At 62.3% G+C, this 47,337-nt stretch carries 57 protein-coding genes and 2 tRNA genes; 36 read left to right on the top strand and 23 right to left on the bottom strand.

Annotated features, from left to right (window positions below):
- Window positions 1-187: 187 nt before the first annotated feature.
- Window positions 188-652 carry an Lrp/AsnC family transcriptional regulator gene (locus QHC67_RS08045; RefSeq protein WP_319293027.1) on the top strand — a complete coding sequence of 155 codons (465 nt, stop codon included), beginning with the start codon at window positions 188-190 and terminating at the stop codon, window positions 650-652.
- Window positions 653-877: 225 nt separating this feature from the next.
- On the opposite strand, the gene QHC67_RS08040 is transcribed toward QHC67_RS08045, so the two are convergent.
- The 3 genes from QHC67_RS08040 to QHC67_RS08030 form a co-directional block, all read right to left on the bottom strand.
- Window positions 878-953: transfer RNA gene (locus QHC67_RS08040), tRNA-Ile, on the bottom strand.
- 26 nt (window positions 954-979) lie between these two features.
- A complete protein-coding gene (locus tag QHC67_RS08035) occupies window positions 980-2,032 on the bottom strand; it encodes a polysaccharide deacetylase family protein (RefSeq protein ID WP_319293025.1) in 1,053 nt (350 codons plus the stop codon).
- A gap of 38 nt (window positions 2,033-2,070) precedes the next feature.
- Window positions 2,071-3,780: a HAMP domain-containing sensor histidine kinase gene (locus QHC67_RS08030; RefSeq protein WP_319293023.1), complete on the bottom strand. Its 1,710-nt coding sequence runs from the start codon at window positions 3,778-3,780 to the stop codon at window positions 2,071-2,073.
- Window positions 3,781-3,958: 178 nt separating this feature from the next.
- Between QHC67_RS08030 and QHC67_RS08025 the strand changes: the two genes are divergently transcribed.
- A complete protein-coding gene (locus QHC67_RS08025) occupies window positions 3,959-4,438 on the top strand; it encodes an Lrp/AsnC family transcriptional regulator (protein WP_319293021.1) in 480 nt (159 codons plus the stop codon).
- Window positions 4,439-4,523: 85 nt separating this feature from the next.
- On the opposite strand, the gene rplS is transcribed toward QHC67_RS08025, so the two are convergent.
- The 8 genes from rplS to ffh are packed head-to-tail and all read right to left on the bottom strand — an operon-like array spanning window position 4,524 to window position 9,027.
- Window positions 4,524-4,892, bottom strand: a complete 369-nt coding sequence (gene rplS / locus QHC67_RS08020) for a 50S ribosomal protein L19 (RefSeq protein WP_319293019.1) — start codon at window positions 4,890-4,892, stop codon at window positions 4,524-4,526.
- A complete protein-coding gene (gene trmD / locus QHC67_RS08015) occupies window positions 4,889-5,635 on the bottom strand; it encodes a tRNA (guanosine(37)-N1)-methyltransferase TrmD (RefSeq protein WP_319293037.1) in 747 nt (248 codons plus the stop codon). Before trmD ends, rplS begins: the two co-directional genes overlap by 4 nt.
- Window positions 5,632-5,919, bottom strand: coding sequence for a hypothetical protein (locus tag QHC67_RS08010; RefSeq protein WP_319293017.1), 288 nt, complete (start codon window positions 5,917-5,919; stop codon window positions 5,632-5,634). Before QHC67_RS08010 ends, trmD begins: the two co-directional genes overlap by 4 nt.
- Window positions 5,916-6,293, bottom strand: coding sequence for a type II toxin-antitoxin system VapC family toxin (locus tag QHC67_RS08005; RefSeq protein ID WP_319293015.1), 378 nt, complete (start codon window positions 6,291-6,293; stop codon window positions 5,916-5,918). Before QHC67_RS08005 ends, QHC67_RS08010 begins: the two co-directional genes overlap by 4 nt.
- Window positions 6,286-6,558, bottom strand: a complete 273-nt coding sequence (locus tag QHC67_RS08000; protein ID WP_319293013.1) for an AbrB/MazE/SpoVT family DNA-binding domain-containing protein — start codon at window positions 6,556-6,558, stop codon at window positions 6,286-6,288. The genes QHC67_RS08005 and QHC67_RS08000 overlap by 8 nt, the downstream gene beginning before the upstream one ends.
- Before the next feature lie 30 nt (window positions 6,559-6,588).
- The gene (gene rimM, locus QHC67_RS07995) at window positions 6,589-7,068 is read right to left on the bottom strand and encodes a ribosome maturation factor RimM (protein WP_319293011.1); all 480 of its coding nucleotides are present in this window, start codon (window positions 7,066-7,068) and stop codon (window positions 6,589-6,591) included.
- A 3-nt stretch (window positions 7,069-7,071) separates the two neighbouring features.
- Window positions 7,072-7,521, bottom strand: a complete 450-nt coding sequence (gene rpsP, locus QHC67_RS07990; RefSeq protein WP_319293009.1) for a 30S ribosomal protein S16 — start codon at window positions 7,519-7,521, stop codon at window positions 7,072-7,074.
- A gap of 45 nt (window positions 7,522-7,566) precedes the next feature.
- The gene (ffh, locus tag QHC67_RS07985; protein ID WP_319293007.1) at window positions 7,567-9,027 is read right to left on the bottom strand and encodes a signal recognition particle protein; all 1,461 of its coding nucleotides are present in this window, start codon (window positions 9,025-9,027) and stop codon (window positions 7,567-7,569) included.
- Between the two features lie 294 nt (window positions 9,028-9,321).
- Here ffh and QHC67_RS07980 point away from each other — a divergent pair, with 294 nt between their 5' ends.
- The 5 genes from QHC67_RS07980 (at window position 9,322) to ispZ (ending at window position 14,618) form a co-directional block, all read left to right on the top strand.
- Window positions 9,322-10,965 (top strand): putative bifunctional diguanylate cyclase/phosphodiesterase, encoded by a 1,644-nt coding sequence (locus tag QHC67_RS07980; protein WP_319293005.1) that lies wholly within the window; start codon window positions 9,322-9,324, stop codon window positions 10,963-10,965.
- 55 nt (window positions 10,966-11,020) lie between these two features.
- Window positions 11,021-11,824, top strand: coding sequence for a diaminopimelate epimerase (dapF, locus tag QHC67_RS07975; RefSeq protein WP_319293003.1), 804 nt, complete (start codon window positions 11,021-11,023; stop codon window positions 11,822-11,824).
- Between the two features lie 62 nt (window positions 11,825-11,886).
- A complete protein-coding gene (gene mtaB / locus QHC67_RS07970; RefSeq protein WP_413818507.1) occupies window positions 11,887-13,080 on the top strand; it encodes a tRNA (N(6)-L-threonylcarbamoyladenosine(37)-C(2))-methylthiotransferase MtaB in 1,194 nt (397 codons plus the stop codon).
- Window positions 13,067-13,999 carry a signal recognition particle-docking protein FtsY gene (ftsY, locus tag QHC67_RS07965; protein WP_319292999.1) on the top strand — a complete coding sequence of 311 codons (933 nt, stop codon included), beginning with the start codon at window positions 13,067-13,069 and terminating at the stop codon, window positions 13,997-13,999. The genes mtaB and ftsY overlap by 14 nt, the downstream gene beginning before the upstream one ends.
- Window positions 13,989-14,618: a septation protein IspZ gene (gene ispZ, locus QHC67_RS07960; RefSeq protein WP_319292997.1), complete on the top strand. Its 630-nt coding sequence runs from the start codon at window positions 13,989-13,991 to the stop codon at window positions 14,616-14,618. Before ftsY ends, ispZ begins: the two co-directional genes overlap by 11 nt.
- Before the next feature lie 63 nt (window positions 14,619-14,681).
- Here ispZ and QHC67_RS07955 read toward each other — a convergent pair whose 3' ends face one another.
- Window positions 14,682-15,305 carry a superoxide dismutase gene (locus QHC67_RS07955; protein WP_319292994.1) on the bottom strand — a complete coding sequence of 208 codons (624 nt, stop codon included), beginning with the start codon at window positions 15,303-15,305 and terminating at the stop codon, window positions 14,682-14,684.
- A 146-nt stretch (window positions 15,306-15,451) separates the two neighbouring features.
- Window positions 15,452-16,507: a phage shock protein operon transcriptional activator gene (gene pspF, locus QHC67_RS07950; RefSeq protein ID WP_319292992.1), complete on the bottom strand. Its 1,056-nt coding sequence runs from the start codon at window positions 16,505-16,507 to the stop codon at window positions 15,452-15,454.
- Between the two features lie 184 nt (window positions 16,508-16,691).
- On the opposite strand from pspF, the gene QHC67_RS07945 reads away from it, so the two are divergent.
- The 11 genes from QHC67_RS07945 (at window position 16,692) to QHC67_RS07895 (ending at window position 22,574) form a co-directional block, all read left to right on the top strand.
- Window positions 16,692-16,865, top strand: a complete 174-nt coding sequence (locus QHC67_RS07945) for a hypothetical protein (protein ID WP_319292990.1) — start codon at window positions 16,692-16,694, stop codon at window positions 16,863-16,865.
- 81 nt (window positions 16,866-16,946) lie between these two features.
- On the top strand, window positions 16,947-17,630 hold the full coding sequence (gene pspA / locus QHC67_RS07940) for a phage shock protein PspA (RefSeq protein ID WP_319292988.1): 684 nt from the start codon (window positions 16,947-16,949) through the stop codon (window positions 17,628-17,630).
- Between the two features lie 4 nt (window positions 17,631-17,634).
- Window positions 17,635-17,901, top strand: coding sequence for an envelope stress response membrane protein PspB (gene pspB, locus QHC67_RS07935; RefSeq protein ID WP_319292987.1), 267 nt, complete (start codon window positions 17,635-17,637; stop codon window positions 17,899-17,901).
- Between the two features lies 1 nt (window position 17,902).
- Entirely contained in the window at window positions 17,903-18,283 is a 381-nt protein-coding gene (gene pspC, locus QHC67_RS07930; protein WP_319292986.1) for an envelope stress response membrane protein PspC, read from the top strand.
- Window positions 18,284-18,414: 131 nt separating this feature from the next.
- Window positions 18,415-18,666 (top strand): hypothetical protein, encoded by a 252-nt coding sequence (locus QHC67_RS07925; protein ID WP_319292985.1) that lies wholly within the window; start codon window positions 18,415-18,417, stop codon window positions 18,664-18,666.
- 64 nt (window positions 18,667-18,730) lie between these two features.
- A complete protein-coding gene (locus QHC67_RS07920) occupies window positions 18,731-18,964 on the top strand; it encodes a hypothetical protein (protein ID WP_319292983.1) in 234 nt (77 codons plus the stop codon).
- 57 nt (window positions 18,965-19,021) lie between these two features.
- Window positions 19,022-19,447, top strand: coding sequence for a SufE family protein (locus QHC67_RS07915; RefSeq protein WP_319292981.1), 426 nt, complete (start codon window positions 19,022-19,024; stop codon window positions 19,445-19,447).
- An 11-nt stretch (window positions 19,448-19,458) separates the two neighbouring features.
- Entirely contained in the window at window positions 19,459-19,872 is a 414-nt protein-coding gene (locus QHC67_RS07910) for a GFA family protein (protein WP_319292979.1), read from the top strand.
- 86 nt (window positions 19,873-19,958) lie between these two features.
- Complete coding sequence (locus QHC67_RS07905; RefSeq protein ID WP_319292977.1) at window positions 19,959-20,912, top strand: hypothetical protein; 954 nt, start codon at window positions 19,959-19,961, stop codon at window positions 20,910-20,912.
- A 53-nt stretch (window positions 20,913-20,965) separates the two neighbouring features.
- Window positions 20,966-22,144, top strand: coding sequence for a vWA domain-containing protein (locus QHC67_RS07900; RefSeq protein WP_319292975.1), 1,179 nt, complete (start codon window positions 20,966-20,968; stop codon window positions 22,142-22,144).
- Window positions 22,145-22,244: 100 nt separating this feature from the next.
- Complete coding sequence (locus QHC67_RS07895; RefSeq protein WP_319292973.1) at window positions 22,245-22,574, top strand: hypothetical protein; 330 nt, start codon at window positions 22,245-22,247, stop codon at window positions 22,572-22,574.
- Window positions 22,575-22,612: 38 nt separating this feature from the next.
- On the opposite strand, the gene QHC67_RS07890 is transcribed toward QHC67_RS07895, so the two are convergent.
- Window positions 22,613-23,710 carry an anhydro-N-acetylmuramic acid kinase gene (locus QHC67_RS07890; RefSeq protein ID WP_319292972.1) on the bottom strand — a complete coding sequence of 366 codons (1,098 nt, stop codon included), beginning with the start codon at window positions 23,708-23,710 and terminating at the stop codon, window positions 22,613-22,615.
- 31 nt (window positions 23,711-23,741) lie between these two features.
- Here QHC67_RS07890 and tyrS point away from each other — a divergent pair, with 31 nt between their 5' ends.
- Window positions 23,742-24,959 carry a tyrosine--tRNA ligase gene (gene tyrS, locus QHC67_RS07885; protein WP_319292970.1) on the top strand — a complete coding sequence of 406 codons (1,218 nt, stop codon included), beginning with the start codon at window positions 23,742-23,744 and terminating at the stop codon, window positions 24,957-24,959.
- A gap of 127 nt (window positions 24,960-25,086) precedes the next feature.
- Window positions 25,087-25,425 (top strand): PilZ domain-containing protein, encoded by a 339-nt coding sequence (locus QHC67_RS07880; RefSeq protein WP_319292968.1) that lies wholly within the window; start codon window positions 25,087-25,089, stop codon window positions 25,423-25,425.
- 9 nt (window positions 25,426-25,434) lie between these two features.
- Here the strand turns inward: QHC67_RS07880 and aroB are convergent, their stop codons facing one another.
- On the bottom strand, window positions 25,435-26,544 hold the full coding sequence (gene aroB / locus QHC67_RS07875) for a 3-dehydroquinate synthase (protein ID WP_319292966.1): 1,110 nt from the start codon (window positions 26,542-26,544) through the stop codon (window positions 25,435-25,437).
- The gene (locus tag QHC67_RS07870) at window positions 26,541-27,104 is read right to left on the bottom strand and encodes a shikimate kinase (protein WP_319292964.1); all 564 of its coding nucleotides are present in this window, start codon (window positions 27,102-27,104) and stop codon (window positions 26,541-26,543) included. The genes aroB and QHC67_RS07870 overlap by 4 nt, the downstream gene beginning before the upstream one ends.
- A gap of 120 nt (window positions 27,105-27,224) precedes the next feature.
- Here QHC67_RS07870 and QHC67_RS07865 point away from each other — a divergent pair, with 120 nt between their 5' ends.
- From QHC67_RS07865 to QHC67_RS07845, 5 genes are all read left to right on the top strand, one after another.
- Complete coding sequence (locus tag QHC67_RS07865; protein ID WP_319292962.1) at window positions 27,225-27,410, top strand: hypothetical protein; 186 nt, start codon at window positions 27,225-27,227, stop codon at window positions 27,408-27,410.
- Window positions 27,411-27,418: 8 nt separating this feature from the next.
- The gene (locus QHC67_RS07860) at window positions 27,419-29,254 is read left to right on the top strand and encodes a hypothetical protein (protein WP_319292960.1); all 1,836 of its coding nucleotides are present in this window, start codon (window positions 27,419-27,421) and stop codon (window positions 29,252-29,254) included.
- A 3-nt stretch (window positions 29,255-29,257) separates the two neighbouring features.
- Window positions 29,258-30,154: a tyrosine-type recombinase/integrase gene (locus QHC67_RS07855; protein ID WP_319292958.1), complete on the top strand. Its 897-nt coding sequence runs from the start codon at window positions 29,258-29,260 to the stop codon at window positions 30,152-30,154.
- Window positions 30,155-30,164: 10 nt separating this feature from the next.
- Window positions 30,165-31,109 (top strand): acetyl-CoA carboxylase carboxyltransferase subunit alpha, encoded by a 945-nt coding sequence (locus tag QHC67_RS07850; protein WP_319292956.1) that lies wholly within the window; start codon window positions 30,165-30,167, stop codon window positions 31,107-31,109.
- Window positions 31,110-31,178: 69 nt separating this feature from the next.
- Window positions 31,179-32,657 carry a M48 family metalloprotease gene (locus QHC67_RS07845; protein ID WP_319292954.1) on the top strand — a complete coding sequence of 493 codons (1,479 nt, stop codon included), beginning with the start codon at window positions 31,179-31,181 and terminating at the stop codon, window positions 32,655-32,657.
- An 80-nt stretch (window positions 32,658-32,737) separates the two neighbouring features.
- Here QHC67_RS07845 and QHC67_RS07840 read toward each other — a convergent pair whose 3' ends face one another.
- On the bottom strand, window positions 32,738-32,902 hold the full coding sequence (locus tag QHC67_RS07840; protein ID WP_319292952.1) for a Flp family type IVb pilin: 165 nt from the start codon (window positions 32,900-32,902) through the stop codon (window positions 32,738-32,740).
- A 152-nt stretch (window positions 32,903-33,054) separates the two neighbouring features.
- Window positions 33,055-33,216 (bottom strand): Flp family type IVb pilin, encoded by a 162-nt coding sequence (locus QHC67_RS07835; protein ID WP_319292949.1) that lies wholly within the window; start codon window positions 33,214-33,216, stop codon window positions 33,055-33,057.
- A gap of 90 nt (window positions 33,217-33,306) precedes the next feature.
- Here QHC67_RS07835 and QHC67_RS07830 point away from each other — a divergent pair, with 90 nt between their 5' ends.
- On the top strand, window positions 33,307-33,729 hold the full coding sequence (locus tag QHC67_RS07830) for a (deoxy)nucleoside triphosphate pyrophosphohydrolase (protein WP_319292947.1): 423 nt from the start codon (window positions 33,307-33,309) through the stop codon (window positions 33,727-33,729).
- Here QHC67_RS07830 and QHC67_RS07825 read toward each other — a convergent pair.
- Window positions 33,726-34,592 (bottom strand): class I SAM-dependent methyltransferase, encoded by an 867-nt coding sequence (locus QHC67_RS07825; protein WP_319292945.1) that lies wholly within the window; start codon window positions 34,590-34,592, stop codon window positions 33,726-33,728. The genes QHC67_RS07830 and QHC67_RS07825 overlap by 4 nt on opposite strands.
- 67 nt (window positions 34,593-34,659) lie before the next feature.
- Here QHC67_RS07825 and QHC67_RS07820 point away from each other — a divergent pair, with 67 nt between their 5' ends.
- The 6 genes from QHC67_RS07820 (at window position 34,660) to QHC67_RS07795 (ending at window position 38,198) form a co-directional block, all read left to right on the top strand.
- Window positions 34,660-35,421, top strand: coding sequence for a ComF family protein (locus tag QHC67_RS07820; protein ID WP_319293035.1), 762 nt, complete (start codon window positions 34,660-34,662; stop codon window positions 35,419-35,421).
- A gap of 48 nt (window positions 35,422-35,469) precedes the next feature.
- Window positions 35,470-35,727, top strand: coding sequence for a glutaredoxin 3 (gene grxC, locus QHC67_RS07815; protein WP_319292944.1), 258 nt, complete (start codon window positions 35,470-35,472; stop codon window positions 35,725-35,727).
- A gap of 4 nt (window positions 35,728-35,731) precedes the next feature.
- On the top strand, window positions 35,732-36,562 hold the full coding sequence (locus QHC67_RS07810) for a carbon-nitrogen hydrolase family protein (RefSeq protein ID WP_319292942.1): 831 nt from the start codon (window positions 35,732-35,734) through the stop codon (window positions 36,560-36,562).
- A complete protein-coding gene (locus QHC67_RS07805; RefSeq protein WP_319292940.1) occupies window positions 36,559-37,032 on the top strand; it encodes a DUF1178 family protein in 474 nt (157 codons plus the stop codon). Before QHC67_RS07810 ends, QHC67_RS07805 begins: the two co-directional genes overlap by 4 nt.
- A 52-nt stretch (window positions 37,033-37,084) precedes the next feature.
- A tRNA-Arg gene (locus QHC67_RS07800) sits at window positions 37,085-37,161 on the top strand.
- Between the two features lie 245 nt (window positions 37,162-37,406).
- On the top strand, window positions 37,407-38,198 hold the full coding sequence (locus tag QHC67_RS07795; protein WP_319292938.1) for a hypothetical protein: 792 nt from the start codon (window positions 37,407-37,409) through the stop codon (window positions 38,196-38,198).
- A 30-nt stretch (window positions 38,199-38,228) separates the two neighbouring features.
- Here QHC67_RS07795 and QHC67_RS07790 read toward each other — a convergent pair whose 3' ends face one another.
- Window positions 38,229-39,107, bottom strand: a complete 879-nt coding sequence (locus QHC67_RS07790) for an alpha/beta hydrolase (RefSeq protein WP_319292936.1) — start codon at window positions 39,105-39,107, stop codon at window positions 38,229-38,231.
- A 227-nt stretch (window positions 39,108-39,334) separates the two neighbouring features.
- Here QHC67_RS07790 and QHC67_RS07785 point away from each other — a divergent pair, with 227 nt between their 5' ends.
- Window positions 39,335-41,398, top strand: coding sequence for an ATP-binding protein (locus QHC67_RS07785; protein ID WP_319292934.1), 2,064 nt, complete (start codon window positions 39,335-39,337; stop codon window positions 41,396-41,398).
- Between the two features lie 38 nt (window positions 41,399-41,436).
- On the opposite strand, the gene QHC67_RS07780 is transcribed toward QHC67_RS07785, so the two are convergent.
- Window positions 41,437-41,607: a hypothetical protein gene (locus QHC67_RS07780; RefSeq protein ID WP_319292932.1), complete on the bottom strand. Its 171-nt coding sequence runs from the start codon at window positions 41,605-41,607 to the stop codon at window positions 41,437-41,439.
- A gap of 282 nt (window positions 41,608-41,889) precedes the next feature.
- Here QHC67_RS07780 and QHC67_RS07775 point away from each other — a divergent pair, with 282 nt between their 5' ends.
- Complete coding sequence (locus QHC67_RS07775) at window positions 41,890-42,591, top strand: S24 family peptidase (protein WP_319292930.1); 702 nt, start codon at window positions 41,890-41,892, stop codon at window positions 42,589-42,591.
- Between the two features lie 191 nt (window positions 42,592-42,782).
- Here the strand turns inward: QHC67_RS07775 and aspS are convergent, their stop codons facing one another.
- Entirely contained in the window at window positions 42,783-44,564 is a 1,782-nt protein-coding gene (gene aspS, locus QHC67_RS07770) for an aspartate--tRNA ligase (RefSeq protein ID WP_319292929.1), read from the bottom strand.
- 122 nt (window positions 44,565-44,686) lie between these two features.
- Here aspS and rnd point away from each other — a divergent pair, with 122 nt between their 5' ends.
- Both rnd and QHC67_RS07760 read left to right on the top strand, forming a co-directional pair.
- Window positions 44,687-45,892, top strand: a complete 1,206-nt coding sequence (rnd, locus tag QHC67_RS07765; RefSeq protein WP_319292927.1) for a ribonuclease D — start codon at window positions 44,687-44,689, stop codon at window positions 45,890-45,892.
- Between the two features lie 3 nt (window positions 45,893-45,895).
- Window positions 45,896-46,177, top strand: a complete 282-nt coding sequence (locus tag QHC67_RS07760; RefSeq protein WP_319292925.1) for an I78 family peptidase inhibitor — start codon at window positions 45,896-45,898, stop codon at window positions 46,175-46,177.
- 207 nt (window positions 46,178-46,384) lie between these two features.
- Here the strand turns inward: QHC67_RS07760 and QHC67_RS07755 are convergent, their stop codons facing one another.
- Window positions 46,385-47,029 (bottom strand): glutathione S-transferase family protein, encoded by a 645-nt coding sequence (locus QHC67_RS07755; protein WP_319292923.1) that lies wholly within the window; start codon window positions 47,027-47,029, stop codon window positions 46,385-46,387.
- Window positions 47,030-47,337 lie beyond the last annotated feature (308 nt).

Below are 47,337 nucleotides of genomic sequence, written 5' to 3'. Positions count from 1 at the left end.
GGCCGCCACGAGGTCGGCCCGACATTGGAAATCTAGCGCCGGCACATCAAGCTCCCCATCCTCTCAGGAACATTCGAATCTTGAGCCCCTTATCGCACCAGGCGAGAGGTAAAACTTGGCTTTTTACCCCTAACTTCCCTTGCAATGAGGCGCAGAACTCCGAATATCCGCATTTTAGGGGAAAATCATGCCTGCCGAACTCGACGCCATGGACCGCAAAATCCTCACCCTCATGCAAAAAGACGCAAGCCTCACCGTCGCTCAAATCGCTGAGTCCGTGGGATTGTCTCAGTCACCATGCTGGCGACGCATACAGCGCATGCGCAAAGAAGGCATAATCCTGGGTCAGGTTACTCTTCTCGATCGGCAGAGCGTAGGACTGAATGCGCAAATTTTTGCCCAGGTGCGACTCAATGGAAAGGGCCGGGAGAATATCGAAGAATTTTCCCGGGCCATCCAGGGCTTTGACGAGGTACTCGATTGCTACGTGACCTTGGGCGCCACGGACTTCATCCTGCGCATCGTTGCCAGCGACATCAATGCCTATGAACGTTTCTTCTTTGACAAGCTGAGCCGGGTTCCAGGCATCCAGGAAATCAACTCCATGGTCGCCCTGTCGGAAATAAAATCCACCACCGCCCTGCCATTATGACCATCTACCACGCGCAAGAACAGACAGGCGGTCGCGCCGCCATTTCGCACCTCACTGATATTGAGTAGCTTTTACACAGCTTCTGGTGCCGTTTATCTCTGGTTTTCAAGACATACGGGCGGCGGCTGCTTTTGGCCGCTTGCTAGCAAACGGGCGAGCACCGCTGGTATATACTTGTCTCAGAAGAGTTTACCGTCACGATATACTACTCATGACATAAAGCGATGGTGGGCCCGGCAGGAATCGAACCCGCAACCTAGCCGTTATGAGCGGCCAGCTCTAACCGTTGAGCTACAGGCCCACACTTCGATTGTCGTTAGCCGAGGGTCACGCAACTTTGCAACCCAAAGCTGCACGTGCGGGCACGGCATCGAGAAATTCGTCAAGTGACGCGGGCAAAACCGAGCGCTTGGCAAGATGCTCCAGGATCTGCCCCCACCAGCGGTAGAAGCCTTCGAGATCGGCGGCATCCCGAACATAGGGCGTATGGCCGGGCTCCAACGTAGGCGAATGGAAGCTGAAGTTGAGGACCCGCACGCCATCTTCGATAAGAGCGTCGATAGCACAGATGGCGTCGCCCGCGCTCACCCCCTCCGGAGTCAGCGGCACGCGGCTCAGCAATCCTGCACGCGACAGGCCGCCCGTCAGCAATTCGATTCCCTCCGCAGCGCGAAAAAGTTGCGGCCCGATGCCACGCAGACGCCCGACGAAAACGGTTGAAAGCGGCAGTTCCACAAGCTTTCGCTCGGGACCAGCCCAATAAGGGTCGACCGGCAAGCCATAAAATGCTGGCCCTTGTTGTGCCGAATAGTCGAAAAGGCTTCGCACTGAGCTATCGAGCCTGAACCCGGCCTGCTCCAGCAGCCGGGCGCTATTGGGGCCGACGCCATATCGACCAGCCCGATAGGCCGCAGGTCGTTTCCCGAACGCCGCCTCGAAGCGTGCGCAAAGCGCCTCAAGCTTCGCTTTCTCGACAGCTTCCGGCAAAAAGCCGACATAGCTGTTCGGCACGCTGACTTGCTCGACATGAGGCGGATTGACCCAGGGATGGAGATGCGCGCCCACATCTGCGGTGCCTTCATCCATCCATTGCGCCAGAGCGCTAGAGGCGGCCAGATCGTCTATGACAGGATAATCGGCGACATAGACTGGTTTTACACCGGCTTGCGAGAACCACTTTTGCCCTCGCGTCATCGCTGCGACGGACGTCACCTTATGTCCCGTGCGACTGAATGGCGCGCTCCAGTCGAACTCCTCTTCGGTATCCACGAACAGGGTGAAGCGCGTTCCAAATGCCGGGTCCAGCGCTATCCGGTCTTCGTTCAACGGCGGCCGTAACAGGCCACCGTCATGGGCAGAGTTGGGAAGCGGGACCGTCATCCCTCCTCCTTAACGGCAAAATAGTTGCCGTATCGTTGTCAGCTGGGGCCAGTCTCGCGAACGGCTTCGGCCGCCGCGGGCAGATGCAGCCTGAACCGCTCCGCCTCCACTTCCAGCCCCCCACCACCCGTGGCCGCCAGACTGCGGATAAGCCGCAGTGAGAATCCCAAGCCCAACAGAGGCGCATCGGGCCAACTCTGGTCGTCGGCGGCAAAGCCGGGATCGAGCAGTTCGGCTTCGCTCATGCCTTTGAGGGAATGGGGGCGGTCCATTGCGAGCACGATCCGTCCCCCGTCACCGGCGGGCTGGAACCAGCAGGCCCCGGTCATGACTTCGCCCGGTGGCGAGACGGACAACAGCATCCGCAGGAGATGCTGGATCATCCGTTCGCCCTGTACGGGATCGACACGCACCGCGGGAAGGTCGCGCGCCACGGTGACATCGATTCGCCGCTTCTCCTCGCAAGAGGCGAAGTGCGCTGCAATCCTGGCAATCAGCAACGCGACGTCTACTGACTCGGGCGCCCCGCCCTTTTCGTCGCGTGCGACACGGGCGGCGAAATCCAGATCGTCGAAGGCCGTCAAAAGATGCCGGGAATCGGCGACGATCTGTCCGGCCATCTCCCGATATTCGGCAGGTGCCGGACCGAAAAGCTGCTGCTCGATAATTTCGGCAAAACCAAGGATCGCGTTGAGTGGCGTCCGCAGCTCATGGACAAGTTGCCTGACCGCATCTCCTGACAGACCCGCAAGCGGTGAACTATCCTCAAGCCCGGCGAGAGCGGGAACTTCGTGCAGGTGGGGACGCCGCGCCTGTCCGCGATATCCCTGAAACCGACCGGACTGCGCATCGAAATACGGTATCGCCGACAGCCGCCACTCGCCCGCAAGCTCCCCGCCTGCAATCGTAAACCGGCCATTCTCAAAGCCGCTTCGCTTCGTGAAAGCCCCCGAGACATTAGCGTCCGGCCCACTACCTCCGGCCAGTGCAGGCAACCCGATGCAAAGACCGATCAGCGCCGTCCGCGGACCCTTATCTATCCACACCACCGTACCCGTGGCGTCAGTTTCAAAAGCGAATGCCCGAACAGGTTCGAGAGGGTCTGGAGGCGTATCGGCTGGCTTCGCTTTATGGCTACTGGTAAACTGTTCGATCCGGTCGACCAAGGCGCGGATCTGGCTCTTGTCCTCCGCGTCTTGCTTACGCTCCGGTGCATCGCGGTAGATGCCTTTGAGGGACGGTTCGACTGCGACCGCCTCGACTGCCATGTCGGGCGTCAGCAGCATGGCATCCTCGCCAGAGCCGCCGAGCACCAGATCGGTTTTCCCAAAAGCCTCCAGCGCTCGCCGCGTCTGTGGCCCGATGTCACGCCGCCCGCGCAACACACCGCGCGCAGTTGGTCCCAGAGCCGAAAGCAGCCTGGGCCAGACATCGTCGGGCAGGCGCGCCCGCGCCATGGCTGCGGCACAGATGGCCGGCCGATCCAGAGCGAAGAACCGCACCAGTGTCGGCGATGAAAGGCGGCCGCCCAGTTCGACGACCGAAGCGATCCGCTGAGTCTCGCTCACGGCTGATCGCAATTGTTCCATGCGCGCCAGCAGTGTCTCACGATCCTGGTCGGGAAGTATATTCCGATCAACGCGATCCGTTTGCGCAACCAGATCGACACATTGCCGCCAAAGCGTGACGGCGCCGCTGCCTTGTCCATCTGCCGCCAGGACGGTCTGCATCAGGTCGTTGAAACGCACGGTGCTCCTTAACGGCCAGTGCCGTTCCAATGATCGTTACACATGGTTAGGCGTCCTCGGCCTAAAGGAAAAGAGTGTGATCTTCTTTCACGGCGCGGCGTAGCATAGTGGGACAATTGCATTGCTCTGAAATATAATTATTATACTCGGCACTAACCGGAAAGGAACTTAGCGGCTAATGGCTGGCGTTAATATCGACACGATCGACATGCAAATTCTTGCCGAATTGCAAGAAGATGGACGGATGACGAATGTCGACCTCGCGCGCCGGGTCGGCCTGACGGCGCCTCCATGCCTGCGCAGAGTGCGCGCACTTGAGGACAATGGGGCGATCAAATCGTACCATGCGGTGATCGATCCGGCGACATTGGGCTTTACCATCACGGTTTTCGCGATGGTCAGCCTCAAGAGTCAGGCCGAAGCGGATCTCAAAGCCTTCGAAGATCATGTCGCCGCTCTGCCGGAAGTACGGGAGTGCCATATGCTGAACGGTGAGATTGACTTCATTCTCAAGGTTGTGGCGCGCGATCTTCAAAGCTTTCAGCAATTCCTGACGTCGAAATTGACCCCCGCTCCTAACGTTGTGAGTGTCAAAACATCGCTAACGATCCGCACGTCGAAGAATGTACCGGGCGTTCCGCTGCGTAGCGCCGCCTGACGCGTCCAGCATCGACCTTGACGCAACGAAAAAGGGCGCTGGAGTTGCTCCAGCGCCCTTTTCACGTCGTAGCCTGAAAAAAGCCTCAGCCTTCGCTGCGGTTGTCCCGGCGCTCGGCGATACGCGCACGCTTGCCGGTGCGGCCGCGCAGATAGTAAAGCTTCGCGCGACGCACGACGCCCTTCCGGACCACGGTGATCGAATCGATGTTGGGCGAATAGAGCGGGAAGACGCGCTCGACGCCCTCGCCAAAGCTCATCTTGCGCACGGTGAAGTTGCTGCCCATGCCCTTGTTCGAACGCGCGATGCACACGCCTTCATAGTTCTGCACACGGCTGCGTTCGCCTTCGACAACCTTCACGCCGACGCGCAGGGTGTCACCGGGGCGGAAGTCCGGAATATCCTTGGCGAGAGCCGCGATGTTCTCGGCCTCGATCTGCTGCAGGAGGTTCATTCCCTCTTTTCCTTCGTCTGTCGTTGCGCGCCAGAGGGCGACTGGTCCCGAACGTCGTTGTGACGTTCCCAAAGGTCCGGTCGCCGTAACCGTGTATGATCTTCGGACATGGCTTGCCGCCACGCCGCGATCTTCGCATGATCCCCCGATCGCAACACTTCAGGGATCGTGCGCCCTTCCCAGATATTGGGACGGGTATAGTGCGGATATTCGAGAAGGCCGCTTTCGAAGCTCTCGTCATCCCCACTGGAAGCCGCGCCCATTACACCGGGAAGCAGTCGAACGCAAGCATCGAGCAGGACGATCGCCGCCGTCTCTCCGCCCGACAGAATATAGTCGCCGATCGACACCGGGCGGATGGGCCGCGCCTCGAACAGGCGCTCGTCCATCCCCTCAAACCGGCCGCACAGAATGGTGACGCCCGGACCCGTGGCGACTTCGCGGACAAGCGCCTGCGTCAGCGGTTCCCCACGGGGCGTCATTGCGATGACCGGGGCATCAGGTTGCCGTTCCAGCGCATGATCGACCGCCCGCGCCAGCACATCCGCGCGCATGACCATTCCCGCCCCGCCCCCTGCCGGCGTATCGTCGACCGACTTATGCTTGTCCGTTGCGAAATCGCGGATCTGAATGGCGTCGCAGGACCATCTCCCCTCGGTCAGCGCCCTCCCCGCAAGCGAAGTTCCGAGCGGTCCCGGAAACATCTCCGGGTAGAGCGTCAGCACTTGCGCCGCAAAAGTCACGCCTTGCGCGCCCTCTGCCGCAGCCAAGCGCCCGCCATCCCGCCCAGCAGGCATGCTGCTCCTGCGGCAAGCATACCGATGCCGGTCGCCAGCAACAGACCTGCAAAGGGCCGCTCCGGGTGCAGCAATGCGGGCACCAGCACCAGCAATGGCGTCACTGTGACGATGACGATCCCCGACGCGATCTTGAGGGTGCGAGACCATCGCACGACGAACAACCGCCATCCTGCCGCCACGAGCGCCAGAAGATAGGCATAAGGAAGAATGGAAGTAAGCGTACTCATATTGTCCAGTTCTCGACCTTCAGGCCAGCGATGTCGGCAAAATCGGCTTCGTTGTTGGTCACGAGGGGAAGTCCGACAGATAAAGCGTGTGCGGCGATAAGCCGGTCATAGCTCCCGCGCCTGAATGACAGTTCCGAATAGCGTTCGGCCGCAGAAGCATCGAATGGCAACACCTCGATGATACGGAACAATGCAGTGGCTTGAAGAACTGTGTTGCTCCGCCTCGCTCCCAACATCGTCTCGGCGTAGGCCACCGCAGACACTGCCAACTCACCGGGTTCGAATGTCTCCACTCGCTCCCTCAGCGTATCGGACGAACCCGCCAGCAAATATATGCAGATATTGGAGTCGAGCAGAAAGAGAGGATCAGGCACCTTTCAGCAGCTTTCCTTCCCAATCCAGTTCACGATCTTCAAACTGCCGTTCTTCTCGCGCGAACGGTTTAAAACCAGGAGCGGAGCCATAGATCCCGGCGAGGTCTATCTTCTTCGGCTTTTCGTCGACCGGCATGGCAATGTAGCGCCCGCGCTCCTCTCGCACTTTCATCTCAGTGCCTTCCTTAAGCCCGAGCCCCTTCGGCAAGCGAAGCGCGAGTGAATTGCCTGATTTGAAAACCTTTGCGCGATATTCCTGTGACATTCTCGCCTCCGTATATACGCAATGTATATACTAAACGATGAATAGAGCGTCAATGACAGCCTTGTCTTCACCGATGTCCACAGCCTTGATTGGCACCATGAACCGCTTGGTGTCGGGCCGCTCGATCTCCAGGATATCACCTGCGCCAAAATTCTCGACGGCCACGATCTTCCCAAGATCTTCGCCTTCGCTGGACACGCAAGGCAAGTCGATCAGGTCGACATGGTAGTACTCCCCCTCCGCCAGCGGCGGCAGGGCGGATCGCGCAACGGTGAGAGCCGTGCCGCGCAATGCTTCGGCAGCCGTGCGGTCGCCGATCTCGGCAAAGCGCGCGACGGCGCCATTGGGACCGGGGCGGATCGTCTTCAACGTCAGCACCCGGTCGCCAATCGCGAAGCTCTTATAGTGCTTGAGGCTTTCCACCCCTTGCGCAAACAGCTTCAGGCGCACCTCGCCCGTCACGCCATGCGCGCCAATAACTGCGGCAAGAGTGACGGGACGATCGTGCAAGGCTTAGCCTTCCGCGTTTTCTTCAGGCGCAGCTTCAGCGGCAGGCGCTTCTTCAGCCGGTGCTTCGACGGGAGCCTTTGCAGCTTCCTCAGCGGCCTTCTTCGCCTCTTCGGCTTCGGCCAGCTTGGTTGCGCGTTCTTCGGCGCGCTCGGTGGCCTTCTCGCCCGGCTTCGCCTTGTTCGGGTTGCTGCGAGCCGCGCGCTCCTTCACGCCAGCCGCATCGAGGAAGCGCGCAACGCGATCGCTGGGCTGTGCGCCGACCGAGATCCAGTGCTTCGCGCGCTCTGCGTCCAGAACGACGCGCTTCTCGTCATCCTTGGCGAGCAGCGGGTTGTAGCTGCCGATGCGCTCGATGAACTTGCCGTCGCGGGCCGAGCGGCTGTCGGTCACGACGATCTTGTAATAGGGGCGCTTCTTGGAGCCGCCGCGCGACAGACGAATTGCAGTTGCCATAAAATTCTACCTTACCTTTCTTGTATTCTAATCAATATGTTGAACTTATTTCTTCATGAACTTGTCGAAGCCGGGAGGCAGCTTTGGCATCTCGCCACCGCCGGGCAGGCCGGGCATGCCGCCCCCCATCCCGCCGCCACCAGCGCCGCCGAGCAAGCCGCCCATGCCACCGCCGGCGAACATCTTGCCGAGCCCCTTCAATCCGCCCATCTTGCGGATCTTCTTCATCGCCGTTTCCATTTCCTGATGCATTTTCAGGACGCGGTTCACCTCCTGCACCGTGGTGCCCGAGCCTTTAGCAATACGGATCTTGCGCTTGGCGTTGATCAGCGCGGGCCGTGAGCGCTCCTTGGGCGTCATCGACGTGAGGATCGCATCCATATGCACCAGCGTCTTGTCGCTCGCACCGCTCTGCGCCATCGCCATCTGCGCTTTCTTGAGGCCGGGGATCATGCCTGCCAGCGCGCCGAGCCCCCCCATCCGCCGCATCTGCCCAAGCTGCGCGCGCAGGTCGTCCAGATCGAACTGACCCTTGGCCATCTTCTTGGCGAGCTTGTCGGCTTCGTCCGCATCGATGCTCTCGGCCGCGCGCTCCACGAGACTGACGACATCGCCCATGCCGAGGATGCGGCTGGCGACACGGCCCGGATGGAAGACTTCGATGGCGTCCAGCTTCTCGCCGACGCCCGCGAACTTGATCGGCTGACCCGTGACAGCGCGCATCGAAAGCGCCGCACCGCCACGCGCATCGCCATCCATCCGCGTCAGCACGACACCGGTCAGCGGCACTTGCTGCGTGAAGTTGGTCGCGACGTTCACGGCATCCTGACCCGTCAGCGAGTCCACCACCAGCAGGATTTCATGCGGCGTAGCGATATCCGCCACGGCCCTCATCTCGTCCATCAGCGCCTGATCGACATGCAGACGCCCTGCGGTGTCGAGCATCACCACATCGAAGCCCTGCAGCTTCGCCGACTGCAAAGCGCGCCGCGCAATATCGACAGGCTGCTGACCCGGAACGATCGGCAGCGTCGCCACGCCGCACTGCTCGCCCAACACCGCAAGCTGTTCCTGCGCCGCCGGACGTTGCACGTCGAGCGAGGCCATCATGACCTTCTTGCGGTCTTTTTCCTTGAGCCGTTTGGCGATCTTCGCTGTGGTCGTGGTCTTGCCCGAGCCTTGCAGACCGACCATCATGATGACGGCAGGCGGCGTCACGTCGATCATCAGGTCGACCGTGTCGGACCCGAGCATCGCGGTGAGCGCGTCGCTGACGATCTTGACGACCTGCTGCCCCGGCGTGACCGAGCGCAGAACGTTCTGGCCGACCGCCTCTTCCGTCACCTTGTCCACGAAATCACGGACGACCGGCAGCGCGACATCGGCCTCCAGCAGCGCGATCCGCACTTCGCGCATGGCGCCGCGCACGTCCGATTCGGTCAGTGCGCCGCGGCCCTTGAGCTTGTCGAATACGCCGCCAAGGCGATCACTCAGTGAATCGAACATGCCTAACCTCACATCGGGAGAAAGCCCCGAAAACTCTCATTATCCCAAACGACAAATACGCCGGTGGGCGAAACCTCGCCAACCAGCGTTATCCTTTATGGCCGTTCGATAAACGAACATCCGGCTCACTCGGATATGTCAGGGTATCGGCGGAAAAGCCCCCCGATGTTGCAGCGCCTTTAGCCCAACGCCCCGTGCGTTGCAAGGCAACAGGAGAGCCTCCACATCGCGTGCCAGTTTACCCCTTCTCAATGCTTTTGGCGCAAAAATCGGGTGGAAGAGACTGGACACATCATGACAACGCCTAAACCGCTGCATCAGGAGCGGGATTCATCGCAGGATAATACGCGTCAGGACTTGGTAGCGGGCGCGATCCTGTTTGCCGCCGCCTTGCTGTTCGTCGCCAATGGCAGCACTGCAATGGGTCAGGTCATCCAGACGCTGAACGGCCTTGGCGCAGGCGTTGAACAGGTGCTGACGATCGCGGTCCTGCTGAACGCAGCGCTTATCCTGTTCGGCTACCGCCGTTACCGCGACCTTCAGGAAGAAGTCTCTCACCGCGCGGAAGCTGAAGAGCGAGCCCGCTTGCTCGCTTATATCGACCCGCTCACCAGCTTCTACAATCGCCGCTCGCTGCAGGAGCGCGGCGCTGCAATGATCAGCGAGGCCCATGGCAAGGGGAAGGCCGTCGCGGTCATGCTGCTCGACCTCGATCATTTCAAGACGGTCAACGACATATACGGACATGAAGCGGGCGACCTCGTGCTCAAGGTGGCGGCGCAACGCATCTCGGCGATCCTGCCATCGGACGCCCTGGCCGCACGGCTGGGCGGCGATGAGTTCGCCTGCGCGTGCGTCATCGATCGCGATGATGCCGACCATGTCGAGAGGATCGCCGAGGATATCGTCGCGGCGCTCCTGCATCCGATAGCGCATGGCAACAACGAACTCGTGGTCAGCACGTCGCTTGGTATCGTTCGCTCGGATAGCGATGGGGATCAGATGGATGTCCTGATACGTCGCGCAGACATCGCCATGTACGCGGCAAAGAATGCCGGGCGGAACCGGATGGCGTGGTTCGCGCCGATCATGGAAGAGGAACTGCAGCGCCGAAGCGCCATAGAAGCGGGCATGCGCGGCGGCATCGCGGCGGGAGAATTCGTTCCCTATTACGAACCGCTAGTCGACCTCGCATCCGGAGAGTTGCTGGGTTTTGAAATGCTGGCGCGATGGGAAAGCCCGCTGCTCGGCCTCGTGGCGCCGGACCACTTCATTCCGATCGCTGAAGAAAGCGGCATGATCGGGGAACTTTCCTTCACGATCATGCGCCGCGCGTTCACGGACGCGCGCACATGGGACCCTTCCCTCACGCTTTCCGTCAATATCTCGCCATCGCAATTGCGCGATCCATGGCTCAGCCAGAAGATCCTTAAGCTGCTGATCGAGACAGGCTATCCGGCCAGTCGGTTGGAGATCGAGATCACCGAAAGCTGCCTCTTCGAAAATCTCGAACTCGCCAAGACCATCGTCCAGAGCCTCAAGAACCAAGGCATCCGCGTGGCGTTGGACGATTTCGGCACTGGCTACAGTTCGCTGGCGCATCTGCGCGCCCTCCCTTTCGACCGCATCAAGATCGACCGCAGTTTCGTGTCGTCCATGGGCGACAGCAGCGAAAGCGCCGCCATCGTAAACGCCATCGCCCGGCTCGGCGAAAGCCTCGGCCTCCCGGTCACGGCGGAAGGCGTCGAGACACTGGCGATAGAAACGCAGCTCCGCGGACTCGGCCTCGCCAAGGGTCAGGGCTGGCATTTCGGCAAGCCCATGACCATCGAACAGACGCGCCGTTTGCTGGCGGATCGAAACATGCTCCCCTCCGGCGAGATCGCGAAGCAGGGCGGTAAACATCTGGACCAGTCCCCTAGCCGCTTCGCCAGCTAGGCCCTGCCTGCGTGCGCCATGGACAGGGCGATGGCGGACCACTACATCGCGAGCCATGAACGGTCGCTTTTCCAAGATGCATGGCCTCGGCAACGACTTTGTCGTCATCGACGCGCGCTCGGCATCCATCGAGATGCCGAGCGCCCGCGCCCGCGCCATTGCGGACCGACACACCGGAATCGGCTGCGACCAGCTCATCCTGATCGAGCCTTCCACAAGCGCTGACGTAAAGATGCGCATCTTCAACGCCGATGGCAGTGAAGTGGAGGCATGCGGCAATGCCACGCGTTGCGTGCCGCTGTTCCTCGGTATGGACGCGCGGATCGAGACAAAGGGCGGACTGCTGAAGGCCAGCCTCACGGACAGCGGCGCCACCGTCGACATGGGAGCCCCCCGCTTCGACTGGGACGCGATTCCGCTCGCCTATGCCATGGACACGCGCGAGATGCCGGTCGGCTGGGAGCATCTGACGTCGCCCGCCGCCGTCAACGTAGGCAATCCCCATGTGGTCTTTTTCCAGCCCGGCATCGACATGGAGGAAGCCGCGCGCCTGGGTGCGATAATCGAAGTCGATCCTCTGTTTCCTGCTCGGGTTAACGTGAACTTCGCCGAGGTCGAGAAATCCAATCGCATTCGCCTGATCGTGTGGGAGCGCGGTGCCGGCCTCACACGCGCCTGTGGTACCGGAGCGTGCGCCACGGCCGTCGCGGCCATCCGGCGCGGTCTTGCCAAAGGGCCTGTCACTGTGGCGCTTCCGGGCGGCGAATTGATCATCGACTGGCAGCCGGGCGGCAATATCCTGATGACTGGCCCCGCCGCGCATGTGTTCGACGGAGAAGCCGACTGGAGCCGCTTTTGAGCCGAGCCGGACCTCAACTCGTCACGCTCGGCTGCCGCCTCAACATTGCCGAGAGCGAGACGATGCGGCAGTTGGCTGGCGCGCAGGACGACCTCGTCATCGTCAACAGTTGCGCTGTAACCGCCGAGGCCGTGCGCCAAACCCGGCAGGCGATCCGCCGCGCCCGCCGCGACCGGCCCGACGCGCGGATAATAGTCACAGGCTGCGCGGCCCAGACCGAGCCTGCGATGTTCGCTGCCATGCCGGAGGTGGATCGCGTCGTCGGCAACGCCCATAAGTTCGACGCGCTGGCGTTCGAGCCCGACGGCGAACGCATCCATGTGTCGGACATAGAAGCCCTGCGCGAAACCGCCCCGCACATGGTCAGCGGATTTGCCGACCGGGTGCGCGGGTTCATCGAAGTGCAGAATGGCTGCGATCACCGCTGCACCTTCTGCATCATCCCCTACGGGCGCGGCAACAGCCGGTCGGTTCCGGCGGGGGCGGTCATCGACAAGGTGAAGGCGCTGGTGGACAGCGGCTACCACGAAATCGTGCTCACCGGCGTGGACGTCACAAGCTATGGCCCCGACCTCCCCGGCGCTCCCAGCCTTGGCCTCCTCGTAGAGCGCATCCTGACGCAAGTGCCCGCCCTTCCCCGCCTCCGCCTTTCTTCATTGGACAGTGTCGAGATCGACGACCGGCTGCTCGATCTGATCACCAGCGAACCGCGTGTCATGCCGCACCTACATCTCTCCTTGCAGGCAGGCGACGACATGATCCTCAAACGCATGAAGCGCCGCCACAGCCGCTCTCAGGCCGTCGAAGCGGTAGAACGGATCAAGACGCGCCGTCCTGAAATCGCCATAGGCGCGGACATCATCGCAGGCTTTCCAACGGAAACGGACGCAATGTTCGCCAACAGCCTCGCGCTGGTCGAGGATTGCCAGATCGTCCACGGCCATATCTTTCCCTATTCCCCCCGCAACGGCACACCCGCCGCCCGCATGCCACAGGTCAATTCGGCCACCATCAAGGTTCGCGCCGCACACCTCCGCGCAGCTTGCGCCGCGCAGCGCGAGACATGGCTGAGCAGCCTCATCGGCACTCGCCAGAATGTTCTGGTGGAGCGTAGTGGCCTTGCCGGACATGCCGAAAACTTCGCGCCCATTGCGCTAAAAACTCCGGCCGAACCGGGCGCAATCATCAGCGTTACTATCGCAGCGCTTGAGAATGGCCGCCTGATCGCCCAAGAGGCTTCGCATGACAGAGACTAGCTGGCGCGACCGCCTATTTGGCGGCCTGAAGCGCACTTCCGACCGCCTTGGCGACAATCTCACCGGGCTCTTCACGCGGGCAGCGCTCGATGAGCAGACACTGGACGAGATCGAGGAAGCGCTGATCATTTCCGACCTTGGCCCCGCCATGGCGGGCCGCATCCGCGGGCGCCTCTCCGAAGGTCGGTTCAACAAGGAACTCACCGAGGAATATCTGCGCGAGATCATCGCCGAGGAAATCGAGAAGACGCTGGCCCCCGTCGCCAAGCCGCTGGAGATCGAAGCCTTTCCCCGGCCGCAGGTGATCCTCGTCATCGGCGTGAATGGATCGGGCAAGACCACCACCATCGCCAAGCTCGCCAACCTGTTTCTGGAGCAGGATTACGGCGTGATGCTGGCCGCGGGAGACACCTTCCGCGCCGCCGCCATCGGCCAGCTCAAGGTGTGGGCGGATCGCCTCGGCATTCCCATCGTCTCGGGCAAGGAAGGCGGCGATGCGGCGGGAATCGTGTTCGAGGCCGTCAAGCAGGCGACCGAGACCGGCATCGACGTGCTGATCGTGGACACAGCCGGACGCTTGCAGAACAAGCGCGAATTGATGGACGAACTGGCGAAGATTCGCCGCGTCCTTGGTCGCATCAATCCCGCGTCGCCTCATGACGTGCTACTGGTCCTCGACGCCACCACCGGGCAGAACGCCTTGAGCCAAATCGAGGTGTTTCAGGACATTGCCGCTGTCACCGGGCTCGTCATGACGAAGCTGGACGGCACCGCGCGCGGCGGCGTTCTTGTCGCTGCTGCCGAGAAATACCGCCTCCCCATCCATGCCATCGGCGTGGGTGAGAAGATCGAGGACCTGCGCCCCTTCGATCCCGGCGACATGGCCCGCGCTATCGCTGGAACAGCTTATGCCCGATAACGTCGCCAAACCCGCCCAAACCAATCATAGCGGCACGCTTAGCCTGCTGCTCGATTTCGGGCCGCTGCTCGCCTTCTTCCTTGGATACAAGTTCGCGGGCGTGATCGTCGGCACCGGCATCTTCATGGCGGCCATTGCCGTTGCCGTCATCGTCTCGAAGGTGAAGCTCGGCAAGGTATCGCCGATGTTGTGGCTTTCTGCGATCCTCGTCCTGTTCTTCGGATCGCTAACAATCTATTTCCATGACCAGAGCTTCATTCAGATCAAGCCGACGATCATCTACAGCTTCTTCGCGCTGATGCTCTTCGCGGGCCTCGCGCGTGGCAAGCCCCTGCTCAAATATCTGCTGCAGGCGGCCTATGACGGCCTCTCCGAAGATGGCTGGCGCAAACTGTCGCGCAACTGGGCCTTCTTCTTCGTCTTCATGGCGCTGCTGAATGAAGTGCTCCGCTATTTCCTCAGCTTCGACGCTTGGCTGTCCGTAAAGGTGTGGGGAGTCACGCTCATCTCCTTCGTATTCGCCGCCGCCAATATTCCGATGCTCATGCGGCACGGCCTGTCGATCGGCGAGAAGCTGGACAGCGACGAGGTTGGCGAGACCACGCCCCCACAGGGCTGAAACGAAAAGGACACCGCTATCGGAATGGCGGTGCCCTTCGACTAATCTTGGCTCAGCGCCGGATTACCACTGCTGGTTGGCGCGCTCGGCACCCTGTCCGTCGAGGTTCTGCGCGACGAAGTCCCAATTCACGGCGTCCTTCAGCAGCGCCTCGGCATAGTTGGGCCGCGCATTGCGGTAATCGACATAATAGGCATGTTCCCACACATCGAGGATGAACAGCGGCGTATCGCCATGCGCGACGGGGCAGTCGGCGTCATGATAGGAGGTCACGGCCAGCTTGCCGTCCTTCAGGATCAGCGCAGCCCAGCCGCTTGCGAAATGGCCGACGGCCTCCGCCTTCAGCTTCTCCAGCAGCGCATCCACCGAACCGAACGCCTCGTTGATGAGGTTCAGCAGCTCGCCGGTCGGCTCCTTCTTTTCCGGGCTGAGGCTCAGCCAGTAGAAATTGTGGTTCCAGATCTGACCGACCTGGTTGAACAGGCCCTTGGGGCCGCTCGCCGCCGTCTGGTTGATCAACTCCACCAGCGACTTGCCCTGCAAAGCCGGGTCCGCATTCACCAGTTCGTTCGCCTTGGTCACATAGGCATTATGGTGCTTGCCGTGGTGATAGTCGAAGGTCTCCGCGGAAATCAGTTCGCCAAAGGCATCTTTGGGATAGGGAAGCGGGGGAAGTTCGAAAGCCATGGGATTCTCCTAGGAAATCTGGAAACCAGTTCACACGGCCAGAGCGGCGCCAGGAAGTAGGTCACAGTCCTAATCGTTATCCGCCCGGCATATTTCAAGCCAAATAGAGCTTTGCGAATCGTTCTCACTCCAAGCCCGGCCGGAGATCACGCCTCGGCAGACGCCGTTACGCCGAGCAACCCGTGTTTCTTCAGACAGTGCCGCAACTGGTCATAGCTAAGCCCCAGCCCCTTGGCCGTGGCGCGCTGATTGAAACGGTGGCGGGAAAGCGCGCTTCGCAGGATCGCCACCTCATGCGCCTCCAATGCGGCCCTTAGATCGGTAATTTCCTCGAACGCCGCCATCGGGGGCAGCGGGGCAGCAGGAGCCGGCGCTTGGGGCGACTTCACGGCCGAAGGACGCGCAACATTCGGCATCGGCACCGGACGCCAAGGCGATCCAAACGGATCGAAGACAATGCGATCTATCGCGCGGGTCGGTTCCAGCCAGCGATAGACTGCGCGCTCCACCACGTTGCGCAGTTCGCGCACATTCCCCGGCCACCGATAGGCCTCCAGTTCCACCATGGCCTCTTTCGCAAAGCCCGGCCACTGCGGCCAGCCGATCTCCGCCGCCATGCGCCGTCCGAAATAATCCGTCAGCACGCGCACATCGCCTTCGCGCGCCCGCAACGGCGGCAAGGTTATCACTTCGAACGAGAGCCGATCCAGCAAGTCGGCCCTGAATCGCCCTTCCTCGGCGGCCAGCGGTAGATCCTCATTGGTCGCCGCGACGATCCGGACATCCACGCGCACCGGGCGGGACGCTCCAATGCGCGTGACTTCGCCATATTCGACCACGCGGAGCAACCGCTCCTGCGCTGCCATGGATAACGTGCCCAATTCGTCGAGAAAGAGCGTACCGCCATCGGCCTCTTCGAACCGGCCTGCCCGTGTGCGCGTAGCGCCAGTGAACGCCCCGGCTTCATGGCCGAACAACTCCGCTTCGATCAGCGTCTCGGGCAACGCCGCGCAGTTCATGATGATCAGTGCCTCGCCCCATCGCGGCGAAAGGCGGTGCAGCCGCTCCGCGATCAGTTCCTTGCCTGTACCGCGCTCGCCGATCACCAGGACCGGCCGATTGAGTTCGGCCGCCCGCTCAGCCTGCTCCACCGCATCCAGAAATGCGAAGGACTGTCCTATGAATTGGGTGGTTTGATCCATGTGCCAAACTATGGGGAAAATTCCCAATGTTTCGCAAGTGAATTGTGCCCGCTTCTATGCCAAGACGCGGCAAATCGGCTAAAAACCGCCATTCCCGAAAACTGGCACGCCTTCTGCAAAGATATGGGCAATCCACCAAACAAACTGGTGGAACCACATGAAGGCCAATTTAGGGAGACATCCAATGTTCGACATCAAGAAGATCAGCCAGCATATCTCGGTCGCCATCTGCGCCGTCCTGTTCGGGTCCACCATGGTCCTGAGCGCCGTCGGCCCCGCCCGCGCCAATGAGACCGGCACGACGGAACGCAGCCTTGCCTCCGATCAGACCCCCGGAGCCGTCCGCTACCTCGCGTAAAACGGCTCACCTGCCGGGGCGGCCGCAGCCCCCAAGCACCGCCCCGGCATCACCCAAGAGCAGTCACCAGGAGTATATCAAATGGGTATTTTTTCCCGAACCCGCGACATCATCGCCGCAAACGTCACTGACTTGCTCGACAAGGCCGAAGATCCGGCAAAGATGATCCGCATGATCATCATGGAAATGCAGGAAACCCTGGTCGAGGTCCGCGCCTCCGCAGCGCGTACGATCGCCGACCAGAAGGAAATGCGTCGCCACATCAGCAAGCTGGAAGGCTTGCAGGAAAGCTGGACCGAAAAGGCGCAACTCGCCCTGTCCAAAGGCCGCGAGGACCTCGCCAAGGCCGCTCTGGTCGAGAAGCAGAAGGCTGCCGACATGGCCGCACAGCTGAAGTCGGAGATCGTGGTCCTGGACGATGCGCTCAGCGCGTCGGAAGAAGACATCGCCAAGCTTCAGGCGAAGCTTCGCGAAGCCCGTGCCCGCCAAACCAGCCTCGCCACTCGCATGGAAAGCGCGGAGAACCGCCTGAAGGTCCGCGAAATGTATGCCGGTGAAAAGGTGCAGGACGCGTTCGCCCGCTTCGACATACTCGAACAGCGCGTCGATTTCGCCGAAGGCCGCGCCGATGCGATGAACCTGGGCGGCACCCCGCCGACGCTGGAAGAGGAAATCGCCGCGCTGAAGTCCAACGAAAAGGTCGAAGCCGAGCTTGCCGCCATGAAGGCTGCGCAGCAGGGCAACTCCGGCCCGACGGAAGGCTGACCCGATGGAAGACATTCTCGTCCCCATCGTCGTCGTCGGCATCCTCTTTCTTGGGCTGCCGTGGGTGATCTTCCACTACATCACCAAGTGGAAGACATCCGCGACGCTCACCAACGAAGATGAAGCGATGCTCGATCAGATGCACGAAACCGCCCGTCGGCTGGACGAGCGCCTTTCCACCATCGAGCGGATCATCGCCGCCGACAATCCCGATTTCCGTCCTTCGCGGCCTGCGGCCAGCGACGACTACAGCTTTGAACGGAGAAACTGACATGACCGCGCGTCGCACGAAATTCTACCTCGACAAGCAGAATGCCAAATGGAGCGGCGTGTGCGCCGGTATCGCCGACTATACGGGCATAGAGGTCATCTGGGTCCGCGTCGGCGCGGTGCTGATCACGCTTATGGGCGCTTTCCCCTGGACCCTGATCGCCTATGGCATCGCGGTCTGGCTGGCCGACAAGAAGCCAGCCGGTCTCTATCAGGACAAGGAAGACGCCAAGTTCTGGCAGGGCGTGCGCAGCAATCCTGCCCGCAGCACTCGCGATGTCCGCTCCAAGTTCCGCGATATCGATCGTCGCCTGGCCGACATCGAAGTCTACTACACCAGCCGCAACACGCGACTGGCCGACGAGATCGAGAGCCTGCGCTGAGGCCAAACACGGTCCGTTCGTCGAATTCACCCTGACGCTGATCGAAAAACAACGCAGCGGCCGGGTGAATTTAGAAAGCTTCGGCAGATCGGCGCGGACAACTCCGCCACCGCAAGGGAAGGACTAAAGAGATGATTGCAAGCTGGATCTGGGTTTTGATCCCTCTCGCGGCCATCGGCTTCAAAGGGTTTCGCAGTTGGCTCAGCCTGAAAGAACGGCAACTGGAAATCCAGTCGCAGGAAACCGCCGAGAAGACAGCGCAATATGCCGCCCATACCGAGCGGCTGGAGCAGCGTGTCCGGGTTCTGGAGCGGATCATCACCGACAAGGGCGTTGAACTCTCCGACGAGATAGAGCGACTGCGCGACGCACCGCTCAACTGAACAGCAATGACATCCGGCACCGCTCCTGCACGAGCAGCCGGATCACCGGGAAGGGAGAAGCAAGATGCAGGACCCCATATTCTATCTGACGATGGCAGCGGCCAGCCTGTCCGCCATCACCATACTCGCCATGACGGCACTGCGCGGCTGGAATGGCTGGCTGGACCTCAAACGCACCGAATTGATGCGCCCCAGTGACGACGCCGCCACGGCATCCGCCGGTAGCCGTATCGAAGTCGCGGACCTGAAGGAGCGCATCCGCAAACTGGAAGCCATCGCAGCAGGCGTAGACCTCTAAGCCAACTTTTCTGCGGCGCGGCTTTCCCCTCCGCCATTATCGCCTATATCGGCGGCCATGACACAGCCCGCTTCGCTACCCGACATCCTCGAAGAATATGAATTTCTCGACGCGGACGACCGCTATCGTCTGCTTATCGATCTGGGCAAGCAGCTTGAGGACATGCCCGCCCCCCTCAAGACCGACGCGACGCTGGTGCGTGGATGTTCTGCCGCCGTATGGGTCTATCCCATAGCGCGCGATGATGGCACCCTCCACTTCCTGGCTGACAGCAACGCCGCGATCACCAAGGGTATCATCGCTCTCGTCCTCACCACTGTGCAGGACCGGCCAGCGGCAGAGATAGCGCAAACCGACATAGCGGATGCCCTCGCCCCGTTCGATCTCAGCCGCCAGTTGAGTTCCAACCGGACTCAGGGCATCCCGAACATGATATCGCTGATCAGGGAAACCGCAGGCCGCTACAGCGAGGCCGAGCAATAAGGGAGCAGCACATGGCACATACCGGCGGATGTCTTTGCGGTGCAGTGAAGATCACGATCGACGCGGAGCCGATGGCCGCGCGCATGTGCTGGTGTCGCCTGTGTCAATATCTGGGTGGCGGCAGCGCGACGGTGAACGTCTGTTTCCCGTCCGACGCCGTAACCACCACCGGCGAAGTGCGCTGGCACCAGAGCATCGCGGACAGCGGCAACACCATGCAGCGCGGCTTCTGCCCGACCTGCGGCACCCCCCTCTTCAGCCTGGCGGAAAGCCGTCCGCACCTGACCTTCATCCGTGCAGGCGCCCTCGATGATCCGAACATCCAGCCGCCGCAGGCCGTCATCTGGACCTCGCAGGCGCCGGAGTGGGCCCATCATGATCCAGAACTTGCGCACCACCCGCAGCAGATTCCGCCAGTAGCCTGACATAATCTGCTTGCGCGCAATACGCGCATGTGATCCTCTCCGCTCAAATGCCTCGCAAAGAAGGCTTCCGGATGAGGATTCTGCCGATGCGCCTTCCCTTGATCGCCCTGTGCCTTTTGTGCTCTGCCCCAGCTTTCGCTCAGGAACGGGCGGATAGCTGGCAAACGACAGACGCCGCAGTCCACGCAACCGCCGCGGGCATTTCTGTTCCGCAGCAGGCAGGCGGGCTCGCGCTCGTAAAAACGGGCGAAATCTCGGGCGAAGGCGCCGACATCTACGCGCAATATGTCTCGGCGGACAATGTGGTTCAGGCGACCATCTTCGTCTACAGGCCCGGCTTCGCGGATACGGCCGTCGCAGCGCTGGCAACGGAACGCACCCTTATCGAGAGGTTCGGCCCTGCGACGCGGCGCGACGTTCAGCAGGTCACGTCGGCGGGCGGTCATGACGGCGTGGCGCTACGGACACTCTATTCCGGCGCGGCAGACGGCGAACTGGTCCTCGCGGCCGGTTTTGTGCGATCGGGCGACTGGATCGTAAAGCTTCGCGTTACTGCTCCGGCCGACCGCAAGGCGGATGTTGAAGCAGGAATCGATGCGTTGCTGCGCGGCCTCAGCTTCGACAATCCGGCAGCACTTCAGCGTGCAAGCCTCGCCACCTGGAAGGACTGCACCGCCAGTGCGTCTACGGCGTCCGCGGCGGCGAGCGCCTCCTTCCCCCGCAACGGAGCCGATGCGCTTTGCCGCGCCGGCGTCGTCAAAGTGGCGGATGCGACGTTCGACATGATTCAGCCCGCAGTCCCTAACGCCAGCGGCTCCGTCCTGATTCCCACAGATGATGCGGGGGGACTGCTCCGCTTCGACCGCATGGCTGAAGGCGGTTTTCGGATGACACGCTTCGGCCCTGGCGCTGTGAAGAGCATCACGCGCCTGGCGAAGCTCCCCGACGCTGAGGGGATTGCGGCCATAATCAGCGGCGGCGACCAAGTGGCCGTGGCGGGAGCGGACCGCCGGAGAAAAGGTACGACGGCGCTCCGTTAACGGTACAGCCGCGCGGACTTTCCATCGCCGGCATCCTTCTTTAGAACCACCCCATGTTTCTGTCCTTCCTCGATGAGTTGCGGGTTGCCGGAATCCCGGCAGGCGTCAAAGAACACCTCGTCCTGCTCGATGCCTTGCAGCGCGACGTTATCGCCCGTCGCCCGGAGGAGTTCTATTATCTCGCCCGCGCTACCTTCGTGAAAGACGAAGGGCTGTTCGATCGCTTCGATCAGGTGTTCTCCCGCGTCTTCAAGGGGCTGGAAGGCGGCTATGGCACCGGCCAGGCGGAAATCCCGGAGGAATGGCTCCGCGCGATAGCCGAAAAATATCTGAGCCCGGAGGAAATGGAAAAGATCAAGTCACTGGGCGACTGGGACGAGATCATGGAGACGCTGAAGAAGCGGCTTGAGGAGCAACAGGGGCGTCACCAGGGTGGCAACAAATGGATCGGCACCGGCGGCACTTCCCCTTATGGCAATGGCGGCTACAATCCCGAAGGCGTGCGCATCGGCGGCGAGAGCAAGCACAAGCGCGCTCTGAAAGTGTGGGAGCAGCGCGAGTTCCGCAATCTCGACAGCACCAAGGAACTGGGCACCCGAAACATCAAGGTCGCGCTCCGCCGCCTGCGCCGCTTCGCGCGCGAGGGTGCGGCGGACGAACTGGACCTCGACGCAACCATCCGCGGCACGGCGCGGCAGGGCTGGCTCGATATCCGGATGCGGGCGGAACGCCGCAATGCCGTCAAGCTGCTGCTGTTCCTGGACGTGGGCGGATCGATGGACCCGTTCATCAAGCTGGTGGAGGAACTTTTCTCCGCCGCCACCGCCGAATTCAAGAATCTCGAATTCTTCTACTTCCACAACTGCCTCTACGAAGGCGTGTGGAAGGATAATCGCCGCCGCTTTGCAGAGCGCACGCCGACATGGGACATCCTCCACAAGTACGGCCATGATTATAAGGTGGTTTTTGTCGGCGACGCAGCAATGAGCCCCTATGAGATCACGCATCCTGGCGGCAGCGTCGAGCATTTCAACGAAGAAGCCGGGGCCAGTTGGCTGCAACGCGTCGCCAACACCTATCCGGCGACCGTCTGGATCAATCCCAGTACGGAGCAGCATTGGGATTACAGCCAGTCCACCAGGATCATCCGCCAGTTACTGAGCGACCGGATGTATCCGCTGACACTGGCCGGCCTCGACGAGGCGATGCGGGAATTGACGCGCAAGCGCTGATACAAATTGCGACATAAAAAACAGCGCACTGACACATACTGGCGACGAACCCTTCGTAGAACTGTGATCATTGTTCACCGGCCAATGAAGGAGTACCACAATGGCTAGCATGAAGACCTTGATCGCCGCTCTCGTCGCCACCGCAGCGGTTGCAACACCAATGGCAGCCAGCGCCGCGCCCTGGCAGAGCATCAACCAGCGTCAGGCCAATCTGGAGCGCCGTATCGATCAGGGCATCCGCAATGGCGCCCTCAACCGCAAAGAGGCACAGCGTCTGCGTGGCGAGTTCCGCGAGATTTCAAGGCTTGAGGCGAACTACCGCCGCTCGAACGGCCTTTCAGCCCGCGAGCGCACCGATCTTGATCGCCGGTTCGATGCGCTGAGCCGCCGGATCAACATCCAGAAGCATGATCGCCAGCATCGCCACTAAAAAAAAGGGAGGGGCCGGGTAACGCCGGCCCTTCGCCATCAATCCACCTCGAACAACTCCCCGCCAGTCATCGGTTCCGCCACGCCCGTCGTTCCCGGAAAGCTGATCGGCAATCCCATGATGCTGCGCACGGCCATATAGGCAAAGCCCTCCGCTTCGACGCTGTCGCCATTCCATCCAAGCACATCCACCGACTTCACCTCTATGCCGGTGACGTCGCGCAGCATCCGCATCAGCGTCGCATTATGCCGCCCACCCCCCGCGACATACATCGCAGTCGGTCGCGCTGGCAGTTGCCGCAACGCCAGTTCTACCGAATGGGCAGTGAACGCCGTCAGCGTCGCCGCACCATCTGCCAGCGACAATCCCCGCACCGGCTGAAGCGTGAAGTCCTCCCGGTCGATGCTTTTGGGAGGCGGCATCTCGAAGAAGGGATGATCCAGCATCCCGGTAAGCACGCTTTCATCCACATGCCCCGCCGCCGCAACTGCGCCGCCTTCATCGAAGGCTGCCCCGCCCTCCATCTGCATCCAGTTGTCGATGAGGCCGCTTGCCATCCCAGTGTCGAACGCCACCAGCGACTCGTCACGCCCGATGTAAGTGATGTTCGCCACACCGCCGAGATTGAGCACCACCACGGGCTTCGGCAATGCCGCAGCCAGCGCCCGGTGATAGACCGGCAGCAAAGGCGCACCCTGCCCGCCCGCCTCGACATCGGCAGTACGCAAATCCGCGACCACCGGAATTCCGAACGCCCCCGCCAGCGCGTCTGCGTCGCCAATCTGCCATGTCCAGCCCAGGTCCGGCTTATGTGCTACCGTGTGCCCATGAAAACCGATGACGTCGACATCCTGCGCCTGCCACCCGCTGCGCCCCAGCAGATCCGCCACAGCCTCGACATGCGCCTGCGTCATCTCCGTTTCCACTGAGTCGATCAACGGCTCGAACTCCGGCTCGTCCATTGCCATCGCCCGCGCACACGCCTCGGCCAGCCGCACCCGGAATCCCTCGTCATAGGCTGTGCCATGGAAGGCCAGCCGCTCCACCAACCGCTCGCCATCCGTGCGGATCAGCGCCGCATCTATCCCGTCGCGCGACGTGCCCGACATCAATCCGATCGCAACCCTGCTACCCAAGCGCCAATCTCCATGCTAAGCGCGCCGCGCTATGAGCCCATACACATCCGATCTCCTCCGCTTACTCGACACACGCGGCTACATCCACCAGCTAACTGACGCGGCTGGCCTGGATTCGCTCGCAAATAAGGAGATCGTGCCGGGCTATATCGGTTTCGATCCGACTGCGCCCTCGCTCCATGTCGGCAGCCTCGTCCAGATCATGATGCTTCGCCGCCTGCAACAGGCCGGGCATAAGCCGATCGTGCTGATGGGTGGCGGCACCGGCAAGATCGGCGATCCGAGCTTCAAGGACGAAGCGCGCAAGCTGATGACGACCGAAACCATCGCGTCCAATGTCGCCAGCATAAAGCGCGTGTTCGAGAAGTTCCTGACCTTCGGCGATGGGCCCAGCGACGCGGTGATGGTCGACAATGCCGACTGGCTCGACAAGCTGGAGTATATCCCGTTCCTGCGCGACATCGGCCAGCATTTTTCGGTCAACAGGATGCTGAGCTTTGATTCGGTGAAGACCCGGCTGGACCGCGAACAGTCGCTTTCCTTCCTCGAATTCAACTACATGATCCTGCAGGCGTATGACTTCCTCGAATTGTCCCGCCGTTCGGCGTGCCGGTTGCAGATGGGCGGATCGGACCAGTGGGGGAATATCGTCAACGGCATCGAACTATCGCGCCGCGTCGATGGCACGCAGGTCTATGGCCTGACGACGCCGCTGATCACTACGGCCGACGGCGGCAAGATGGGCAAGACGATGAACGGCGCGGTATGGCTCAACGCCGATGCCTTGCCCGCCTATGACTACTGGCAGTTCTGGCGCAACACGCAGGATGCCGATGTCGGCCGTTTCCTTCGCCTGTTCACCGATCTGCCACTGGATGAAATCGCCCGGCTGGAAAAGCTGGAAGGCGCGGAAATCAACGACGCCAAGAAGATCCTGGCCGACGCCGCCACGGCCATGGCGCACGGCGCAGACGCAGCGACCGCGGCTGCGGAAACCGCACGAAAAACCTTCGAGGAAGGCACGACCGACGCAAACCTGCCGACCGTCAGCCTCATCGCAGGTGCGTTGAACGTGGTGCAGGCGAATGTCGCGCTCGGATTTGCCACATCCAACAAGGAAGCCCGCCGAAAGATAACCGAAGGCGCGATACGCGTGAACGGAACTGTCGTCACCGATCCGTCTCACCCGCTGCATCCCGGTGACAAAGTCAGCTTCGGCAGCAAGAAGCATGGCCTTGTTGCCGCCTGATACAACTTTTGGATAATTTCCGAGCAATTATAAAAAGATAGTATAGCTTCGTTAACCAGCACCATTCACTCAGTGTCAGCACCAGCCAGCATATCAACATGGCAGGGCACTGAAAAAGGGATGTCAAGTGACGAAGCCACTACAGGCACTGAAAGCCGCTTCCCCCGCAACGTTGCGGCGCGCCGAGCGCGATCTTGTCGACTTCGGGACCCGTGCTGCCAGCCGGTCGGGCATGCATGATGTCCACATCGTCAACGTGTCTCGACTGGGCCTGATGGGGCGTGTCGCTTCCTCCGTTGCGGCAGGCGACAAGCTTCTGTTCGAACTGCCTCACGTCCGCCGTATCGAGGCGGTTGTGCGATGGGTGGAAGATGGCAGGATCGGCGTGGAATTCGCCCGCCCTATCGAACCGGATCACTATAGCGCGATGCTCGCCTACATGCCCGCGCGGCAGACCAACTGGTAAACGCGGCCCTCAATATTCAGCGCGTTCCTCTTCAAGGAATGCGCTGACATCCGCGAGATCGACATCCTTGGCCAGGAAAGTCTGACCGATCCCGCGCGCCAGCAGGAACGGCAGCTTTCCACCAGCCATCTTCTTGTCATGAAGCATATGCGCAACCAGTTCCGAAGCCGAACCGCGCACATGGGCCGTTGCAAGATCATGCGGCAGGCCCACCGCTTGCAGATGCGCTGACACCCGTGCGGCATCCTCAGCCGTGCACAACCCCTGCCGCGCCGAAAAGCGAAACGCCAGCGCCATGCCCGCGGCCACGCCTTCGCCATGCAGCAGCGTGTCGGAAAAGCCGGTATCGGCTTCCAGCGCATGACCGAAAGTGTGCCCGAGGTTCAACAACGCACGCCGCCCGCTCGTCTCACGCTCGTCATCCGCGACAATAGCGGCCTTCGCCCGCACGCTCTTTTCGATGGCATAGGCCCGCGCCGTGCGATCTCCCGCGATCAGCGCAGGACCGTTCGTCTCACACCATTCGAAGAAGGCAGGATCGTCGATCAATCCATATTTCACTACTTCCGCATAACCTGCCGCGACCTCCCGCGCAGGCAAAGTCTCCAGCGTTGAAGGATCGATCAGCACGAACGCAGGCTGATGAAACGCGCCCACCAGATTCTTGCCCGCAGCGCTGTTGATCGCCGTCTTGCCGCCAACGGAGCTATCGACCTGTGCGAGCAAGGTCGTCGGCACCTGCACGAAATGGCAACCGCGCTTCAGGATCGATGCCGCGAATCCCACGAGATCGCCGATCACCCCGCCACCCAGCGCAACAATATGATCGCTGCGTTCGACTTCCAGCGCCAGCAGCCGGTCCAGCAACGCTTCAAGGAACGTCCAACTCTTGGTGCCTTCGCCCGAAGGCAGGACGATCGGCTCTATCGAAACGCCGTCCGCCGCAAGGCCACTCTCCAGCCGCCCGAGTTGCGCCGCCGCCACATCGTCATCCGTCACGACAACCAGCCGCCCGCCCCGCGCGAACCGCGCCAGATGTGCAGCGGCTTCATCCAAAGCGCCCTCGGCAATCACGATGTCATAGCTGCGCGCGCCAAGGGTCACGGGAACGGTCGTCATGCGTGCAGGGCCTTTACGATGGTATCCACGGTCGCTTCATGAGGCGCAGCGACGCTGCGCACATGGATCGGCGCGAGCGCGTATACGGGATTGCGGATGGCCGAAAGCTCGAACAGCACGTCGCGGGCGTTGCGCCCTTTCAGCAGAGGCCGTCCCTCGCGCCGCGATACCCGGTCCACGAGAACGTCGATGTCCGCGTCCAGCCAGATCGCCGTCGCGCACTCCAGGATGAGGGCGCGCGTTTCCTCCTGTATGAACGCGCCGCCGCCTGTAGCGATCACCTTGGGGACGCCATCGATGAGGCGCGCGATCACGCGGCGCTCTCCATCGCGGAAATGCGCCTCGCCATAGCGCTCGAAAATCTCGGTGATCGTCATGCCCGCCGCTTCCTCGATGGCTTCGTCCGCATCGACGAAGGGAAGCCCCATGCGCGCAGCCAGCCGCTTGCCCACGGTCGACTTGCCGACGCCCATCAATCCCACGAGGACGATCGGGCGCTGCTTTGCCGAAGCCTTGCCGCCCTCCGTCGGCGCGGGTGTGGATTTGCTGTTTCGCTGCATGGCGAGCGGGGCTATACAGCCAGCCGTCCGGAAGGGCAAAAGCCGATTTCGAGGCGAAACGACAATCGCTGGCAGCCATTTTGCTGGTAAACGGGCATCCAGTCGCCCTAAGAAAGTGTCATGAAGATCAAACGCCAGAACAGCAGTTTCGAAAGCCGCCCGCGTCGGCGCAGCAACTTGCCCCTGATACCCATCGTCCTGCTGATCCTGCTCATTGGCCTGATCTGGCTGATGTGGACGCGCGGTGGCGAACAGCCGCAGTCGCGCGTGGAAAAGGCCATTCCCGCCGAAAAACTGGGTAAATAGGCTTGCCCTTGCCGCGTCGTCGCATCCTTCTGATCGCAGGTCTGCTGGCAGGCGGCGCCGGTCTGGCGCTAACCGTGCCGGTGCTCGATGCTGGCTTCGCGCAGGAAGCACCCGAATCGCTGCTTCCGCCCGGCTTTGGCGACGCGCCACCGCCTGAGCAGCCGCGCCCCGGCACGCCGCAGGCACCCACTTCGACGCCGGCACCTGGGCAGCCGGCGATGATTCAGCCCATACCCAGCCTTGCGCTGACCTTGCCGGACAACGCCTCGAACGCTGCGGACGAAGTCGCGCTGACCGAAGAGGAACTGGCGGCGCAGGCGGCCAAGTACGACTTGCCGGAAAACGCACACCGCTCCCTCGATCGCATCGGGCCGCTGACACCCGAAACGCGTGGCTTGGCTCCCAATGCTTTCGGACGCCAGTCCGGCCAGTTCCTCGCCATCCTGATGAAGCAGGCCCACGCGCCGTTCGCTTCGCGCTGGGCATCAATCCTGCTGCGCCGCGCGCTCCTGTCCGCGACGGATACGCCCGGCGACATCGACGGCGCGGATTTCATCGCAGAGCGCGCATGGCTGCTGCTGCGCATGGGCGAAGCGGATGCCGCGCGGATGCTGGTGCAAAGCGTCGATCCGGATCGTTTCACGCCCCGCCTCTATGCCGTGGCGATGCAGACCTATCTGGCCACAGCCGATCCGGCTGGCCTCTGCCCGCTCTCCGCAGGCGCGCTGAAGACGAGCGACGAACCGGGCTGGCAACTTTCAAAGGCCATCTGCGCGTCCTTCTCCGGCGATCAGGGTTCGGCGAGCGGCGCGCTCAATCAGGCGCAGCGGCGGGGAACAGCGCGCGGCATCGACTATCGCCTTGCCGAGAAGGTCGTCGGCGCAGGCTTCAACGCGCGCCGCTCTGTGAAGATCGAATGGGAAGGCGTCGACAGCCTAACTGCCTGGCGCTTCGGCCTCGCGACGGCCACCAACGTCCCCATTCCAGCGGCGCTGTGGAGCACCACTGGAGCCCACGTCCGCGCATGGGAAGCCCGCGCGCCTACTCTCTCCGCCTTCCGCCGTTGGGATGGCGCGAATGTCGCAGCGCGGCTCGGCGTGTTCTCCAATACCGCGCTGGTCGATTATTATGGCGACGTCGCATCGGACCCCGACATCACGGATACGATCCGCGACCGTGTCGAGGCCCTTCGCACCGCCTTTACCGGCGGATCGGCCAATGCCCGCATTGATGCAATGCGAACCGTATGGCGGACCGAGAATAACGGCGTCGATTATGCCGGGCTCATAGCCGTAGCCCGCGCCGCCGCCGCTCTGCCGCTGGTTGGTGCATCGGGCGAAGACGTCGCGCACCTGATCGCCGCCATGCTGAGCGCCGGTTACGACCGCAGCGCCGCGCGATGGGCTGGCACTCTCGGGCAACTGGACGGCGATGGGGCGGAAGATGCCTGGGCGTTGTTGGCGCTCGGCGCACCCACTCCTGCAGTGGACATCAGCAGCGATCGCGTATCGTCCTATATGCAGGCAGCCGGACCCGAGAAGGGCCGGATGCTGCTGGCCGGTCTCGCCGGGCTTAACCGGTTCTCCGCCGCCGACACTGCCTCGCTGGCATCGGATGCGGGGTTGGTGCTGGCGCCGCGCAGTCGCTGGGCGCGCGCGATCAGCGCTGCCGCGCAACGCGGCGAGACCGGCACCGTGGCGCTGCTCGCAGGGATGGGCATGCAGGTTCCGGACTGGAAACTGGTCCCGCCTGCCCATCTCTACCACATAGTCGCGGCACTGCATCGCGTGGGGCTCGATCCGGAAGCGCGGATGATCGCGGCCGAGGCCATAGCACGGCTTTAACGGGTGTCCGCCGACGCCCCTCTGATCGACCGCTTCCTTGAGATGATGGCCGCCGAACGCGGCGCGGCTCGCAACACCCTGATCGCCTATCGCACCGATCTTCTGGCCGCATCGGAGGCTATAGGCGGGCTGGAAACAGCGGATAATGCACGCTTGGGAACCCTCGCCGCGCTCTGGTCGCAGCTTTCCGGCTCGACAGTCGCCCGCAAGGCATCCGCCCTGCGCGGCTTCTATGCCTTTCTGCAAGAGGAAGGGTTTCGCCCCGACAACCCCGCCACGGCCCTGCCCCGCCCGGCATTGCAGCGGTCCTTACCCAAGATATTGAGCGGCGCGGACATCGATCGCATCTTCGCTGTCATCGAAGAAAGGCTCACCGCCGCCAATCCCTCGCCCCAGGACCTGCGCCTCTCCGCGATGATCGAACTGCTCTACGGCTCCGGCCTGCGCGCAACCGAATTGGTGTCCCTGCCCCGCCGCGCCCTTGCGACTGACCGCCCGTTCCTGATCCTGCGCGGCAAGGGCGGACGGGAGCGGATGGTGCCGATTTCCGACCGCGCACGCGCCGCCGTCGCCAACTGGTCCGCACTCGTTCCCAGTGACGCTTTGTGGCTGTTCCCGTCGGGCAAGAGCCATTTGAGCCGCATCCGCCTCTACCAGATGGTGAAGGACCTCGCCGCCGCGTCCGGCATCGCGCCGGAGCGTGTCAGCCCGCACGTGCTGCGCCACGCCTTTGCGACGCACCTGCTGGAAGGCGGCGCGGACCTGCGTGCCCTGCAGACGATGCTCGGTCATGCCGACATCGGCACCACGCAAATCTACACGCATGTCGAAAGCGCCCGCTTGGTGGCGCTGGTCAACAGCCGTCATCCCCTCGTTGACCTGAAGCCGCGCTCGTCCTAACGCCAGCGCCATGGTCAGTTTCCTCGATTTCGAAAAGCCCATCGCCGCTCTGGAAGCGCGCATTTCCGAACTGCGCGAAACCGCGCGTGAAGGCGATCTCTCCATTGACAGCGAGATCGACAAGCTGCAGCAGCGCGCCAACAAGATGCTGGGCGACACCTATGCGCGGCTGACGCCCTGGCAGAAGACGCAGGTGGCGCGGCACCCGGACCGCCCGCATTTCAAACATTATGTGGCCGGCATATTCGACGAGTTCATTCCCTTGGCGGGCGATCGCGCCTTCGGCGACGATCAGGCGATACTTGGCGGCTTTGCCCGGCTCGACGGCAAGCGCGTGATGGTGATCGGCCACGAAAAGGGCGACGACACGGCCAGCCGCCTGAAGCATAATTTCGGCATGGGAAAGCCGGAGGGGTATCGCAAGGCAATCCGCCTCATGCAACTGGCGGACCGTTTCGGCCTGCCGGTAGTGACGCTGGTAGACACCTCGGGCGCCTTCCCCGGCGTGCAGGCCGAAGAACGCGGGCAGGCGGAAGCCATCGCCCGCTCGACGGAGCAGTGCCTCGCCTTGGGCGTCCCCATGGTCGCAGCCGTTGTCGGCGAAGGCGGATCGGGCGGAGCGGTCGCACTGGCCGCCGCCAACCGTGTGCTGATGTTCGAGCATGCCGTATATTCGGTGATCTCACCCGAAGGCTGCGCCTCGATTCTGTGGCGCACCGCCGACAAGGCGAGCGACGCGGCTACCGCGATGCAGGTGACGGCCCAGCACCTCCACGCGCTGAAGGTTATCGACGCCATCATACCGGAACCCAAGGGCGGCGCGCATCGCGTTCCTGCGGAGGCGATCGCCTCGCTCAAGGCTGCCCTGATCACCCAACTCGATGAATTATCGGGCCTGGATGCAGTCGCTTTGCGAGCCAATCGCGCAGACAAGTTCCTGGCAATGGGAACCTGAACCCCTCTCTCCGCTTTTCCTGATGACGGCTCCGGCCTATGCTGGCTGGATGACAAAAAGGGGACGAGGGTGCGTAAAGGATTGAAGGCGGCGGGATACGGAACGGTCTTGGTCGGCGCGCTATTGGCTTTACCCGCCGCGACCGGCCAGCAAAGGGCGGTCTCCACTGCCTCCTCGATCAGCGCGCAGGATAAGGCCGAGGGCGCAAAGGCTCATCCACAATTGCTCCAGGAATTCGGCGGCCCTTATGCAGGGCCACAAGCCGCCTACGTGACGACGGTAGGGCGCAGGATAGCCGTGCAATCAGGCCTGTCGAATGCGCAGGGCGACTTCACGATCACCTTGCTCAACTCTCCGGTAAACAATGCTTTCGCCATACCCGGCGGCTATGTCTATGTAACGCGCCAGTTGATGGCCTTGATGAACGACGAAGCCGAATTGGCTGGCGTCCTCGGCCATGAGGTGGGTCATGTCGCTGCGCGGCACGGCCAGCGCCGCCAGAAAGCCGCAACCCGCAACGCCATTGGCGGAACCCTGCTTCAGGTGCTTGCCGGCGCGGTGCTCGGCGATTCGGGGCTCGGCAATATTCTGCAACAGGGGATCGGCACCGCCAGCCAGGCGCTGACGCTCAAATTCTCGCGGAGTCAGGAGTATGAAGCCGACGACCTCGGCGTGCGCTATCTGGCCAATGCAGGCTATGATCCGCGTGCCTTGTCCTCGACACTGGCATCGCTAGCCGCGCAAAATGCCCTTGATCAGCGGCAGATTGGCAGCAGCCGCACGGTTCCCGAATGGGCAAGCACGCATCCAGATCCTGCCGCGCGCGTGAGCCGCGCGCTACAGCGCGCCAACGCAACGGGCGCGCGGAGCACCTTGCGCAATCGCGATGCATTCCTGGCCGCGCTGAACGGGACGCTGTATGGCGACGACCCGCAACAGGGCGTGATCGTGGGCCAGAAGTTCAGCCACCCTGGACTGAAACTCTCTTTCACGATCCCCTCAGGCTATACGATGGAGAACGGCACGTCGGCCGTGAGCATAACCGGAGCCAATGGCCAGGCGCGATTTTCCGGCGGCAGCTACAATGGCGATATGACAGCCTATATCGGCCAGGTTTTCAGCGACCTCGCAAAGAACGCCTCGATCAACCCGGACGCGATCCGGCGCACGACGATCAACGGCATACCAGCGAGCTACGCCAGCGCCCGCGCCAACGCGCAGTCCGGGCCGGTCGATGTCACTGTCTTCGCCTATGAATTCGCACCGAAGACCGCCTATCACTTCATCTTGATAACGCCAGCAGGACGAGGCACGGCACCATTTGATCCCATGCTCACCTCCCTGCAGCGGCTAAGCGCGCAGGAGATTGCCGCCATCAAGCCGCGGCGTATAAATGTCGTGACTGTCAAAGCAGGCGACACGGTGGCGTCGCTTTCCGCGCGGATGGCCTATCCCGACTATCGGGAAGATCGATTCCGCGTGATTAACGCCTTGCCATCAGGCGGAACCGTGCGTGTCGGTCAGAAGGTGAAGATTGTTACGTTCTGAGCAGAAGTTAAGTAGAAAAGGGCGGCAGGTTACCTGCCGCCCTCTCGATACCACGCCAAGAAGGCAAAAGTATCATTAGATTACTTGTTCATGTTATTTGCGACCTTGTAGAAGGTATTGGTCAGATTACCGCCAAGGCTCGACATTGCGGTGATCGCGGCAACGGCGATCAGAGCAGCGATCAGGCCGTATTCGATAGCCGTCGCGCCCTTGTTGTCCTTGATCATCTTACGAATATGCATCATGTCCGTCTTCCCTTCGTCGTGCTGGCAGTTGAGTCAAGCCTCTGCCGTGATATTCAACCGCTCTCGCAGTTCAGTAAGCGGGTAAGGCCTGTTTAGGTGAGGTAGGTTTCTAAACTTTTAACGCCACGCATCTATTTGTCAGATATCTATAGTTAATGCTTGCTTACTTCGTTGGCGACATTGCCCCACATGTTGTTCGTCTTGGTGGCAACTTCTTTAAGCGCCGCCAGCATCGCCAGAACGATCATCGCGCAAATCAGGCCATATTCCACGGCCGTTGCGCCGCGTTGCGAAGCCATCAGGGCCGAACTCATGAATTTCCGGACAATGTCCCGCACAGTCGCTCCGCCTCTTGCCGCCGCCACGCGGAGGTGTAAGGCATTCGCCGTTAATAGATTGTTATGATGGCCAGCGAAAAACCTCTTTCAGCCTCTCTCCTGCACGTCGTCGCGGTGGCCCTTGTGGATGCCGACGGCCGCGTTCTGTTGCAGGAGCGGCCACCCGGCGGGTCCCTCCCCGGCCTCTGGGAGTTTCCGGGCGGAAAGATCGAACCGGGCGAAACACCAGAGGCCGCGCTCGTGCGTGAGCTGGAGGAGGAACTCGCAATATCGACGCACGCGAGTTGCCTCGCCCCGGCGGCATTCGCCAGCGAAGCGCTGGGCGACCGTCACCTCGTCATGCTGCTTTACGTTTGCCGCAAATGGTCGGGCATTCCCCAGGCGCGCCATGCAACCGCGTTGCAGTGGCTCCGCCCCGCTCAAATGTACGCTGTTCCCATGCCCAAAGCCGATCTGCCCCTGATCGGATTGCTCGACGCGCTGCTTTAATCCTTCTTCGGCCTGAGGGCAGCGGCCAGCGAAACCGTCGCGCTCCCTCGCCGCGCCGGAGCAGGCTGGCTGGCGTCGGGCTTCCACCCCGAAAGGTACGCAATCGCAAATCGCTCGGGCGTTTTCCCGTCAGGCTCCGCTGCCTGCGCGAACAGTTCAGCAGCCTTGCCCAGCACGGATCGCCTCAGAACAGGCGCACGGGACAGCAGCATGTTCGATGCCGCCATTCCCCTCAAGTCGTCCAGCAGCTGAAACAGCGACCGATATCGCACCGTCAATGTTTCGCCGTCCGCCACCGGCATGGCGAAACCCACCCGGCTCAGGAGATCACCCGCCGAGCGCACATCGATCTGCGGATGGATATGCTGCCCCACCCGGTCGCCCTCAGCCGCCATCAGCGAGGCGCGCAGTACCGGCAAGGAGCCTGCGCCAAAGAACGACGCGAGCAGAAGCCCGTCGGGCCGCAATATCCTGCGCATCAGCAAGAGCGCGCCGGGCAAATCATTGACGCTGTCCAGCGTTCCGCACGCCACCACCAGATCGAAGCTCTCGTCGGCGAAGGGCAAGGCGTCCTCATCCGCCTGCACGCCGCCGCATGCTGCCGCCGCATTGGCATAGCCGGGATCGGTGCATATCACTCGCTTGCCAAGCGCCCGCAACCTCGCAGCCAGATGGTCGTCCGAGCATCCAATGACGAGCACATCGGCCAGATCCCGCTTCACGTCCGCCAGCCGGTCGATCAACTCGTCAGCCATATGGCGATACAGGAAATCATGCGCCGCGAAGTTCGCCGCCGCGCGGTCCCGCCGCATGGCGCGCACAGGCCGGTCGAAGATTTCAGGGGCTTGCGGCGCAGTGGACATGATAGAAGTACCGATCGATAGAAACGCGACGCCTTGTGCTCCGCCGCTGCTCGGGGAACAAGAGGGGATGCAGGTTCTTACACGCCCCCTCGCCCGATTGATGCGTCCGGTTGTCGATTACGCGCTGCCTCCACGGTGCCCCGGTTGCGGCGTGATCGTCGAGGACGACCATCGCTTCTGCCTGTCATGCTGGAGCGGAATGCAGTTCCTGGGGAACCCCTGCTGCGATCGATGCGGCATCCCTTTTCCCTACGACATGGGCGAGGGAGCACTGTGCGGCGCATGCATCGCCGAGCCGCCCGGTGTCGACCGGGCCCGCGCCGTGCTGGCTTATGGCGATGTCGCTCGCTCCGTCGCCCTGAAGCTCAAATATGGCCGCCGCATCGGCCTTGCCAAGCTGATCGCGCAGCAGATGGTGCGTCATGTGCCTACGGAGAACCGACAGGATATGCTGATAATAGCTGTGCCGCTGCATCGCTGGCGGCTGTGGTGGCGCGGTTTCAATCAGTCCGCCGTGATCGCGGACCATCTGTCCAACCTCACGGGCGTTCCGGCGGACAAAGAGCTGTTGCTGCGCACGCGACGTACGCCGCCGTTGCGGGGAATGGGGCCCAAGGCACGGCACAAGATGCTACGAGGCGCGTTCGAGCTTGCGAAACCAGCCCCTGCACGACTGAAAGGCCGGACCGTCATCCTGATCGACGACATCCATACGAGCGGCGCTACTGCAAATAGCTGCGCCGCTACATTGCGGAAAGGCGGGGCGCGGTCCGTTCATCTCCTGTGCTGGGCGCGTGTACTACCCGATGCCGAACCACTCACCGATTGACAAAGCACGGCCTACTCACAATCTGGAGCCAAAGGAGCACGATTTTTCATGGCGCACGTCGAGATCTACACGAAGGCTTTTTGCGGATACTGCGCGCGTGCAAAAACGCTGCTTGGCCAGAAAGGCGTTGCATTCGAGGAGTTCGACATCACAATGGGCGGCGAGAAGCGAGCCGAAATGCTCAAGCGCTCCAATGGCGGCTCCACCGTTCCGCAAATCTTCATCGACGGCACGCATGTTGGCGGAAGCGACGATCTTGCCCGCCTCAATCGCGAAGGCAAGCTGGACGCCTTGCTGGGTCTATAGGGCTGTGCGCGCCGCAATATTCCAGATGACGAGCGGGATAGACCCTGCCGAAAACGCGCAGGCCATCGCGGGCGCGATCCACCGCGCCGGCGCCGATGGGGCGGACATCCTGTTCACGCCCGAAATGGCCGGTTATCTGGACAGAGACCGAACACGTGCAGCCGAGCGCATCACGGATGAAGCCGGCAATATCGTGCTGTCTCAGGTCCGCGAAGCCGCAGCCAAGGCAGGCATCTGGATACATCTGGGTTCACTCGCCTGCGCGGACGATCGCGCAGATGGCCGGTGGAGCAATCGCTCCTTCATGATCGACGACCAGGGCGCCGTCCGCGCGCGGTACGACAAGATACACTTGTTCGACGTCGACCTTGCAAGCGGAGGAAGCTGGCGGGAATCATCGGTCTATGCCCCCGGTGAGCGGGTTGTCGCGGTCGACACGCCATGGGCAAGAATGGGGCTCTCGGTCTGCTACGACCTGCGCTTCCCCGACCTGTATCGCGCGCTCACCAATGCCGGTGCGACGGTCCTGCTCATTCCTGCGGCATTCACCGTTCCCACCGGAGAGGCGCACTGGCACGTCCTGTTAAGGGCGCGGGCGATCGAAGCAGGCGCTTTCGTGATCGCCTGCGCGCAGACCGGCCAACATGCCGACGGGCGCGTGACCTATGGCCACAGCCTTGTCATCGATCCCTGGGGCGAGATCATCTGCGACATGGGCAGCGATCCCGGCGTGCAGATCGTGGACCTTTCGCTGGACAAGATCGGCGATGTGCGGTCCAGAGTACCAGCCATCGCAAACCGCCGCCCCATAAATGAAGCTGTAATATTCTCATGATTGTCTACGATCTGAAATGCGCACGTCACGGCCATCCTTTCGAGGCCTGGTTCGGCTCGTCAGCAGATTATGAGGATCAGCGCAGCCGCGGCCTGCTGAGCTGCCCAACCTGCGGCGATGTCGATATCGAGAAGGCCTTGATGGCTCCGGCCATTCCGACGAAGGGGAACCGCAAGGCCGAGCCTTCGTCACAGCAGATCGTCATGGCTCAGGGCCCGCAGGCAGTCGAGGCGACGAAAGCCCGTGCAGTCCTGGAACAACTGGCGAAGGCACAGAGCGAGGCGCTGAAAGACTCCGAATGGGTCGGGCGGCAATTCGCCGACGTGGCCCGCGCCATGCACTACGGCGAGCGCGATCATTCGGCCGTGCATGGCGAAGTTGCGCCCGATGAAGCCCGCGCGTTGGTGGAAGAAGGCGTGCCGGTAGCACCCCTCCCCTTCCCGGTCGTTCCCCCCGCGAAGCAGAACTGACCGCAAAGCCGCGTTGACCCGAGGCCGCCCCCGACATAGATGCGTAAGCGGAGCACCCGTAGCTCAGCAGGATAGAGCATCAGATTCCTAATCTGAGGGCCATGGGTTCGAATCCCGTCGGGTGCACCATTTTCAGATTTGATGCGTCGGTTCACAAGCTGTCGAGAAAAATCCCGACGGTCCAAAATGCGTCTGGGCCTTGCGCTATCCCCAAGCGCCCCGTTCGTCCTGCCGCAAGCAGTTCGATGGTGCGGAACCTAAATGGCATTCTGGATATCTTTGGCCTAGACCGCTCCGGCGCGTCTCCCGCGTCGGCGACGTGACACGGGAAGGCGTATGTCGGATCACGGTCAGGACGAACAAGGGAGATAAAGATGCGGGTTGCCCGGCCGCCGTTACGTCATGTCTCGATTGCCGCCGCGCTTCTGCTTGCCAGTTGCGCAAAGTCGCCGCCTCCGACTTTCCCACCCCCGCAAGTGATCCCCACGGTCATGCCCATGCCTCCGATGGGCGCGGCGGAGAACCTGGATCTGCCGGATGTCGATGCGCAGGGCCAATACATCACGCCCAACCGGAACATGACGGGGCAGCAGGCGCTATGGCATGTCCGGATGGCGCTGAACGTCGCGGCGCTCAGTTGCCGCGACGCGGGCGACATCATGGGGATCGAGTATAACCGCATGCTGCGCATCCACGCGCTGCCGCTGGCGCAGGCAAATTCCGTGGCCGACGCCACCTATGCGTCGAGATACGGCGTCGACGCCACCACCATGCGCGACAAGATATACACGGTTGTATACAACTATTTTGCCCTGCCCCCTGCGCAAAAAGCCTTCTGCCCTGCGGCCCGCCAGGTCGTGACCACGATCAACGGCCTGACGCCGGACGCGCTGCTCGCCTACACCCCGCAAGCGCTGCAAATACTGGAAAAGCCATTTCAGGATTTCTGGGCGGCCTACGCCGATTATCTGCGGCGGCTGGAAGAATGGCGCCGGCGTTTCGGCACGCCCTCGGTGCAGGTCTTGCCCTGCCCTGCAAACGATCCGGTATGTTCCGGTCAGGCTCCGCCGCCTCCCGTAGCGCCGGGTGGCTTCACCGGCACGCCTCCGCCCCTGATTCCCGGCATATCTCAGGCTCGCCCACCCGATATCACGCCGCCGAACTAGATCGGGATTCCCTTAAAGACCGGTGGCCTCTCACTCCGGCTCTGAACTTAGAAATTCGCGCAGTTCGCTGACGAACGCATCGAAACGGTCGTGCTGCACCCAGTGACCGGCACCCTCGAAACTGGTTACACGCGCATGCTTGAAAGCCGCCGCGCGGCCGTTCTCGACGGGATGTTTCGCCCAGCTATCCGCGCCATGCACAAGCCAGACCGGGCAGTCGATGGCATTCCACAGCGCCCGCAGTTCTTCATCGCTGATGTCGACGGGCGAACGCGACCGCATATAGTTATCGTACTTCCAGCTATAGCTGCCGTCTTCATTGCGGCTAACGCCATGCACCGTCAGATGTCGGGCCTGCTCTTCCGACAAATGCTTGTTCTCGGCCACCATTCTGGCCAGCGCATGCTCCACGGTCTCGTACCGGCGTGCAGACCGGCCGCTTAAAGTGCGCCGCTGTTCGATGAAGGAGCGCCAGCGATCCGCCACGGGCTGAACATCGTCTTGATCGGAAAGGCCGATGCCCTCGATCACCGCCAGATGGTGAACGCGCTCGGGGTACAATCCTGCATATCTCAGCGAGATCGCTCCACCCAGCGAGTGCGCGACGATCGCCACCGGCCCATCTGTCAGTTGATGGATCAGTTGCGCGAGGTCGGAGACGAAAAACGGCGCAGTATAAGCACCATCCGGAGACCAGGCGCTATCCCCATGTCCGCGCAAGTCAGGCGCCACCACATGCCAGTCGTGACGCAGGGCACGAGCCACCCAGTCCCAGCTGCGCGCATGATCCATGCCGCCGTGGACCAGGATCAAAAGCGGCGCTTCCTTATTGCCCCAGTCCGCATAACTGAGCTTCAGCCGCTGGGAAATGAAGCTGTGCGAGGTTGGACCGATGTCATCGACAGCCATGATCAAGTCCCCCCGCAAACGAAACAAGGCACGCCTCTAATACGGAGTCGCCGCCGCCGTCTACCGAAGCGTACAGGGCCGGGGCCGGGAAACGCGCTATGGCTCTCCATAATCTTTCGTTTGAAACCGCCGCCTGTCATGTCAGGCCGCCATCTCCGCCACGACCTGCAAACGATGACAACAAGCGGGATTCTCCTGAGCCTTTTTGCGTGCTAACGAACGTGCCGATGAATGGCGATCTGACTGACTCCCGATACTGGCCGGGCTGGCGCATGCTACTCGCACTTGGCGGAGCGATGCTGCTCCCGGTGCTGATTTATGCCCTGGTCACCATTGGCATCCAGTACCGCCAGGACCGCTATGCTACCGAGGCGGCAACGCTGGATCGTGCTTCCGCCATCACCGAACGAGTCGATGCACGGCTCAACGCGGTAGCGTTCACGATCCGCGCGCTTGCCACCATCCGCTCCATCCGGGAAAGACGGTGGGATGAGGCGCGGGCTCGCTCGGCCGAGATTTCCGCACTGGACCCGGACTGGCGCGGCGTCACGCTTATCGAGCTTGAGACGGGCAAGCGGCTCTTCGATTTTCACACGGCGGACCGCACGTCGGTAGGACTTGAATCGTCAGCGGCGAGGCGCATCGCATCGGCTAGCCGAGGCCAGCCGACGTTCAGCAGCATCGTCGACAATCCGTCGGGCGACGAGATCCACGCCTATCTGGGCATCGGCGCGGGAGAGGCCCCGACCTATCTGCTCGACGTCACGCTCGACCCGCGCATGATCCAGCGCATCCTGCTTGCCACAGCGCCAGAGAACGGCGTCAGCGCCGTCGTGGATCGCAACGGCTTGTTCATCGCACGTACCAAGGCATGGCCTGCACGACTTGGCACCCCTGCCACGACCTATCTGCGAGACGCGATCGCAACCGGCACGAAGGGCTTGTACAAGGGTGTCACGTGGGAAGGTCTGGAAAGTTACTCCGCCTTCGCTACCTCGCCGGACACCGGATGGTCCAGCCATGTGGCCGTGTCCTCGACGCTCATCGACAAGTCCAACTATACCGGCCGCCTCGCCCTGATTGCGGCCGGGTTCGCCTGCCTCCTGCTGGCGTCGTTGCTCATCATCCTGTTGCTGCGCCTGATTGCCGACAGACGCAGCGCCGACCTTCGCCAGCAACAGTCGGAACGCCTCGAGACCGTCGGAAAGCTGACCGGCGGCGTGGCCCATGACTTCAACAACATGCTCGCCATCGTGATCGGCAGCCTCGACCTCGCCCTGCGCAAGCTCGCCAAGGGTGACGCCGACATCGTCCGGTATCTGGATAACGCAATGGAAGGCGCGAACCGGGCCGCGGACCTTACCCGCCGTTTGCTCGCCTTCTCCAGACGCCAGCCGCTTGCCCCGGTCATCGTCGACATAAACGCGCTGATCATTGCCATGCGCGAGCTGCTGCAGCGCACGCTGGCGGCCGATATCCGCATCGTCACGCAGCTCGCAACGGACCTGTGGCCTGCCTCCGTCGACCCTGGGCAACTCGAAAACGCGCTCGTCAACCTTGCGATCAACGCGCGCGACGCGATGCCCGATGGCGGAACGCTCACCATCACGACCCGGAATTTAGCAAGGCGCAGCCGGGATGGTGGCAGCGACATGGTGGAGATCGCGGTCACGGACACCGGCACCGGAATGTCGCCCGAAGTAGCGGCGCGCGCCTTCGAACCATTCTACACCACGAAGGAAGTCGGACGGGGAACGGGCCTTGGCCTGTCGCAGATCCACGGTTTCGTGACGCAGTCGGGAGGCACCGCCACGCTGCACTCGACGCCGGGAGAAGGCACGACCGTCAGGCTGCTGCTGCCGCGCCATCATCAATCCGAACAAGAGGCAACCGCCCATACCATCAAGCAGGACCAGACAGCGCCGTCCGGCCGTCGCGAGGAAATCATCCTGGTCGTGGAAGACGAGGAACTGGTGCGCCGTACCAATGTGGAGGCGCTACGTAGCCTGGGCTACACCGTACGCCATGCCGCCAACGCCGACGAAGCCCTGGCCGTTCTGGACAAGCAGCCGGGCGTCAAGCTGCTACTCAGCGACATAGTGATGCCCGGCATGAACGGCCGCGACCTGGCCGACCGCGTTGCACAGCGCTTCCCTGGGATGCGGATCGTGCTCGTCACGGGTTTCGAGCGGGACAAGGTGTCTCCGGACGAAGAACGCATCCTTCGCAAGCCCTTTGGCGTGGGCGAACTGGCGAGGCGCGTCAGGAGCGAACTGGATCTGGCGGCCTAGCGTTCCACATCATCCGGGTTCAAACCGGCGCCGCGGCTTCAGAGCAGATAGCGGAAGAGGACATAGACCCCGACATAGCCGAGGCAGAGCGCCACAGGCCCCGCGATCCGGGAAAGCCTCCGGATACGCAATTCAACCGGATCGACATCTATCTGGAAAGCGCTGCTGCTTTCCCCATCCTTCTTCGTCGACCAGAAAACGTGTTTCATGCAATCCTCAGCATGGCGGAGCGTGAGATAAGGTACGGCCGGATGTGAGGCTAAATGTGCGAAAAAGCAACATATATTGCGATAACGCCCTCGCAATCGGGCATTATCTACAAATCGTCCGATTTAGTGATGTAGGTACAAATGCTTAGATGATTATATAATCCAGATCGGATACAATTTTCACACATGGAGTCCGCGACCTTACTGCCTAGATTGGCGGCACCCATTTTCGAATTCACAACAGAAAGGAACAGCGGCTTTCATTTCTCAAGATGCCGCTTCATGGAAATGCAGGATATCGAGCAGGAAAAAGCGCGGCAGCTGATTGGCCGCATCGTCAGCTCCACCGGGCTTTCCGTAACGGAGATCGCCCGCAAGGCGGGGCTTTCGCCCTCCACGCTTACGCGCATCTATCCGGAGCCTACGGTAAACTACACGCTGTCCACTCGGACGCTGGCAAAGATCCGCGCGGCCTTTCCCATGAACGACAATGACGATGTGTCCAGCCGCGTGTCGGAAACGCGGCAGGCATTCATCGCGCAGCCACCGCCCAGCATTCCCGTCTATGCGCTCGGCGCGCTGGAGGACGCCTCGGTCAGCGCGCAATTATCGGTGCCGGCCGACTTCGAACTGTACAGCGCCAACCTTCAGGACGCCAAGCTCCAGCAGGTTCCGCAGTTCGCCCAGCTCGACAAGGACAGGTTCGTCGCCGCCTACATGCCGGGCGACGCGATGGAGCCGCGGTTCCGCGCCGGGGAAATGGTCCTCATCGACAAGATCAGGCCCGCGGCCATTGGCGGCGATGTCTTCGTCGGCCTGAACGGCGGCGATGGTTCCTCAGTCGTGACGGTCGCCAAGCTGGTCGAGCGCGACCGCAACCAGATCACCCTCTTGCAGCACCGCTACAAGACCGAGATCAACATCCACCGCAGCCGTGTCGATACCATCTTCCCCATCGTCGCGCTGTTCGAGGATCGTTTTTAGGACGCGATAAATTCACGTCTCGCTTCACCCCCGTTCGTGCTGAGTAGAGACTGAGCTTGTCGAAGGCTCATGTCGAAGCATCAAGCGCAGTGCCTGATCCTTCGATACGCCATTTCGACTTCGCTCAATGGCTACTCAGGACGAACGGGTGGGTGTGAAACCGCAAGCCCGACCCCGCCTTCACCCACCCATCAACCCTTAGCCGCAGGCTCCACCACCCGGATGCTGAGTTCGCGCAACTGCTTCAGCGACACATTGTTCGGCGCGCCCATCATCAGGTCCTCCGCCTTCTGGTTCATCGGGAACAGCACGACCTCGCGGATGTTCGGCTCGTCCGCCAGCAGCATCACCATGCGGTCGACGCCCGGCGCGGAGCCGCCATGCGGCGGTGCGCCGAACTTGAACGCGTTCAGCATCCCCGAGAAGTTCTTCTCCACGTCCTCGGCCGAATAGCCGGCGATCTCGAACGCCTTGTACATGATGTCGGGACGATGGTTCCGGATCGCGCCGGACGACAGCTCGACGCCATTGCAAACGATGTCGTACTGCCACGCGAGGATGTCGAGCGGGTCCATCGTCTCCAGCGCTTCCATCTCGCCCTGCGGCATGGAGAAGGGATTGTGGCTGAAATCGACTTTCTTGTTGTCCTCGTCATATTCGAACATCGGGAAATCGACAATCCAGCAGAATTTGAACACGTCCTGCTCGATCAGGCCCAGCAGTTCGCCGGTCCGCGTCCGCGCCGCACCCGCCAGCTTCGCCGCCTGCAATTCCTTGCCCGCCGCGAAGAACACGCCGTCATTCGGACCCAGCCCCAGCGCCGCGATCAGCTTGGCGGCCGCTTCCTCACCATGGTTCTTGGCGATGGGGCCGCCCGGCACGCCATCCTTGATGTTGATATAGCCAAGCCCAGCATGGCCCTCGCCCCGCGCCCACACATTCATGTCGTCGAAAAACTTGCGGCTGCCCGCCCCCGCGCCGGGAGCCGGAATGGCGCGGATCACGCCGCCGCCTTCCACGATCCCCGCGAATATGCCGAAGCCTGAGCCGACGAAATGCTCGGTCACGTCCGTGATCTCGATGGGATTGCGCAGGTCCGGCTTGTCGCTGCCATATTTCAGCATGGACTCGCGATAGGCGATGCGCGGGAATGGGTAGGGCGTCACCGCCTTGCCCTCCGCGAATTCCTCGAACACGCCATGCAGCACGGGTTCGATGGCGTTGAACACATCGTCCTGCGTCACGAAGCTCATCTCGAAATCGAGCTGGTAGAACTCGCCTGGAGAGCGATCCGCCCGCGCATCCTCGTCGCGGAAACACGGCGCGATCTGGAAATAGCGGTCGAACCCGGCCACCATCAGCAACTGCTTGAACATCTGCGGCGCCTGCGGCAGCGCATAGAACTTGCCCGGATGGACGCGGCTTGGCACCAGGAAGTCGCGCGCGCCTTCGGGTGACGAAGCCGTCAGGATCGGCGTCTGGAACTCGGTGAAGCCCTGCCCAATCATCCGGTTGCGGAGCGACGCGATCACCGAGGACCGCAGCATGATGTTCCTGTGCAGCCGCTCGCGCCGCAGGTCGAGGAAGCGATAGCGCAGGCGGATGTCCTCCGGATACTCCTGCTCCCCCGCCACCGGCATCGGCAGTTCATGCGCGGAGGATTGCACCGTCACCTTGTCCGCGACGATCTCGATGGCCCCGGTCGCAAGGTTCGGATTGGTCGCCTCCGGCCCACGCGACACCACTTCGCCGTCGATCGTCACCACGGACTCGACCCGCAGGCCTTCCAGCACCCGCAAGGCTTCGCTGTCCGCCTTCGCGACGATCTGCGTCAGCCCATAATGATCGCGCAAGTCGACGAACAGCACGCCGCCATGGTCGCGCTTGCGATGCACCCAGCCGGACAGGCGGACATTCGCGCCGACATCGCTCTCACGGAGGGCGGCGCAGTTGTGGGTGCGGTAAACGTGCATGGCTTTGGTTCTTCCAACGTTTTACGGATATGACAAACCCGTGGATCGGGGCTATGGCCGATATGTCGAAACCGACGAGCCCGCCAGGGAGCGGGCCAGCCCATAATAAGATCGAACACCATATGCAAATTCATCCGCTGATCAGCGACAGCAAGACCCTCGCCGAATTCTGCCAGCGCATCGCCAAATCCCCCTATATCGCCGTCGATACAGAGTTCATGCGGGAGAACAGTTACTGGCCCGACCTCTGCCTGCTGCAAGTCGCGGACGACAAGGAAGCGGCGGCGATCGACCCCAAGGCGCCCGGCCTCGACATGAAGCCGCTGCTCGACCTGATGGTCGACAACCATGATGTGCTGAAGGTCTTTCATGCGGGGGGCCAGGACCTCGAAATCATCTACAACCTGACCGGCAAGACGCCCTACCCGATGTTCGATACGCAGATCGCTGCCATGGCGCTCGGCCTTGGCGAGCAGATCGGCTATGGCAATCTGGTCGACGCGTGGCTCGGCATCACCCTCGACAAGGGCGCGCGTTTCACCGACTGGGCGCGCCGTCCGCTAGACAAGCGGCAGATCGACTACGCCATCGGCGACGTCACCTACCTCATCCAGATTTTCCCGATGATGCTGGCGGACCTCAAGAAAACCGGGCGCGGCGGCTGGCTCGATCAGGAAATGGAGCGCATCAGCGACCCCTCCAACTATGTGAACGAGCCCGAGGAAGCCTGGAAACGCGTCCGTATCGCCAGCCGCAAGGCCGACGTGCTCGGCCGCTTGAAGGCGCTCGCCGCATGGCGGGAGATCGAGGCGCAGGACAAGAACCTGCCCCGCGGCCGCATCGTCAAGGACGAGACGCTCGCCGACATCGCTTCCCACCCGCCGCGGAGCCAGGACGATCTGGTGAAGGTCCGCGGCCTTTCGGCGGGCTGGAAGAACAACGACATCGGCGCGCGGATGATCCAGGCGCTCGGCAACGCCAAGCCGCTCGACCGCGACGAAATGCCCGAGCGCGACCCGAAGAAGCCGGGTCTGGGCAAAGACGGCGCGCTGGTCGCCGACCTGCTCAAGCTGCTGCTGAAGATCCGCTCGCGCGAGATCAATGTCGCCGCCCGGCTCCTCGCCCGCACCGACGATCTCGACGCACTGGCGGCGGGCGAGCGCGAGGGCCTTTCGATCCTGGAAGGCTGGCGCTACGAACAATTCGGCCGCGACGCCGTGGATCTGGTGGAGGGCCGCATGGCCTTCGCCGTCAAGAACGGCCGCCTCCGCATGACCCGCACCGCCGCCCTGCCCGAAGCCGCGCCCGAAATCGCGACGGAGAACTGATCGATGCGCACCTTCCTCGCGGCCCTGACGCTGCTCCCGCTGGCCGCCTGCGCGACGCCCGGCATTCCGGTCGCAGGCGGCGGGGAGTGCCGCAATGACGGCCTCGACCGCTTCGTCGGCCAGAAAGCCACGGCGGAAACCGGCGCAGAACTGCTGAAGATATCCAGCGCCAGCACGCTCCGCTGGGGCGCGCCGGGCATGGCAATGACGATGGACTTCCGCGCGGACCGCCTGACCGTCAGCTATGACGCGGCGATGCTGATAACCTCCGCCCGCTGCGGCTGAGGGCTCCGCAAGCCGTTGCGCACGCGACTAAGCATCTGCCTCAGAAAAAAGCGCTACCGCACCGAACAGGACGCGCTGACGGCACGGCACGCCCCTCTCCTCCGGCCCTATCGCTGCGACCGATGCCAGCAATTTCACCTGACCAGCCGAACCAAGGGCAAACGGATACCGCGACCGGGAGAATGAGCGGGTGGCGGAGAGCTGTCATTACCCGTCACCCCTGAACACCGCCAACTGCGCCTCGAACGCACGCTTGAAAGCTGGCCGCGCCTCTCCCCGCGCGACATAGGCGGAAAGATTCGCGAACGCCTCCAGCAAGCCGGCCCCCTTCAGCCGGCGCAACACCGCTATCATCAGCAGATCGCCCGCGCTGAAAGCCCCGTCCAGCCACTCGGCGTCGCCCAGCCTACGCGACAATTGCTCCAGCCGGGTCCGCACCCGATCGTCGAGCATCGGCAGCCGCTCCGCGTACCAGCTCCTGTCGCGCTCCACGATGGTCGCCATGCTCCGCTCGACGATCGGTGGCTCTACCGTGCCGAGCGCGGCGAACATCCACGTCACCGCCCGCGCGCGCGCATCCGCTTCGGTCGGCAGCAGGCCCAGATGGCGCTCCGCAATGTGGAACACGATCGCACCCGACTCGAACAGGACAAGATCGCCTTCCTCAAAGGTCGGGATCTGTCCGAAGGGCTGCCGCTCAAGATGCGCGGGCTCCTTCATCGCATCGAACGAGACGAGGCGAACCGCATAAGGCTCGCCCACTTCTTCCAGCGCCCAGCGCACCGGCATGTCGCGCGCCAGCCCCCTGCCCCGGTCGGGCGATTGTGCAAAGGCCGTGATGGTGATGGTCATCGCATCGGTTCCGTGGTCCTAGCTTCGGGCAGTCACAGGATGCCCCGCAACGCACGCATCTGGCAATGATGAACCGACATTCTCCTGTCCTACAACCCGCCGCAGCCGCTACATCCATGTGTGCGCCCAGAGCGAGGGGCCCCTGACTGCACTATGGCACGGGCGATCAAGCGCGGCACCAGGACATTGGCGAGCGTAACGAATGGAGGACGGCAATGCGACATTCATCACTACCTGCGCGCCTGTTTTCGCAGGAGCCCAAACCTTGCCGAACGCCTCCTCGGCACCGCGGATCATCCTGCACGCCA

The sequence above is a fragment of the Sphingobium sp. genome (assembly GCF_033795625.1).
Taxonomy (GTDB): domain Bacteria; phylum Pseudomonadota; class Alphaproteobacteria; order Sphingomonadales; family Sphingomonadaceae; genus Sphingobium.
Note: the sequence above shows the minus strand (reverse complement) of the source record. Positions and strands in the feature narration are given on the sequence as shown.

Bases quoted from the DNA above. Each gene is read 5' to 3' on its own strand.
- QHC67_RS08045 (WP_319293027.1), top strand. From the start codon at position 188: ATGCCTGCCGAACTCGACGCCATGGACCGCAAAATCCTCACCCTCATG.
- QHC67_RS08035 (WP_319293025.1), bottom strand. From the start codon at position 2,032: ATGACGGTCCCGCTTCCCAACTCTGCCCATGACGGTGGCCTGTTACGG.
- QHC67_RS08025 (WP_319293021.1), top strand. From the start codon at position 3,959: ATGGCTGGCGTTAATATCGACACGATCGACATGCAAATTCTTGCCGAA.
- rplS (WP_319293019.1), bottom strand. From the start codon at position 4,892: ATGAACCTCCTGCAGCAGATCGAGGCCGAGAACATCGCGGCTCTCGCC.
- QHC67_RS08010 (WP_319293017.1), bottom strand. From the start codon at position 5,919: ATGAGTACGCTTACTTCCATTCTTCCTTATGCCTATCTTCTGGCGCTC.
- QHC67_RS08000 (WP_319293013.1), bottom strand. From the start codon at position 6,558: ATGTCACAGGAATATCGCGCAAAGGTTTTCAAATCAGGCAATTCACTC.
- rpsP (WP_319293009.1), bottom strand. From the start codon at position 7,521: ATGGCAACTGCAATTCGTCTGTCGCGCGGCGGCTCCAAGAAGCGCCCC.
- ffh (WP_319293007.1), bottom strand. From the start codon at position 9,027: ATGTTCGATTCACTGAGTGATCGCCTTGGCGGCGTATTCGACAAGCTC.
- QHC67_RS07980 (WP_319293005.1), top strand. From the start codon at position 9,322: ATGACAACGCCTAAACCGCTGCATCAGGAGCGGGATTCATCGCAGGAT.
- dapF (WP_319293003.1), top strand. From the start codon at position 11,021: ATGAACGGTCGCTTTTCCAAGATGCATGGCCTCGGCAACGACTTTGTC.
- mtaB (WP_413818507.1), top strand. From the start codon at position 11,887: ATGCGGCAGTTGGCTGGCGCGCAGGACGACCTCGTCATCGTCAACAGT.
- ftsY (WP_319292999.1), top strand. From the start codon at position 13,067: ATGACAGAGACTAGCTGGCGCGACCGCCTATTTGGCGGCCTGAAGCGC.
- ispZ (WP_319292997.1), top strand. From the start codon at position 13,989: ATGCCCGATAACGTCGCCAAACCCGCCCAAACCAATCATAGCGGCACG.
- QHC67_RS07955 (WP_319292994.1), bottom strand. From the start codon at position 15,305: ATGGCTTTCGAACTTCCCCCGCTTCCCTATCCCAAAGATGCCTTTGGC.
- pspF (WP_319292992.1), bottom strand. From the start codon at position 16,507: ATGGATCAAACCACCCAATTCATAGGACAGTCCTTCGCATTTCTGGAT.
- QHC67_RS07945 (WP_319292990.1), top strand. From the start codon at position 16,692: ATGTTCGACATCAAGAAGATCAGCCAGCATATCTCGGTCGCCATCTGC.
- pspA (WP_319292988.1), top strand. From the start codon at position 16,947: ATGGGTATTTTTTCCCGAACCCGCGACATCATCGCCGCAAACGTCACT.
- pspB (WP_319292987.1), top strand. From the start codon at position 17,635: ATGGAAGACATTCTCGTCCCCATCGTCGTCGTCGGCATCCTCTTTCTT.
- pspC (WP_319292986.1), top strand. From the start codon at position 17,903: ATGACCGCGCGTCGCACGAAATTCTACCTCGACAAGCAGAATGCCAAA.
- QHC67_RS07925 (WP_319292985.1), top strand. From the start codon at position 18,415: ATGATTGCAAGCTGGATCTGGGTTTTGATCCCTCTCGCGGCCATCGGC.
- QHC67_RS07920 (WP_319292983.1), top strand. From the start codon at position 18,731: ATGCAGGACCCCATATTCTATCTGACGATGGCAGCGGCCAGCCTGTCC.
- QHC67_RS07915 (WP_319292981.1), top strand. From the start codon at position 19,022: ATGACACAGCCCGCTTCGCTACCCGACATCCTCGAAGAATATGAATTT.
- QHC67_RS07910 (WP_319292979.1), top strand. From the start codon at position 19,459: ATGGCACATACCGGCGGATGTCTTTGCGGTGCAGTGAAGATCACGATC.
- QHC67_RS07905 (WP_319292977.1), top strand. From the start codon at position 19,959: ATGCGCCTTCCCTTGATCGCCCTGTGCCTTTTGTGCTCTGCCCCAGCT.
- QHC67_RS07900 (WP_319292975.1), top strand. From the start codon at position 20,966: ATGTTTCTGTCCTTCCTCGATGAGTTGCGGGTTGCCGGAATCCCGGCA.
- QHC67_RS07895 (WP_319292973.1), top strand. From the start codon at position 22,245: ATGGCTAGCATGAAGACCTTGATCGCCGCTCTCGTCGCCACCGCAGCG.
- tyrS (WP_319292970.1), top strand. From the start codon at position 23,742: ATGAGCCCATACACATCCGATCTCCTCCGCTTACTCGACACACGCGGC.
- aroB (WP_319292966.1), bottom strand. From the start codon at position 26,544: ATGACGACCGTTCCCGTGACCCTTGGCGCGCGCAGCTATGACATCGTG.
- QHC67_RS07870 (WP_319292964.1), bottom strand. From the start codon at position 27,104: ATGCAGCGAAACAGCAAATCCACACCCGCGCCGACGGAGGGCGGCAAG.
- QHC67_RS07865 (WP_319292962.1), top strand. From the start codon at position 27,225: ATGAAGATCAAACGCCAGAACAGCAGTTTCGAAAGCCGCCCGCGTCGG.
- QHC67_RS07850 (WP_319292956.1), top strand. From the start codon at position 30,165: ATGGTCAGTTTCCTCGATTTCGAAAAGCCCATCGCCGCTCTGGAAGCG.
- QHC67_RS07840 (WP_319292952.1), bottom strand. From the start codon at position 32,902: ATGATGCATATTCGTAAGATGATCAAGGACAACAAGGGCGCGACGGCT.
- QHC67_RS07835 (WP_319292949.1), bottom strand. From the start codon at position 33,216: ATGAGTTCGGCCCTGATGGCTTCGCAACGCGGCGCAACGGCCGTGGAA.
- QHC67_RS07830 (WP_319292947.1), top strand. From the start codon at position 33,307: ATGGCCAGCGAAAAACCTCTTTCAGCCTCTCTCCTGCACGTCGTCGCG.
- QHC67_RS07825 (WP_319292945.1), bottom strand. From the start codon at position 34,592: ATGTCCACTGCGCCGCAAGCCCCTGAAATCTTCGACCGGCCTGTGCGC.
- QHC67_RS07820 (WP_319293035.1), top strand. From the start codon at position 34,660: ATGCAGGTTCTTACACGCCCCCTCGCCCGATTGATGCGTCCGGTTGTC.
- grxC (WP_319292944.1), top strand. From the start codon at position 35,470: ATGGCGCACGTCGAGATCTACACGAAGGCTTTTTGCGGATACTGCGCG.
- QHC67_RS07805 (WP_319292940.1), top strand. From the start codon at position 36,559: ATGATTGTCTACGATCTGAAATGCGCACGTCACGGCCATCCTTTCGAG.
- QHC67_RS07795 (WP_319292938.1), top strand. From the start codon at position 37,407: ATGCGGGTTGCCCGGCCGCCGTTACGTCATGTCTCGATTGCCGCCGCG.
- QHC67_RS07790 (WP_319292936.1), bottom strand. From the start codon at position 39,107: ATGGCTGTCGATGACATCGGTCCAACCTCGCACAGCTTCATTTCCCAG.
- QHC67_RS07785 (WP_319292934.1), top strand. From the start codon at position 39,335: ATGAATGGCGATCTGACTGACTCCCGATACTGGCCGGGCTGGCGCATG.
- QHC67_RS07780 (WP_319292932.1), bottom strand. From the start codon at position 41,607: ATGAAACACGTTTTCTGGTCGACGAAGAAGGATGGGGAAAGCAGCAGC.
- QHC67_RS07775 (WP_319292930.1), top strand. From the start codon at position 41,890: ATGGAAATGCAGGATATCGAGCAGGAAAAAGCGCGGCAGCTGATTGGC.
- aspS (WP_319292929.1), bottom strand. From the start codon at position 44,564: ATGCACGTTTACCGCACCCACAACTGCGCCGCCCTCCGTGAGAGCGAT.
- rnd (WP_319292927.1), top strand. From the start codon at position 44,687: ATGCAAATTCATCCGCTGATCAGCGACAGCAAGACCCTCGCCGAATTC.
- QHC67_RS07760 (WP_319292925.1), top strand. From the start codon at position 45,896: ATGCGCACCTTCCTCGCGGCCCTGACGCTGCTCCCGCTGGCCGCCTGC.
- QHC67_RS07755 (WP_319292923.1), bottom strand. From the start codon at position 47,029: ATGACCATCACCATCACGGCCTTTGCACAATCGCCCGACCGGGGCAGG.